Origin of the sequence: Streptomyces sp. NPDC026659 (assembly GCF_040638245.1) — a bacterium.
Classification (GTDB): Bacteria; Actinomycetota; Actinomycetes; order Streptomycetales; family Streptomycetaceae; genus Streptomyces.
The window spans coordinates 169,927-227,597 of sequence record NZ_JBEZXY010000008.1 but is presented as its reverse complement, the minus strand read 5'-3'; the positions used below and the strand labels follow the sequence as shown (position 1 = coordinate 227,597).

47 protein-coding genes and 4 pseudogenes (1 of these 51 running past the window's edge) are annotated in these 57,671 nt (G+C 72.1%); 27 read left to right on the top strand and 24 right to left on the bottom strand.

From position 1 onward, the window contains the following. Positions 1–481: the end of a hypothetical protein gene (locus AB0E91_RS21565; protein ID WP_361784600.1), read on the top strand. It extends 1,784 nt beyond the left edge of the window; only the last 481 of its 2,265 coding nucleotides appear in the window; its start codon lies off the left edge, out of view; it ends in the stop codon at positions 479–481. Between the two features lie 4 nt (positions 482–485). Here the strand turns inward: AB0E91_RS21565 and AB0E91_RS21560 are convergent, their stop codons facing one another. Continuing rightward, positions 486–2,933, bottom strand: a complete 2,448-nt coding sequence (locus AB0E91_RS21560; RefSeq protein WP_361784119.1) for a right-handed parallel beta-helix repeat-containing protein — start codon at positions 2,931–2,933, stop codon at positions 486–488. Between the two features lie 229 nt (positions 2,934–3,162). Further along, positions 3,163–3,768 (bottom strand): hypothetical protein, encoded by a 606-nt coding sequence (locus AB0E91_RS21555; RefSeq protein ID WP_361784116.1) that lies wholly within the window; start codon positions 3,766–3,768, stop codon positions 3,163–3,165. Between the two features lie 296 nt (positions 3,769–4,064). On the opposite strand from AB0E91_RS21555, the pseudogene AB0E91_RS21550 reads away from it, so the two are divergent. Next, positions 4,065–4,184 (top strand): annotated as a pseudogene (locus AB0E91_RS21550) (Tn3 family transposase); the annotation flags it as partial. Positions 4,185–4,274: 90 nt separating this feature from the next. Here the strand turns inward: AB0E91_RS21550 and AB0E91_RS21545 are convergent. After that, entirely contained in the window at positions 4,275–5,153 is an 879-nt protein-coding gene (locus AB0E91_RS21545; protein WP_361784113.1) for an alpha/beta hydrolase, read from the bottom strand. Positions 5,154–5,266: 113 nt separating this feature from the next. Between AB0E91_RS21545 and AB0E91_RS21540 the strand changes: the two genes are divergently transcribed. Then, a complete protein-coding gene (locus AB0E91_RS21540) occupies positions 5,267–7,204 on the top strand; it encodes an AfsR/SARP family transcriptional regulator (RefSeq protein ID WP_361784110.1) in 1,938 nt (645 codons plus the stop codon). Between the two features lie 75 nt (positions 7,205–7,279). On the opposite strand, the gene AB0E91_RS21535 is transcribed toward AB0E91_RS21540, so the two are convergent. Beyond that, complete coding sequence (locus AB0E91_RS21535; protein ID WP_361784108.1) at positions 7,280–7,717, bottom strand: hypothetical protein; 438 nt, start codon at positions 7,715–7,717, stop codon at positions 7,280–7,282. Between the two features lie 429 nt (positions 7,718–8,146). Beyond that, on the bottom strand, positions 8,147–8,638 hold the full coding sequence (locus AB0E91_RS21530) for a DUF6643 family protein (protein WP_361784105.1): 492 nt from the start codon (positions 8,636–8,638) through the stop codon (positions 8,147–8,149). Positions 8,639–8,926: 288 nt separating this feature from the next. Here AB0E91_RS21530 and AB0E91_RS21525 point away from each other — a divergent pair, with 288 nt between their 5' ends. Further along, positions 8,927–10,162 carry a TerD family protein gene (locus tag AB0E91_RS21525; RefSeq protein WP_361784102.1) on the top strand — a complete coding sequence of 412 codons (1,236 nt, stop codon included), beginning with the start codon at positions 8,927–8,929 and terminating at the stop codon, positions 10,160–10,162. A 36-nt stretch (positions 10,163–10,198) separates the two neighbouring features. Here the strand turns inward: AB0E91_RS21525 and AB0E91_RS21520 are convergent, their stop codons facing one another. Further along, complete coding sequence (locus tag AB0E91_RS21520) at positions 10,199–11,374, bottom strand: glycosyltransferase (RefSeq protein WP_361784099.1); 1,176 nt, start codon at positions 11,372–11,374, stop codon at positions 10,199–10,201. Between the two features lie 57 nt (positions 11,375–11,431). Between AB0E91_RS21520 and AB0E91_RS21515 the strand changes: the two genes are divergently transcribed. Continuing rightward, positions 11,432–12,226, top strand: a complete 795-nt coding sequence (locus tag AB0E91_RS21515; RefSeq protein ID WP_361784096.1) for an aspartate/glutamate racemase family protein — start codon at positions 11,432–11,434, stop codon at positions 12,224–12,226. 127 nt (positions 12,227–12,353) lie between these two features. Further along, complete coding sequence (locus AB0E91_RS21510) at positions 12,354–12,896, top strand: hypothetical protein (protein WP_361784093.1); 543 nt, start codon at positions 12,354–12,356, stop codon at positions 12,894–12,896. A gap of 54 nt (positions 12,897–12,950) precedes the next feature. Here AB0E91_RS21510 and AB0E91_RS21505 read toward each other — a convergent pair. After that, a pseudogene (locus AB0E91_RS21505) lies at positions 12,951–13,948 on the bottom strand (O-antigen ligase family protein). Between the two features lie 432 nt (positions 13,949–14,380). Between AB0E91_RS21505 and lnt the strand changes: the two are divergent. The 4 genes from lnt (at position 14,381) to AB0E91_RS21485 (ending at position 19,497) form a co-directional block, all read left to right on the top strand. Continuing rightward, a complete protein-coding gene (gene lnt / locus AB0E91_RS21500) occupies positions 14,381–15,985 on the top strand; it encodes an apolipoprotein N-acyltransferase (RefSeq protein WP_361784090.1) in 1,605 nt (534 codons plus the stop codon). A gap of 66 nt (positions 15,986–16,051) precedes the next feature. After that, positions 16,052–16,531, top strand: coding sequence for an NUDIX domain-containing protein (locus tag AB0E91_RS21495; protein ID WP_161178788.1), 480 nt, complete (start codon positions 16,052–16,054; stop codon positions 16,529–16,531). A 55-nt stretch (positions 16,532–16,586) separates the two neighbouring features. Beyond that, the gene (locus AB0E91_RS21490; protein WP_361784087.1) at positions 16,587–17,393 is read left to right on the top strand and encodes a 3-hydroxybutyrate dehydrogenase; all 807 of its coding nucleotides are present in this window, start codon (positions 16,587–16,589) and stop codon (positions 17,391–17,393) included. Positions 17,394–17,544: 151 nt separating this feature from the next. After that, positions 17,545–19,497 carry a GAF domain-containing protein gene (locus tag AB0E91_RS21485; protein WP_361784084.1) on the top strand — a complete coding sequence of 651 codons (1,953 nt, stop codon included), beginning with the start codon at positions 17,545–17,547 and terminating at the stop codon, positions 19,495–19,497. Between the two features lie 39 nt (positions 19,498–19,536). Here the strand turns inward: AB0E91_RS21485 and AB0E91_RS21480 are convergent, their stop codons facing one another. From AB0E91_RS21480 to gcvH, 5 genes are all read right to left on the bottom strand, one after another. Beyond that, positions 19,537–20,913, bottom strand: a complete 1,377-nt coding sequence (locus tag AB0E91_RS21480; protein ID WP_361784081.1) for an MFS transporter — start codon at positions 20,911–20,913, stop codon at positions 19,537–19,539. 163 nt (positions 20,914–21,076) lie between these two features. Then, entirely contained in the window at positions 21,077–21,862 is a 786-nt protein-coding gene (locus AB0E91_RS21475) for a hypothetical protein (protein WP_361784078.1), read from the bottom strand. A gap of 232 nt (positions 21,863–22,094) precedes the next feature. Continuing rightward, entirely contained in the window at positions 22,095–22,400 is a 306-nt protein-coding gene (locus AB0E91_RS21470) for a DUF4235 domain-containing protein (protein ID WP_361784075.1), read from the bottom strand. A gap of 28 nt (positions 22,401–22,428) precedes the next feature. Beyond that, the gene (locus AB0E91_RS21465) at positions 22,429–23,460 is read right to left on the bottom strand and encodes a glutathione S-transferase C-terminal domain-containing protein (RefSeq protein WP_361784597.1); all 1,032 of its coding nucleotides are present in this window, start codon (positions 23,458–23,460) and stop codon (positions 22,429–22,431) included. Positions 23,461–23,539: 79 nt separating this feature from the next. Beyond that, a complete protein-coding gene (gcvH, locus tag AB0E91_RS21460) occupies positions 23,540–23,923 on the bottom strand; it encodes a glycine cleavage system protein GcvH (protein WP_361784072.1) in 384 nt (127 codons plus the stop codon). 600 nt (positions 23,924–24,523) lie between these two features. On the opposite strand from gcvH, the pseudogene AB0E91_RS21455 reads away from it, so the two are divergent. The 3 genes and pseudogenes from AB0E91_RS21455 to AB0E91_RS21445 form a co-directional block, all read left to right on the top strand. Further along, a pseudogene (locus tag AB0E91_RS21455) lies at positions 24,524–24,715 on the top strand (mechanosensitive ion channel domain-containing protein); the annotation flags it as partial. Between the two features lie 70 nt (positions 24,716–24,785). Then, the gene (locus AB0E91_RS21450; RefSeq protein WP_361784594.1) at positions 24,786–25,160 is read left to right on the top strand and encodes a mechanosensitive ion channel family protein; all 375 of its coding nucleotides are present in this window, start codon (positions 24,786–24,788) and stop codon (positions 25,158–25,160) included. A gap of 121 nt (positions 25,161–25,281) precedes the next feature. Further along, complete coding sequence (locus AB0E91_RS21445) at positions 25,282–25,932, top strand: alpha/beta family hydrolase (RefSeq protein WP_361784069.1); 651 nt, start codon at positions 25,282–25,284, stop codon at positions 25,930–25,932. 3 nt (positions 25,933–25,935) lie between these two features. Here the strand turns inward: AB0E91_RS21445 and AB0E91_RS21440 are convergent. Further along, a pseudogene (locus AB0E91_RS21440) lies at positions 25,936–26,169 on the bottom strand (DNA polymerase/3'-5' exonuclease PolX); the annotation flags it as partial. 225 nt (positions 26,170–26,394) lie between these two features. Between AB0E91_RS21440 and AB0E91_RS21435 the strand changes: the two are divergent. Further along, complete coding sequence (locus tag AB0E91_RS21435; protein ID WP_361784066.1) at positions 26,395–26,607, top strand: hypothetical protein; 213 nt, start codon at positions 26,395–26,397, stop codon at positions 26,605–26,607. A 27-nt stretch (positions 26,608–26,634) separates the two neighbouring features. Here AB0E91_RS21435 and dnaK read toward each other — a convergent pair whose 3' ends face one another. The 3 genes from dnaK to AB0E91_RS21420 form a co-directional block, all read right to left on the bottom strand. Further along, a complete protein-coding gene (dnaK, locus tag AB0E91_RS21430; protein ID WP_361784063.1) occupies positions 26,635–28,500 on the bottom strand; it encodes a molecular chaperone DnaK in 1,866 nt (621 codons plus the stop codon). Between the two features lie 68 nt (positions 28,501–28,568). Beyond that, positions 28,569–28,991 carry a hypothetical protein gene (locus tag AB0E91_RS21425; RefSeq protein ID WP_361784060.1) on the bottom strand — a complete coding sequence of 141 codons (423 nt, stop codon included), beginning with the start codon at positions 28,989–28,991 and terminating at the stop codon, positions 28,569–28,571. Positions 28,992–29,040: 49 nt separating this feature from the next. After that, a complete protein-coding gene (locus tag AB0E91_RS21420; RefSeq protein ID WP_361784057.1) occupies positions 29,041–29,769 on the bottom strand; it encodes an MgtC/SapB family protein in 729 nt (242 codons plus the stop codon). A 179-nt stretch (positions 29,770–29,948) separates the two neighbouring features. Between AB0E91_RS21420 and AB0E91_RS21415 the strand changes: the two genes are divergently transcribed. The 7 genes from AB0E91_RS21415 (at position 29,949) to sbnA (ending at position 41,262) form a co-directional block, all read left to right on the top strand. Beyond that, positions 29,949–30,413, top strand: coding sequence for a MarR family transcriptional regulator (locus AB0E91_RS21415; RefSeq protein ID WP_361784054.1), 465 nt, complete (start codon positions 29,949–29,951; stop codon positions 30,411–30,413). A 64-nt stretch (positions 30,414–30,477) separates the two neighbouring features. Then, entirely contained in the window at positions 30,478–31,821 is a 1,344-nt protein-coding gene (locus tag AB0E91_RS21410) for an MFS transporter (RefSeq protein ID WP_361784591.1), read from the top strand. Between the two features lie 272 nt (positions 31,822–32,093). After that, positions 32,094–34,700 (top strand): Pls/PosA family non-ribosomal peptide synthetase, encoded by a 2,607-nt coding sequence (locus tag AB0E91_RS21405; RefSeq protein ID WP_361784051.1) that lies wholly within the window; start codon positions 32,094–32,096, stop codon positions 34,698–34,700. Positions 34,701–34,711: 11 nt separating this feature from the next. Beyond that, positions 34,712–37,996: an amino acid adenylation domain-containing protein gene (locus tag AB0E91_RS21400; protein ID WP_361784048.1), complete on the top strand. Its 3,285-nt coding sequence runs from the start codon at positions 34,712–34,714 to the stop codon at positions 37,994–37,996. A gap of 84 nt (positions 37,997–38,080) precedes the next feature. Further along, the gene (locus tag AB0E91_RS21395; protein WP_361784045.1) at positions 38,081–39,085 is read left to right on the top strand and encodes a TauD/TfdA family dioxygenase; all 1,005 of its coding nucleotides are present in this window, start codon (positions 38,081–38,083) and stop codon (positions 39,083–39,085) included. Beyond that, the gene (gene sbnB, locus AB0E91_RS21390) at positions 39,082–40,152 is read left to right on the top strand and encodes a 2,3-diaminopropionate biosynthesis protein SbnB (RefSeq protein WP_361784042.1); all 1,071 of its coding nucleotides are present in this window, start codon (positions 39,082–39,084) and stop codon (positions 40,150–40,152) included. The genes AB0E91_RS21395 and sbnB overlap by 4 nt, the downstream gene beginning before the upstream one ends. A 39-nt stretch (positions 40,153–40,191) precedes the next feature. After that, positions 40,192–41,262, top strand: a complete 1,071-nt coding sequence (gene sbnA / locus AB0E91_RS21385) for a 2,3-diaminopropionate biosynthesis protein SbnA (RefSeq protein ID WP_361784039.1) — start codon at positions 40,192–40,194, stop codon at positions 41,260–41,262. A 33-nt stretch (positions 41,263–41,295) separates the two neighbouring features. On the opposite strand, the gene AB0E91_RS21380 is transcribed toward sbnA, so the two are convergent. Beyond that, a complete protein-coding gene (locus AB0E91_RS21380; RefSeq protein WP_361784036.1) occupies positions 41,296–41,907 on the bottom strand; it encodes a TetR/AcrR family transcriptional regulator in 612 nt (203 codons plus the stop codon). Positions 41,908–42,019: 112 nt separating this feature from the next. Here AB0E91_RS21380 and AB0E91_RS21375 point away from each other — a divergent pair, with 112 nt between their 5' ends. Further along, positions 42,020–42,775, top strand: a complete 756-nt coding sequence (locus AB0E91_RS21375) for an SDR family oxidoreductase (RefSeq protein ID WP_361784033.1) — start codon at positions 42,020–42,022, stop codon at positions 42,773–42,775. Between the two features lie 21 nt (positions 42,776–42,796). Here the strand turns inward: AB0E91_RS21375 and AB0E91_RS21370 are convergent, their stop codons facing one another. Both AB0E91_RS21370 and AB0E91_RS21365 read right to left on the bottom strand, forming a co-directional pair. Beyond that, positions 42,797–43,414 (bottom strand): TOPRIM nucleotidyl transferase/hydrolase domain-containing protein, encoded by a 618-nt coding sequence (locus tag AB0E91_RS21370; RefSeq protein ID WP_361784030.1) that lies wholly within the window; start codon positions 43,412–43,414, stop codon positions 42,797–42,799. A gap of 285 nt (positions 43,415–43,699) precedes the next feature. Then, positions 43,700–44,008, bottom strand: a complete 309-nt coding sequence (locus tag AB0E91_RS21365) for a hypothetical protein (RefSeq protein WP_361784027.1) — start codon at positions 44,006–44,008, stop codon at positions 43,700–43,702. Here AB0E91_RS21365 and AB0E91_RS21360 point away from each other — a divergent pair. After that, entirely contained in the window at positions 43,956–44,240 is a 285-nt protein-coding gene (locus AB0E91_RS21360) for a DUF3761 domain-containing protein (RefSeq protein WP_361784024.1), read from the top strand. The genes AB0E91_RS21365 and AB0E91_RS21360 overlap by 53 nt on opposite strands. A gap of 132 nt (positions 44,241–44,372) precedes the next feature. Further along, positions 44,373–46,118, top strand: a complete 1,746-nt coding sequence (locus AB0E91_RS21355; protein ID WP_361784021.1) for a TerD family protein — start codon at positions 44,373–44,375, stop codon at positions 46,116–46,118. Between the two features lie 32 nt (positions 46,119–46,150). On the opposite strand, the gene AB0E91_RS21350 is transcribed toward AB0E91_RS21355, so the two are convergent. Continuing rightward, positions 46,151–46,879, bottom strand: coding sequence for an HAD family phosphatase (locus AB0E91_RS21350; protein ID WP_361784018.1), 729 nt, complete (start codon positions 46,877–46,879; stop codon positions 46,151–46,153). A gap of 531 nt (positions 46,880–47,410) precedes the next feature. Between AB0E91_RS21350 and AB0E91_RS21345 the strand changes: the two genes are divergently transcribed. Next, positions 47,411–48,007, top strand: coding sequence for a ScbR family autoregulator-binding transcription factor (locus tag AB0E91_RS21345; RefSeq protein WP_361784015.1), 597 nt, complete (start codon positions 47,411–47,413; stop codon positions 48,005–48,007). A gap of 266 nt (positions 48,008–48,273) precedes the next feature. Here the strand turns inward: AB0E91_RS21345 and AB0E91_RS21340 are convergent, their stop codons facing one another. After that, on the bottom strand, positions 48,274–49,701 hold the full coding sequence (locus AB0E91_RS21340; RefSeq protein WP_361784012.1) for an alkaline phosphatase family protein: 1,428 nt from the start codon (positions 49,699–49,701) through the stop codon (positions 48,274–48,276). A gap of 357 nt (positions 49,702–50,058) precedes the next feature. Between AB0E91_RS21340 and AB0E91_RS21335 the strand changes: the two genes are divergently transcribed. Further along, positions 50,059–50,502, top strand: a complete 444-nt coding sequence (locus AB0E91_RS21335; protein ID WP_361784009.1) for a universal stress protein — start codon at positions 50,059–50,061, stop codon at positions 50,500–50,502. Between the two features lie 182 nt (positions 50,503–50,684). Here AB0E91_RS21335 and AB0E91_RS21330 read toward each other — a convergent pair whose 3' ends face one another. Further along, positions 50,685–51,797, bottom strand: a complete 1,113-nt coding sequence (locus AB0E91_RS21330; RefSeq protein WP_361784006.1) for a glutamate--cysteine ligase — start codon at positions 51,795–51,797, stop codon at positions 50,685–50,687. A 291-nt stretch (positions 51,798–52,088) separates the two neighbouring features. After that, positions 52,089–53,516 (bottom strand): rifampin monooxygenase, encoded by a 1,428-nt coding sequence (rox, locus tag AB0E91_RS21325; RefSeq protein WP_361784003.1) that lies wholly within the window; start codon positions 53,514–53,516, stop codon positions 52,089–52,091. A gap of 375 nt (positions 53,517–53,891) precedes the next feature. Between rox and AB0E91_RS21320 the strand changes: the two genes are divergently transcribed. After that, positions 53,892–56,258 (top strand): NB-ARC domain-containing protein, encoded by a 2,367-nt coding sequence (locus tag AB0E91_RS21320; protein WP_361784000.1) that lies wholly within the window; start codon positions 53,892–53,894, stop codon positions 56,256–56,258. Here the strand turns inward: AB0E91_RS21320 and AB0E91_RS21315 are convergent. Continuing rightward, a complete protein-coding gene (locus tag AB0E91_RS21315) occupies positions 56,238–57,524 on the bottom strand; it encodes a hypothetical protein (RefSeq protein ID WP_361783997.1) in 1,287 nt (428 codons plus the stop codon). The genes AB0E91_RS21320 and AB0E91_RS21315 overlap by 21 nt on opposite strands. Positions 57,525–57,671: the final 147 nt, after the last annotated feature.

Sequence of the window (57,671 nt, the reverse complement as noted above, 5' to 3'; positions counted from 1 at the left end):
CTGGACCGAGCGCACCGGCGGCCGCCTGGTCCTGTCCGGCCACTCGCAGGGCAGCGTCCTCGTCGCCGCCGCGGCCTGGCAGCTCACCCCCGCCACCCGCGAACGCGTCGCCCTGCTGACCTACGGCTCACCGCTGGAACGCCTCTACGGCCGCTGGTTCCCCGCCCACTTCGGGCCGGACGCGCTGGCCGCGCTGCACCGCGACATCGGCCCCTGGACCAACCTCTACCGCCCCACCGACCCCATCGGCGGCCCCCTCCGCGTCCCCGGCGAGCCCCAGGTGGACCACGAACCGCTCGCCGACCCCAGGTCCTACGGCCGCACCCCCGAACACCCGCTGCCCGCCCCGATCCTCGGTCACTCCGACTACCAGGACGACCCCGCCTTCGCCCGCGCGCGGGCCCACCTGCTCGCCCGCCTGCACCCCGGCCTTCCCGCCCAGCGCCCCTCGGACCGGGAGGGGGACGAGCCGACGGGCTGACGGCTCAGGGGAGTTCGGGCAGATCCTCCGCGTACAGCAGCGTCAGGTCGTCGGTGCTCGGGTCGGGAAGCTGGGCGACCCGGCCCGCGTGCCGTTCCACCATCGCCTCGAAGGTCTGCCGGGCGGTGCGGCCGTTGCCGAAGGCCGGGCCCTTCGGCAGCTCCGTGAAGTACTTCAGCAGCGCCTCCGGAGTGCCCTGAGCCAGCCGGTACTCGTGCTCGTCCGCCTGCTGCTCGACGATCCGCAGCAGTTCCTCGGGGCCGTAGTCCCCGAAGGTGATCGTCCGCGAGAACCGCGAGGCCACACCGGGGTTGACGGAAAGGAAGCGCTCCATCTCGGCCGTGTAGCCCGCGACGATCACCACCACCGCGTCCCGCTGGTCCTCCATCAGCTTGACCAGCGTGTCGATGGCCTCCTTGCCGAAGTCGCGCCCGGCGTCCTCGGGGGAGAGGGCATACGCCTCGTCGATGAACAGCACCCCGCCGCGTGCCCGGCCGAACGCCTCCTGGGTACGGATCGCCGTGGAGCCGATGTGCTCACCGACCAGGTCGACCCGGGACACCTCGACCAGATGCCCCTTCTCCAGCACGCCGAGCGAGGCGAGGATCTCGCCGTAGAGCCGGGCCACCGTCGTCTTGCCGGTGCCGGGGGAGCCGGTGAAGACCAGGTGCCGCTTGACCGAGGCCGCCTTCAGCCCCGCCCGTTGGCGGCGCCGGCCCACCTCGATCATGTCGGTCAGCGCCCGCACCTCGCGCTTGACGCTCTCCAGGCCCACCAGCGCGTCGAGTTCACCGAGCACCGCCTCGGACGCGCGGACCTCGGGCTCCGGCGCGGCCGGGACGACGGGCGTCTCCGGTTCCGTGCCGCGCTGGCCCGGAATCGCGCCGAGCAGCCCGCCCGACGACGGGGACGCCGTCTGCACGGCCGTCGCGCGCGGCGGCTCGGGGGGCCGCAGCCCGCCGCCGGACTCGTCGCTCGTGCAGTCCTCCACCACCGGACCCGTGCCCGGGCCGGAGTCGGGGCCCGCGTCGGCGAACTCGTACCCCCCGCGCGCACATCGCTCCGTGCGGCAGCCGCGCAGCGTCGTACGACAGCCGTCGATCACATGGAAGCCGTAGCCACCGCTGCCGTTCACCCGGCAGTTCAGGAAGCTGCCCCTACCTCCGGCGGACACATAGAAACCCGCCTCGGCAGGGCGTTCCACCACACAGCGTTCGAGGGACGGGTCGGCGCCCTTGGTGACGATCACACCGGTCTGGGTGCCCTCCAGCACACAGTTGGCGAGCGTGCCCCCGCTGCCGTGGTCCCGGAACCAGGCACCGGTCGCCGCGTCCCGGATGCGGCAGTCGTCCAGCTGCGCCGTCGCCCCGTCGCTCACCGACACGGCCGTGTTGCGCACCTGGTGGAGATCGCTGTCCACCACGTCCACGCGCGAACCCCGGTCAAGCACGAACAGCGCGTCCGGCACGTCGTGCACCCGGCACGAGTCGAGCACCGCCGTGGCGCCGTCGCTCACCCACACCGCCGGATAGTCGCCGGTGCTGTCCGAGATCTCGCACTGGTTGGCGTCCACGCGGGTGCCCGCGTCCCACACCGACAGGCCGTTGCGCCCGAAGCGGTGCACCGTCGTCCGGGTCAGCGTCAGGACCGAGCGCGAGCGCAGGTCGACCGCGTTCTCCGGGATGTCGTGGATCCGGCAGTCGGCCAGCGTGAGCGAGGCGTCCGTGTCCAGCGTGACGCCGTCGCCCGAGGTGCGGTGCACGGCGCAGTCGGTCAGCTGCGCGGTCGCCTGCCGCGTGATCTGCACCCCCGAGCCCCGGACCTCGTACACCTCGCAACCGACCGCCTCCAGCGCGGAGTTCTCCCCGGTCACGCTCAGCCCGGAACCCGCCGCGTGGTGCACCCGGCAGCGCTCCAGACGCGGACGCGCGCCGCCCCGGACCGCCACCCCGGCCTGCCCCGCCGCGACGACCTCGCACTCCTCGAACACCCCGCCGCCCCCGTCGAGCACGGCGATGCCGACACCGGCCGGGTTGTCGACCGTCGAGCGGCGCACGGTCGGCCGGGCTCCGCCGCGCACCTCGATACCGACGGCCGAACGCGTCACGATCCGCAGATCCGTCAGCTCGGGCGTGCCGTCCTCCACCAGCAGGGCGGGCGCCGCGCCGTCCTGGCCCTCCACGTGCAGCCCCTGCACCACGGCCGAGGCCCGCACCGTCAGCGGCACCCCGTCCACGGGCGCGATGCGCACCGAGCCCGGTGCGCCCTCGGGGCCGCGCAGGGTCACCGGACGGCCGACGACGAGGTTCTCCCGGTAGGTGCCGGGGGCGATCGTGAGGACGTCGCCCTCCGCGGCGGCCTCCAGGGCGGCGGCGAGCGAAGCGTACTCACCCGTGCGGCGCCGCCACCGCGACGTACCGGTGTGCGTCACCTGGACCGTGCCCTGTGCCATGGCGTTGCTGTGCCCCCACCTCGTGGTACTTGTGCTCGTCCGCCTCTGGGGCTCGGTCGCCGGGTGCCGGGAGGGCGCCACCGCCCACGGCCCTGGGGCCCGTGCGGGTGCGCTCCGGTCTCCGGCGCGGCCTTCGGCTCGCTCGCGCGCGGGTCGATGCCGAAAGGGAGTCGGCCGGTCCACCGTAGCGTGTGCGCGGAGGACGAATCGACCAGAGTCGGGAAGCAGGTCAGCTGCCCGTCCCGGCCTTGCCCCAGTCGGGGCCCACCCGCTCCCATGCCTGGTCCCAACGCGCGTATCTGCGGCGGACCATGCGCCACAGCACCAGTCGCCGCGCCGTCTCGACCAGCGCGGCGGCGAGCAACGCCGCCCCGAATCCGGCCAGTACCGCGTGCGCGTCTGCGGTGGCCGGGTCCAGCGGACGGGTCGTCATGCGCCCCTGCCCGTCCGTCCAGATCATGAACCGGTCGTCCCGGTGCGGGGATTGAAGACCGGTGAGGACCGCGCCGTGCCGACGTGTGCCGTCCGGTGCCGACCATTGGGCCAGGACCCGGCTGCGGACGGTGTACGCGCTGCCGTCGTCGGGGTCGGTCTCGGGCGGGTGGTAGGCCATCCGGCGCAGTACGGTCGCGGGGACGCGCTGCCGGGTGTGTCGCTGCTCCGCCACCGAACGGCGCAACGAGTCCTGGGCGGCCGCACCGGTCAGCCAGCCGATCGCGGGCGCGGCCGCGCCGATCAGCAGCAGCGCCACCAGGCACACCCAGGCCTCGGCCCGGTCGGTCGGCCGGCGCAGCGGACTGTCCCGCCAGCGCCACAGACCGCTGATCGTACGCACGGCCCCACCCCCTCGCCCGACGTGAGGACCGCCGGACCGCGCAGCCCCGGCGCGGCCGGGGGAGAGCGGTACCACGTCCGGCGGACGACTCTCACGAGATCCTCATCCTTGCGAACGACCGGACCCCGCCCCCGGTTCCCCGCCCGCGACCCGAACTCCGGACCCGGGTGTGAGTGGTTGACGTACAGGCAATCCCGATGAGAATGATCATGGTCGTCCGGCGCGCGTTCGGCCTGGTGCGGGGATCGGCGCGATGGTGGTGCGCGGCACGCCGCGCGACAGCCGCCAACCAGGTCCGCGCGATCTGCCACGGCGGCCGCCGCCGGATTCGCGAGGCGTACCGCGAGGGCCAGGAGGACCAGCGGGCCGCCCTGGGCCTGGTCTTCAATGCCGTGATGCTGTGGAACACCCGCTACCTGTTCTACATCACAGCCAGCGGCCCCGGCCGGGGCCTGCGGCCTTTGCGCGACCCCGCGGCCGAGGACGACGAGGCGGGAGCAGGAGGCTCAGCGGGCCAGCAGGCTCCGGATTGCGGCCGCGATCTCATCGGGTGCCTCTTCGGCCATGAAGTGCCCGGCACGGGTCAGCCGGTGGTCCAGGTCCGGCGCCCACGCCTTCCACACCCCGGCAGCGTCGTAGCCGAGCTGTGCGCCCCAGTCCTGCTGGACGACCGTCACGGGCATGGCCAGCTGCGACCCGGCGTCCAGGTCCGCCTGGTCGTGCGTGACGTCGATGTCCGCCGAGGCCCGGTAGTCCGCGACGATCGACGTCACTGCCGCGGCGCTCGCGCACAGGTATTCGGCACGTACATCCTCGGGCATGGTGGTCGGGTCGTTGGCCCAGGCGTCGAGAAACGAGCCGAAGAACGCGTCCGCACTGCCTGCGATCATCGCCTCCGGCAGGCCCGGCGGCTGCGCCATCAGGAAGAGGTGGTAGCCGACCGCCGCCGAGGCGCCATGCAGGACGTTCCACATGTCGAGCGTCGGCACGACGTCGAGGATCCCCAGGTGCGTGACGGTCTCAGGATGGTCCAACCCCGCCCGGAAGGCGACCAGGGCGCCCCGGTCGTGGCCGACGAGGGCGAAGCGCTCGTGACCGAGCGCCGCCGCCAGGGTCACGACGTCGGCGGCCATGGTGCGCTTGGCGTACACATCGGGCTCGGTGGCCGCCGGCTTGTCGCTGGCGCCGTAGCCCCGCAGGTCAGGACAGATCACCGTGTGCTCGTCGGCGAGCCGCGCGGCGACGTGCCGCCACATCAGGTGGGTCTGGGGGAATCCGTGCAACAGCACGACCGGGCTTCCGCTGCCGCCGACAGCTGCAGCCAGCTCCACACCGTCCGCACCGGGCAGGCGGATGTGATCGAAGCCGGGAACGGTGAGCGTCATGAAGGACCACCCTTTCGGGTCGGGGACTTGGCCGGATCAGCTTGGGCGACGGCGATCAGCAGCCGATCAGTACGGTTGGGCGCAGCCGACCCCTGGCACGGAGGATTGGGGGCATGCGAATCGACGTGCTCGGTGTGGTGCGGGCCCTCCACGACGACGGCAGCCCGGTTGACCTGGGTGGACCCCGCCATCGTGAGGTACTCGCCCGGCTCGTCGCCGCCGAGGGACGGATGGTCACCACCGACACCCTCGTCGATGACCTGTGGACCGATCCGCCTGCCCGCGCCGTGGGTGCTTTGCGTACGTTCGTCGCCGCGCTGCGCCGTGCCCTCGAACCCGACCGGCCGCCCCGCAATCCGCCGCGCGTCATCGTCACCGAAGGTCCCGGCTACGCGCTTCGCCTGCCGCGCGAGCACGTGGACGTCGATCGGTTCCAGGACACCCTGGCCCGAGCCCGCCGCACCCCCGACGCGGTGACCGACCTCGGCGCGGCACTCGCGGCCTGGCGAGGACCCGCCTACGCCGATGTGACCGGCTCCGCATGGGCGCAGCGCGAGCGGAACCGGCTGGAGGAATTGAGGTTGGAGGGGGTGGAAGTGCGCGCCCGGATCCTTCTCGACTCCGGGGAAGGGGCCGATCTCGTTGCCGAACTGGGTGCCCATGTCGCCGAACACCCGTGGCGCGAGCCGGCCTGGGAGCTGCTTGCCCGCGCGCTGTACCGCGCGGGCCGCCGGGCCGACGCGCTTGCCACCCTCCGCCGCGCCCGCGCGATGCTCGTCGGCCAACTCGGACTCGACCCCGGTGGCGACCTTCAGCGCCTGGAGACGGACATCCTCAACGGGTCCGCGCGCCCCGAAGGAGCACGTACCGCGTGGACCGGCCCTGGTGTCCGGCTCGGCCCGCGCACCACCGTGGATCTGGCCCGCACCCTCGCGCTGGCGGGCGGCGACGCCCTCGTACGCTCGCGGCGCGACCGCCTCGCCGCCATCCAGGCGGCGGAACGCACGGGAGACCTCTCCCTGACCGCCCGGATCATCGGCGCCTACGACGTGCCCGCCATCTGGAGCCGGGCCGACGACCCCGAGCAGTCCCGCGCCGTCGTCGCGGCGGCCGAGCGCACGCTCACCGGGCTCGGCCCGGACGGCCCCGCCGACCTGCGCGCCCGCCTCCTGGCCACGGTCGCCGTCGAGAGCCGCAGCGCCGATCTGTCCGGGACCGAGCTGAAGCACGCGCAGCGGGCGGCGCGTCAGGCAGAGGAGCTGGCACGGGACCTGGCCGATCCCGCCCTACTGGCCTTCGCCCTCAACGGGGTGTTCCTGCAGTCCTTCAGCAGCCCCGGGCTCGCGGCGGCACGGGACATGACCGGCGCCGAGCTCCTCGACCTGGCGACCCGGCACGAGCTGCCGAACTTCGCCGTACTCGGCCGACTCGTCCGCCTGCAATCCGCCTCGGCCCTCGGCGACCTCGACGCCGCGACCTCGCACGCCCACGCAGCCGACCAGCTGGCCGCCACCACCGAGGCGCCCCTCGTCCCCGTCCTCACCGGGTGGTTCAGGGCCCGGGCCACGGCCGCCCGCAGCACCGAACCCGGCGGACCGACCGTCGCCACGGCAGCAGCGCATTACCGCGCTGCCGAGGACGCCCTCCGGACGGCCGGAATGCCGGGGCTGCACCGTGGCCTGTTCCCGCTCGCCCTACTGGGACTGCGCTTGCTGCACGACCGGCCCGCGCCCACCGACCCGCACCTCGACTGGGGCCCGTACTGGCCCTGGACGCGACCCCTCGTGCTGCTCGCCCAGGACCGGGGCGAGCAGGCCCGTACCGCCCTCGCCGCGGTGCCCGAACCACCGCGTGACCACATGCAGGAGGCCGTGTGGTGCCTGACCGCCCGCGCCGCCGTGTGCCTCGGCGAGCGCGGAATCGCCGCGCGCGCTGCGGCTGCCCTGCGTGATGCCTGTGCAGAACACGCCGGCGCCGCCAGCGGAATGCTGACCCTGGGCCCGGTGGCGCGGTACCTGGCAGAGGCGGAGGCATGCGCCGGAGCGGGGTAAGCGACCGCAATCCGCGAACGCCGGGCCCGTCCGCGCTCACCCCACGGCCCCGGCGGAATCAGGTCGCCATGACGTTCAGGGGCATCTGTCGCCGGCCGGTTCCAGGCCGCCGGCGTGCAGCTCGAACTCCGCACCGGTCCGCTCACCGGCGTCTACGACCCCAACGGCATGGGTGCCATGTTCTTCGCCGTCCTCGTCGTCCTCGCCGTCGCCGCCCAGCTCGATCGCAACTACAGCCGCGAGAAGACCCTGGAGGGTCGGCAGGCCGCGGTCGCCAAGGGCAACCACGGCGGACGGCCCAAGGTCATCGACGACGACTCGCCGCTGTTCGCCCGCGCACTGAGGGATCGCGGCGTCCCCATCCCCGAGATTGCGGGCAAACTCAGCATCAAGACCGGCAAGAACACGGGCAAGCATTCCTCGGTGGCCTCGTTGTACCGGGCGCTCGCCGAGGCCGAAGGCGCCGCCGGGTCCGACGATGCACAAGTCATCGGCCCCCGCAGTCCGGTCCACGCCCGCATCACCGGGCCCGGCGGCGGCACCGGCCCGGCGCTGGTGGAACGGCTCACCGCACAGGTCCTCGTCGGCGACTCCGTGCTGGACGACCTGGCCCGCCAGGCCGAAGGCGGCTCCGGTGACCTGGTGGCCCAGCTGCTCGCGCAGGCCCGCAACGGTGATCGGCAGGGGAGCGCAGCAAGATCAATCTCACCGGGATTTCCGTACCTCAACTACTCACACCCGAGACCGGCTCCGGGCGCGGGCCGCCGGATACACGGACGGACGCCGCCACCGAGCAGAGGCTCGGCGACGGCGTCCGTCCGACGTGCGCGTTCGCGCTGTGCGACGACCTTCCCCCCGTCGTCCGTCAGCGCCCGGAGCGGTGTCCGGCCGGCTCCCCATGTCGCCACCTCGCCGGACGGCACCGACCACGGGGTGGTGCGATCAGTAGCCCCGGTACTGCTGCTGCTGGTTGTTGTACGGGTCCTGGTACGGCTGCTGCGGCGGGCGCGGCGCGGCCGGGCGCATCGCCTCGTACCCCGTGCCGGGCGCGGCGGGGCGCGGCGGCTGGGGCTGCGCTCCCGGGTAGCCGCGCGGCGCGGCGGCCTGCTGCGGGATGTACGCGGTGGGCGCCTGCTGCATCGGTGCGGGCTGCTGCGTCTGCGGGTAGCCGTAGGACGCGGGAGCCGGCTGCGACGGGGCGGCCGGGAGGGCGGGCAGGGCGGAGGGCAGCGCGGGGAGGTTGCTGCCGCCCATGTTGGCGCCGGGCATGTTGCCGACGGGGAGGTTCCCGCCGGGCGTGTCGTAGGCGGCCGGGACCCGGATCGGGGCGATCTGCGGGGTTCCCCGCTCGGCCACGAGCGAGTCGTAGATCGGGGTGTCCGGGAAGGAGGCGGAGTAGTAGCCGCCGCCATAGGTGGAGCGGGGGGAGGTCATGGCACATAAGTTAAGCCCACGATGTGCTGGTTGGGGAGACCGATAAGAAGGTTGTTTTCCGTGTCGGTGGCGAACTTGGATCGCTAATCCGAGCGAACTTGGCAAAAATGGACGCCATTCGACGTTTGGATCGTGTAAAGGGCGGGTTTCCAGCGGGTTGCCGGGGATCGGCGTGCGGTACTTCCACGCTGGGAAAGGGAGTTCGCGACGCCCGCGTACGGGACGGGCGGGACGGTCCCCGGTGCGGTCGCGGGGCCCGGGAAACGGCGAGATCTGATGGGGGCGGACATGACCATGTCGAAAGGCTCGAACACGCCGGTACCCACCACGGTGCTGCGCGTCGAGGCGAGCCGACGCGCGGGCCCCGGCATACCGGCGACGGAGCTCTCCGCCCTGCTGCTGGCGTCCGGCAGGATCCGCTCCGACGCCGACCACGTGACCCGCGACCACCCCGCACACCCGTCCGGCGCCGTCCGGCACGAGGAGACACGCCGCGACGGCGACCACGTCACCGAGGTCCTCGCCGTCGACCTCGCGCGCGTGGAGGACACCGTCGAGCGGATCGTCCTCGCCGCGACGGCGGACGGCGGCACCTTCGGCCAGGTCCCCGGCCTCGGCGTCCGGATCACCGACACGGACGGCCGGGCCGTCGCCCACTACGACAACACCGGCGCGAGCGTGGAGACGGCCCTCGTCCTCGGCGAGCTGTACCGCCGCCAGGGCGGCTGGAAGTTCCGCGCCGTCGGACAGGGATACGGCAACGGACGCGACGGGCTGGCCGAGGAGTACGGCATCACCGCGCGCCGAGAGACCAGGCGAGCGGCACCCGCGGCGCCCGAACTGCGTGGACCGGTGCCCGAGTCGCGGCGACCCGACCCCGAACTCCGGCTGCCGGAACCCGAGTCGACCGCCCGCCCCGCCAAGGTCACCCTCACGAAGGCCGCCCCCGCCGTCTCGCTCGCCAAACAGGGCGCCACCTCCGGAGCCCTCCGCGTCAACCTCAACTGGCGCATGCGCGAAGGAAGATGGACCAAGGGCACCGCACGGGACCTCGACCTCGACCTGTGCGCCCTGTACGAACTCGCCGACGGCCGCAAGGGTGTCGTACAGGCCCTCGGCAACGCCTTCGGCTCCCTGCACCGACCGCCGTACATCCACCTCGACGGCGACGACCGCACCGGCGCCTCGGACGACGGCGAGAACCTCACCGTCAACCTCGACCACACCGCGGACTTCCGGCGCATCCTGGTCTTCGTCACCGTCTACGCGGGCGCCACCTCCTTCGCCGGACTGCACGCCACCGTCACCCTGCGCCCCCAGCACGGCGCCCCCGTCGACTTCTCGCTCGACGACTGCGCGGTGCCCTCCACCGTCTGCGCGCTCGCGCTGCTCACCAACCAGGGCGGCGACCTGGTCGTCCGGCGCGAGGCCCGCTACCTCGTACCCGAGCGGGGGACGAGCCCCCAGCGGACCGTCGACCGCGCCTACGGGTGGGGCATGAACTGGACCCCCGGCCGGAAGTAGCTCTCGTCGGCTCTCGTCGGTCCTCGTCTGCCGTCGTCAGCCCTCGTCGGTCACCGTGTCCGGGCGCGCGTAGGTGCGCCCCTTCCACGCGGCGCCCCGGCCCCGGTAGTGCTGCACCGCCGAGTCCACCGTCATCAGGAGATAGAGGAACGCCGTGAACGGCAGCAGGGGAGCGAGCCACAGCGGCTGCCGGTAGTAGCGCAGCATCGGCGCGTAGGTCGCCGCCATCACCGTCCACGCCGCCGCGCCCACGGCCGTCGCCGCCGCGTCGCCCAGCACGGCCCCGGCCACCACCGTGCCGGGCGGCACCAGATACACCAGGGCGAGACCCGCCACCGTGCCGAACAGCAGCAGCGGGTTGTGCCGCAACTGCGCGTACGCGCTGCGCGAGACCATCCGCCACAGATCACCCAGCCGCGGATACGGGCGCACACTGTCCACCCGGTCCGCCAGACCCAGCCAGATGCGGCCGCCCGAGCCGCGCACCGCCCGCGCGAGCGCGACATCGTCGATCACGGCCTGCCGGATGGCGTCCGGAATCCGCGCCCGCTCGGCCGCGTCCGCGCGCAGCAGCACACAGCCGCCCGCCGCGGCCGCCGTGCGCCCGCCCGGGCGGGCGATCCACCGGAACGGATACAGCTGGGCGAAGAAGTAGACGAACGCCGGGACCACGAGCCGCTCCCACGGGCTCGCCACCCGCAGCCGCGCCATCTGCGACACCAGGTCGAAGCCACCGGTCCCGGCCGCCGCCACCAGCGTGCGCAGACTGTCCGGCGCGTGCGCGATGTCGGCGTCCGTCAGCAGCAGATACTCCGGCTCACGCGCGCGGGCCAGCGCGATACCGTGCCGCACCGCCCACAGCTTGCCCGTCCAGCCCGAGGGCGGCTCACCGGGCGAGGCCACCGTCAGCGGCAGCCCGCCGCGGAGCCGGGACAGCTCCCGCGCCAGCTCGCCGGTGCCGTCGGTGCTGCCGTCGTCCACCAGGAAGACCTCGGCCCGTCCCGGATAGTCCTGCGCGAGCAGCGAGGGCAGACTCGCGGGCAGCACCTCCGCCTCGTCCCGGGCCGGTACGACCACGCACACCGACGGCCACACGTCCGGTTCCCGGCGGGGCGGCAGCCGTACGTCGGTGCGCCAGAAGAAACCCTGGCCGAGCAGCAGCCAGCACCAGACGACGAGAGAGGCGACGGCGGTCCACAGGATGGCGCTCACGGCCGCAGTCTGCCCCACCGGACGGCCGGGCCGTGGGCCATCGACTATCGTGGCCGGGTGAAGATCGCGCTCATGGACTCCGGAATCGGCCTTCTTGCGGCGACCGCCGCGGTACGTCGCCTGCGGCCCGACGCCGATCTCGTCCTCTCCCTGGACCCCGACGGCATGCCCTGGGGACCCCGCACGCCCGAGGACCTGACCCGCCGCGCCGTCGCCGTCGCCGAGGCCGCCGCCGCCCACCGGCCGGACGCCCTGATCATCGGCTGCAACACGGCCACCGTGCACGCGCTGCCCACGCTGCGCGCCCGCCTCGAACCCGGCATTCCGGTGATCGGCACCGTCCCGGCGATCAAGCCGGCCGCCGCCGGGGGCGGCAGCGTCGCCGTCTGGGCGACCCCCGCCACCACCGGCAGCCCCTACCAGCGCGGACTCATAGCGGAATTCGCGAGCGGCGTCCAGGTCACCGAGGTTCCCTGCTGGGGCCTGGCCGAGGCCGTGGAGCACGCCGACGAACGCGCCATCGAGGCCGCCGTCGCCGCCGCCGCGGAACTGACCCCCGGTGACGTGACGACCGTCGTCCTCGGCTGCACCCACTACGAGCTGGTGGCGGAACGTATCCGCGCCGCCGTCCAGCGCCCCGGCGCCGCCCCGCTCGTCCTGCACGCCTCCGCGGGCGCCATCGCCGCCCAGGCACTGCGCCGCATCGGCGAGCAGCCCGCGCCGGACGCCCCGGCCGAGGGCAAGCTGACCGTGATCCTCAGCGGCCGCGAGGGTGAGCTGCCCGCCGCCGCCCTGCACTACGCGGAGGGACGGCTGCTCCCGGCCGCGGAACGGCTCGCCGACCGGCGGTGACCGCGGCTCGCCGCCGCGCGACTCCGCGACGGTGACGGAGGGTGGCCGTTGTCCCGGTGGGCCGCCCGGAGCAGTCACCGAGCGCGACCGGGTACCGGCGCAGCGAAACCTGAGTAACCTCATAGGCATGAGGGAGTACGACGACGTCGAGGACTCGCACCCCGACGTCTGGACCGGTCGCGCCACCAACCGGGTGCAATGGCTGCTGGCGCTGGTCGGCGCGGCCTGCCTGGCACTGGGCATCGCGATCGCCGTCCAGTCCGCCTGGACGTCCGGCGTCGTCCCGCTCGTCATGTCCGTCGTCGGCTGCATCGCGGCCGGCCTGCTCGTCCTCTACGGCACCCTCGCCTTCGTCCATGTGGACCTCATCCTCGACCAGGACTCCCTGGAAGTGCGCTGCGGCCATGTGGGACTGCCCCGCCGCCGCATTCCGCTGTCCGACGTCGTCGGCGCCGACTTCATCCCCCATGTCACCCCGCGCCACTGGGGCGGCTGGGGCTACCGCTGGCGCCCGGAGCGCGGCACGGCCGTCGTGGTGCGCCGGGGCGAGGGGATCGAGCTGAGCCTGTGGGACGGCCATACGTTCACCGTCACCGTGGACAACGCCGAGTCCGCGGTGCGCGTCATCAGGTCCCGGCTGCGGGCGGGGGCGGCGGGGTCCGCGCGCTGAGGGGGCGCGGTGGGGGAAAGGGGCGCTGTCACATGTGCGGCGGCGCCACCCCGCTCAGATCGTCGTCCGCTCCCCGGCCACCGCATCCTCGTGGGGCGTGAGTTCCTCGTCCGCCCAGGGGCGGGCCGTGCCCCATCCGGCGAGCAGCCCCGCGCCCGCCGTCACGGTGGTGAAGCTCAGCACGTTGCCCAGTGAGGCGAGGACCGCCAGGACCGTCAGGGCCGCGCCCGTCGTCAGCACGACCGGGGTCGGACGCGGGGCGCGCCACAGGGCGTGCAGCACCCAGCAGTAGACGGCCGCGAGGAGCAGCACTCCGACAAGCCCCTGCTCGGCCAGCAGCTGCAACGGGGCCGAGTGCGGTCCGGCCTCGGCCGGGACGTCCGGGGCGACACCGCCCGGCCGGCCGTAACGGCCGGGACCGACCCCGGCCAGCGGTGCCTGCTGGGCCAGTCTCAGCGCGTCCTGCCACAGGTGGACGCGGTACGGGCCGATCCGCTCGGTGACCGCCTCCACGACACCGCTGGGCAGCGCGCCCGCCGCCACCGCCCACACCCCGGCCGCCGTGCCGCCCGCGGCCAGGGCCAGTCCCGCTGTCCCGACACCCCTGTGGGGCATCGAGCCCGCGACGAGCGAACAGAGCAGCACCGCCCCACTCGCGACGCAGCCACCGGTGACCCCACGACGGCACCGGACAGCACGATCAGCGCGGCCAGCAGCCACAGCGCCGATTTCAGCGCGGGTACGGGCGTCGCCCATGCCGCACAGCACGCCGCGCCGGTGGCCAGCGCCAGCAGGGCGGCGGTGGCGCCGGTGTGCCCGAGCGGGACGGCGTACGGCGGACCGGGCAGCAGCGCGGGCATCGTCACCGCCAGCACCAGCCCGGCCGCCGCCCCCGCGCACGGCGCCGCCACCGGAAGCAGCGCCCCGGATATGCGCCCCGTGGCGTAACCGGCCGCCGCCGCGAGCACCGCGAGCAGCACACCCTCGGGGCGTCCGTCGTGCGCCGCCGCCGTGATCAGGGCCCACAGCGCGCACAGGCCGAGCAGGATCATGCCCGCCCCGTCCGAAACGTTCCGCCCCACCCGCTCCGCGTCCGTCTCCGTCGCGCGCGTCATCCCCGTCGACCCCACCCGTCGCCCCTCGCACCCGGTCCCCCGACCTGTGGCCGCGGCCTCGCCGCGCGCACCGGGACCGGCCGCACCGCCGAGACTGGGCCACACCGTAACGGCTGATGGCCGGTTTGTGGACGAGTTGCGCGGGAAGGTCGCGATTCCGGGTGGAGGCGGGCCGTCCGCCTTGCGGTCCGGGCGCGGACCACATGGGGTCCCACCACATACGCGGACCACGTCCCCCCAGGCACGCGGACCACATGGTGTCGCACCACACAGGGACCGCCGGTTTTCCGGACCGGTCCCCAGGACCGTGCAGGTCGGCGGCCCGGCCCGCGCTGTCAGCGGTCACACCCCGCGCCGTAGACTCCCCGCGTGACCGTCACCGCTACCTCCGTGGACCAGCCGGAACAGCTCCGGCCGCCCGTCTCGCCGGGCCGCCGCCGTCTGCTGCGCCTGGTCCCGGCCGCCGTCGCCGCCCTGTGCGGTGTGCTGCTGTACCTCAGCTTCCCGCCGCGCCCCCTGTGGTGGCTGGCACTGCCCGCCTTCGCCGGTCTCGCGTGGGCGCTGCGCGGCCGCACCTGGAAGGCGGCCCTCGGCCTCGGCTACCTCTTCGGGCTCGGCTGTCTGCTGCCGCTGCTGGTGTGGACCGGTGTGGAGGTCGGTCCCGGTCCCTGGCTCGCGCTGGTCGTCATCGAGGCGGTCTTCGTCGCCCTGGTCGGCGCGGGCATCGCGACCGTGTCCCGGCTGCCCGCGTGGCCGGTGTGGGCCGCCGCCATGTGGACCGCCGGCGAAGCGGTCCGCGCGCGGATGCCCTTCGGCGGCTTCCCCTGGGGCAAGATCGCCTTCGGCCAGGCGGACGGCGTGTTCCTGCCGCTCGCCGCGGTGGGCGGCACCCCCGTGCTCGGTTTCGCGGTCGTCCTGTGCGGTTTCGGCCTGTACGAGGCGGTACGGCTCGTCACCGAGCGCCGCCGCGCCCGCGAGGTGCGCCGCTCGGCCGCCGTGGCCGCGCTGCTCAGCGTCGCCGTGCCCGTCGTGGGCGCCGTCGCCGCCCGCGCCCTGGTGAGCGACAAGGCCGAGGACGGCACCGCCACGGTCGCGCTCATCCAGGGCAACGTGCCCCGCGCGGGTCTGGAGTTCAACGCCCAGCGGCGGGCCGTGCTCGACTACCACGCGCGCGAGACCCTCAAGCTCGCCGCCGCCGTCAAGGCGGGCAAGGAACCCCGCCCCGACTTCGTGCTGTGGCCGGAGAACTCCTCCGACATCGACCCCTTCGCCTACCCCGACGCCGCCATCGTCATCGACGACGCCGCCCGGGCCGTCGGCGTACCGATCTCGGTCGGCTCGGTCGTGGAGCGGAACGGCAAGCTCCTCAACGAGCAGATCCTGTGGACCCCGGGCAAGGGCCCCACCCAGACCTACGACAAGCGGCAGATCCAGCCCTTCGGCGAGTACCTGCCGCTGCGCTCGCTCGTCGGCGCGATCAACAGCGAGTGGACCGGCATGGTCCGCCAGGACTTCAGCCGGGGCGACAAGCCCGGCGTGTTCCGCATCGACGGCACCAAGGTCGGGCTCGCCACCTGTTACGAGGCCGCGTTCGACTGGGCCGTGCGCGACACCGTCACCCACGGCGCGCAGATGATCTCGGTGCCGAGCAACAACGCCACCTTCGACCGCAGCGAGATGACCTACCAGCAGCTCGCGATGTCCCGCGTCCGCGCCGTCGAGCACAGCCGGGCCGTGACCGTGCCGGTCACCAGCGGCGTCAGCGCGGTCATCATGCCGGACGGCAAGGTCGTCCGGAAGACGGGCATGTTCGTGCCCGCCCACCTGGACGAGAAGATCCCGCTGCGCTCCTCCGAGACGCCCGCGACCCGCCTCGGCGTCCTGCCCGAGATCGCGCTGGTCCTGGTCGCCGCGGGCGGCCTCGGCTGGGCCATCGGCGCCGGGATGCGCGGTCGGCGCGCCGGGCGCGCGTAGCCGTACGACCGCCGTACGCCCCCCGAAGCGGTACGCGGGGGAGGTACGGGGTCATAGGGTCGGCCCATGGCTACACCTGAATTCATCCGTACGCTCCGGGCCTCGGCGGGCCATCAGCTGCTCTGGCTCCCCGGAGTCACCGCGATCGTCTTCGACGACGCGGGCCGGGTGCTCCTGGGCCGCCGCACCGACACCGGTGAGTGGTCGGTGATCGGCGGCATCCCGGAGCCGGGCGAGCAGCCCGCGGCCTGCGCCGTGCGGGAGGTCCACGAGGAGACGGCCGTGCACTGCGTCGTCGAACGGGTCGTCCTCGTCCAGGCGCTGGAGCCGGTCACGTACGCCAACGGCGACGTCTGCCAGTACATGGACATCACCTTCCGGTGCCGGGCGACCGGAGGCGAGGCGCGGGTCAACGACGACGAGTCGCTGGAGGTCGGCTGGTACGCGGTGGACGCGCTGCCCGACCTGAACGACTTCGCGCTGTTCCGGATCAAGCAGGCCATGTCCGATGCACCCACATGGTTCGACCCTATGACCAGCGGCTGAAGTATGGGTCATCACCACATGTGGTGAGCCACCTGCCCCACTTAGGGTTCGGCACATGACCTCGCCCAGCCCGCAGCCCGGCCCCCGCCCGTACTCCGTCCCCCTGGACCTCGGCGGCCGCGTCGCCCTCGTCACCGGGGCGGCCGGCGGGATCGGCCGGGCCTGCGCGCTGCGGCTCGCGGCCGCCGGGGCCGAGGTCAGGGCCGTGGACCGGGACGCGGCGGGCCTGACCGAACTGGCCGAGCAGGCCGGGGACATGGCGGGCGCGGTCGTCCCGCACGTTCTCGACCTCACCGACCTCGACGCCGCCGAACGGGCCGCCGCGGACACCGACGTCCTGGTCAACAACGCCGGGCTCCAGCTGGTGCGCCCGCTGGAGGAGTTCCCGCCCGAGGTCTTCCACACGGTGCTGACCGTGATGCTGGAGGCGCCCTTCCGGCTCATCCGGGGCGCGCTGCCCCATATGTATGCACAGGGCTGGGGCCGCATCGTCAATGTGTCCTCCGTCCATGGGCTGCGGGCCTCGGCCTTCAAGTCCGCCTATGTGGCCGCCAAACATGGGCTCGAGGGACTGTCCAAGACGGCCGCTCTGGAAGGCGCCCCCCATGGCGTGACCTCGAACTGTGTGAACCCGGCCTATGTGCGCACCCCACTGGTCGAGAAGCAGATCGCCGACCAGGCCCGCGCCCACGGCATCCCCGAGGAACGCGTGCTCTCCGAGGTCCTGCTCAAGGACAGCGCCCTCCAACGTCTGATCGAACCGGACGAGGTCGCGGAGGCCGTGGCCTATCTGTGCGCCCCGCAGGCATCCTTCATCACCGGCACCTCCCTCGTGATGGACGGCGGATGGACGGCCCACTGAACGCGCCACGGCCGGACGGGGCGTGGCCAGAGGGGGCGTGGCCAGGCGCCCCGCGTCGGGACAGGCCACGGTCGAACAGCCCCACTGCGCCCGTAGGCAGAGTTATCCACAGGGCTGACGCGTCCGGCGCCCGATGGGCGATGCTGTGACCATGTCTCGCGATCAAGCCCACCAGGCCGCGGGCCCCGGCACCGGGACCGTCGCGGCACCGCCCCCACCGGGTACGGAGATTCCGTACCTCGAACTCCTAGCCCGGGACGCCTCCCCGGAGATGTACGAACGCCCGGTGCTGCTCGCCCGCGCCGAGGGTCTGCCCGCCGAGCGGATCGCCGCGCTGGAGCGCGCCAAGCTCCTCGCGCTGCGTGTCCGCGCGGAACTGGAAGGACGCCGCCGCCGCGAGGCGGAACTCTCCGCGCTCTTCGAGACCGCCCACGACCTGGCAGGACTCCGTGACGTGGACGCCGTCCTGCGGGCCATCGTGCAGCGCGCCCGCTCCCTGCTCGGCACCGACACCGCCTACCTCAGCCTCAACGCCCAGGACCGTGGCGACACTTACCTCCAGGTGACCGAGGGCTGCGTCTCCGCCCGCTTCCAGCAGCTCCGTCTCGGCATGGGCGAGGGGCTCGGTGGTCTCGTCGCCCAGACCGCGCGGCCGTACGTCACCGAGGACTACTTCCAGGACGCCCGCTTCCGGCACACCCGCACCATCGACACGGCGGTGCGCGACGAGGGGCTGGTCGCCATCCTCGGGGTACCGCTCATGCTCGGCCCGCACGTCATCGGCGTCCTGTACGCCGCCGACCGGCGTGCCCGGGTCTTCGAACGCGAACAGATCGCCCTGCTGGGCTCGTTCGCGGCCCTCGCGGCGGCCGCCATCGACACCACCAACCTGCTGACCGAGACCCGCTCAGCCCTGGCCGGGCTCGAACGCGCCAACGAGATCATCCGCGACCGCAGCGCCGTCATCGAGCGCGCCTCCGAGGTGCACGACCGTCTTGCCGAACTCGTCCTGCGCGGCGGGGGAGTAGCGGACGTGGCGGCCGCCGTCTCCGAAGTCCTCGGCGCCACCGTCGAGTTCACCGAGACCGGCACGGCACCCGCCGAAGCCCTGGAGGCATCCCGCTCCGAGGGGCACGCGGTGCGGCACGGCACCGACTGGATCGCCGCCCTCGTCGCGGGCGGCGAGTCCCTCGGCGCCCTGGTGCTGCGCGGCCACCCGGACCTGGACCCGGTCGACCAGCTCACCCTGGAGCGGGCCGCCATGGTCACCTCACTGCTCCTGCTCGCCCGCCGCTCCGCCGCCGAGGCCGAACGCCGGGTGCGCGGCGAGCTGTTGGACGACCTGCTGGACGCCCGCGACCGCGACCCACGCCTGCTGCGCGAACGCGCCGCGCGCTTCCACGCCGACCTGGACGCCACCCATGTGGTTCTCGCGGCCCGGCTCGACGCGCCCACGGCCGACGCCGACGAGGAGGCCGCCGCCCGTCGGCGCCTGTGGTCCGCCGCCTCCCACCTCGCCGCCACCCGGCACGGCCTGGCCGCCACGCGCGACGGCGGCACCGTACTCCTGCTCCCGCTGGCCGACGGCGACGGCGCCACCGGTCTGGCCCGCCGCACCGCCCGGGACCTCGGCGCGGCCGTCAGCCTGCCGGTCACCGTCGGCGCCTCCGCCCCCGTCACCGGCCTCGCCGACCGGCCCGACGCGGTGGCCGCCGCCTACGCCGAGGGCCGCCGGTGCCTCGACGCGCTGCACCTCCTCGGACGCGGCGGAGACGGCGCGGCGGCCGAGGACTTCGGCTTCCTCGGCCTGCTGCTCGCCGCCGACCGGGACGTCGGCGGCTTCGTCGAGCGCACCATCGGCCCGCTCGTGACCTACGACGAACGGCGCGGCACCGATCTGCTGCACACGCTGGACGCCTACTTCGCCTGCGGCATGAGCCCGGCCCGGACCAAGGACACCCTCCATGTGCACGTGAACACCGTGGCCCAGCGGCTGGAACGGGTGGGCCGGCTCCTGGGCGCCGACTGGCAGACACCGTCCCGCGCCCTGGAGATCCAACTGGCCCTGCGGCTGCACGGGCTGGCGGTACCGGGACGGCACTGACCGGCCCCCGCGCGGAGGCCGGTCGAGGTCAAGTACGGCTCACGCCGTCCGCGCCTCGGCGGCCGCACTCGCGTCGGTCCGATCCCCGCCCCGCTCCGTCACCTGGGCGAGGTCACGGTGCCGGGTCTCGCGGGCGACACCCACGGCGATCAGCGTCAGGACGGCGGCCGCGATCACGTACAGCGCGATCGGCGTGGAGCTGTCGTACTCCTCGAGCAGCGCGGTGGCGATCAGCGGGGCCGGCGCACCGGCCGCGACGGAGGCGAACTGGGCACCGATGGAGGCACCGGAGTAGCGCATCCGGGTCGCGAACATCTCGGCGAAGAAGGCGGCCTGGGGCGCGTACATGGCTCCGTGCAGCACCAGTCCGACGGTGACGGCCAGGATCAGAGAGCCGAACGATCCCTTGTCGACGAGCTGGAAGAACGGGAACATCCACAGCCCGATGCCCGCCGCACCGAGCAGGTACACGGGCCGGCGTCCGATCCGGTCGGACAGGGCGCCCCAGGCCGGGATGACGGCGAAGTGCACGGCCGAGGCGATGAGTACGGCGTTGAGCGCGGTCTGTTTCGAGACGCCCGCGGACGTGGTGGCGTAGACGAGGATGAAGGCGGTGATGACGTAGTAGCTGATGTTCTCCGCCATGCGGGCGCCCATCGCGACGAGCACGTCCCGCCAGTGGTGGCGCAGCACGGAGACGATCGGAAGCTTCTCCTCCACGTCGTCCTTCCTGGACTCGGCCCGGGCCAGCGCCTCCTTGAACACGGGTGATTCGTCGACGGAGAGACGGATCCAGAGACCGACCATCACCAGTACGCCGGAGAGCAGGAACGGGATGCGCCAGCCCCAGCTGCCGAAGGCGTCGTCCGAGAGGACGCCGGTGAGGAGCGACAGCACACCGGTGGCCAGCAGCTGCCCGGCCGGCGCGCCGGTCTGCGGCCACGAGGCCCAGAAGCCACGCCTGCGCGCGTCCCCGTGCTCGGACACCAGCAGGACGGCACCGCCCCACTCGCCACCGAGCGCGAAGCCCTGCACCAGACGCAGCAGCGTCAGCAGCACCGGTGCGGCGCTTCCGATGGTCGCGTGCGTGGGCAGCAGACCGATGGCGAAGGTCGCACCGCCCATCAGCAGCAGACTCAGCACCAGCAGCTTCTTGCGCCCCAGCCGGTCACCGTAGTGCCCGAACACCAGCGCCCCGAGCGGCCGCGCCGCGAACCCGACCGCATACGTCAGGAACGACAGCAGTGTCCCGACGAGCGGATCGGAGTCCGGGAAGAACAGCTTGTTGAACACCAGCGCGGCCGCCGACCCGTACAGGAAGAAGTCGTACCACTCGATGGTGGTCCCGACGAGACTGGCGGCGACGATACGGGGGAGCTTCGCTGGAGCGGACGGGGCGCTCATAGGTGACGACATCGGCACCACTTCCTGGCGTGTGACGGGGACGGAATGCGTGTCGCCACACGGTAGGAACGCGCAGGTCAGGGTCGTATGTGGTGGGACACCATAGTTCTGGGCGCGGGAGTGAGTGCGCCCACCATGGAGGAGGGGCCGTTCGACGGGCCGACCGGACGGTCCGTCACTGCATCAGGCGCTGCCGGTCACCCATGACCACTGCGGGATGCCGCGCCGGGTCGAGGGTGCGGAGCAGGGTCTTCATCCCGGACTCGGGGACGGTGACGCAGGCGGAGGTGCCGTCGCCGTGGTCGACGTGGAGCCAGATGCCGCCGCCCTTCTCCACGCCGTCGGGACGGTTCCAGTCGAAGGGCGGGGTGCCCTTGAGGTGGTTGTAGTCGATGGCGATGACGTAGTCGAAGTCGTGGGCGTGGTTCTCGTCGTCCTGGTTGATGGAGGCGGCGAAGGCGTTGTCGTCGTACCAGTACGGCAGTTTGGTGCCCGGGCTCCTGAGCGAGCCTCCGGCGTCGGTGAGGGTGAAGACGCCGGCGGGGCTGCGTTCGTCGTCCATCCGATGGTCCGTCGTCCAGCCGAGGCGGCCGTTGTGCGCGGGCCAGGCGGCGGTGCGTTCCCACTGGGTGCCGTGCTTCTCGTACAGCACGGCGAGGCTGTCGGGGGAGTCGCGGTCCTCGCCGTAGACGACCACGAGCTGACGGGTGCCGGCCGGGATGCGCGCCCCGGTCCGTTCTCCGATGCCGGGAATTCCCGGACCGGACACCGGGTGCGCGGAGCCGGCCGCCGCCGGGTTGCCGTTGTGTGCCGGGCCGCCGGGCTTGGCGCGCTCGTCGGTGCCGCCGCAGCCGGTGGCCGCCGTCAGCAGGGCGCCGCACGCGACGGCGGATATGAGGAGCCGAGCACCACGGGGTCGCGCGGGCCGGACGCATGACGGGGCGAAAGTGAGGAGGCGCATGATCGTGATCCTCCGGCGCTGCGGAGGGGCCCCGCATCCTGACGCGGCATCCGGCCTAAGACGCGGGCCTCCCGTCCGGCCCGTTGCCCATCCCGGCGGGCGCGCCGGACCGGTCGGCCGCTCGTACAACGCGGGCAGCGGCTGATCGCGCCAGGACCCGTGCCCGGTACGGCAGTTGGACGGGACCGGAGCCCGAACCCGAGCCCGAGCCGAGACCGGACCCCCGCCGATGTCAGTCGCGCCCGCCCCGGTCCGCGACCGGCCACACCCCGGTCGACCGCTCGATGGCCTTCGCCCCCGTGCGGTCGACGGCGCTGCGCACCACCGCGAAGATCGCGCCCTGGAGCGCCGCCGCGAACAGGATCTCGCCCCAGCCGCGGTCGCGGTCGAGCGCGTCGGGGGCGTCCTCCTCGTGCCGTATCGCCATCCACGCCTTGCGGAACGCCAGCCCGGCCAGGGCGCCGCCGGTCCAGCTCAGTACGAAGCCCACGGGCTTGTAGGCCAGCGGCAGTTTGCGTCGGGTCGTCTTCTTCGCCATGGGAGGCTTCTACCTCGCCGGGCGCCACTCATGCGGGCTGTCCGGGCTGCCCGGGCGGACCGACCCGCTCGTCCGGCGGCACCGGACCGGGCGGCGTCCCGTCGCCGAAGGGGCGGCCGCCCAGCCGCTCGCGGTGGTGCGGGGTCGTCCAGCCGGCGAGGTCCGGGCCGAGCGGCACGATGCCGGTCGGGTTGATGCCGGAGTGGACCTGGTAGTAGTGCCGCTTGATGTGGTCGAAGTCCACCGTGTCACCGAACCCCGGTGTCTGGAACAGGTCCCGTGCGTACGCCCACAGCACCGGGTTCTCCGTCAGCTTCCACAGATTGCACTTGAAGTGGCCGTGGTAGACGGGGTCGAAGCGGACCAGGGTGGTGAACAGCCGGATGTCCGCCTCGGTGATGGTGTCCCCGACCAGATAACGCTGCCCGGCGAGCCGTTCGGCCAGCGTCTCCAGGCGCCGGAAGACCCCGGCGCACGCCTCCTCGTACTCCTTCTGGTGGGTGGCGAATCCGGCACGGTAGACGCCGTTGTTGACGTCCCGGTAGACGCCCTCCATCACCTCGTCGATCTCGTCGCGCAGGGGCTCCGGGTACAGGTCCGGTGCGCCCGCGCGGTGCAGGGCGGTCCACTCGGTGGCCAGGTCGAGGGTGAGCTGCTGGTAGTCGTTGGTCACCAGCTTGCCGCTGGGCACGTCCACGATCGCGGGGACGCTCACCCCGCCGGGGGCGCCCGGCTCCCGCTTCTCGTACGCCTCGGCGAGATGGCGGATGCCGAGCACCGGGTCGCGCCCGTCGGGGTCCAGGGTGAACCGCCAGCTCCGGTCGTCCTGGATCGGGTCGGTCACCGCCATGGGCAGCGCCTCTTCCAGGCCGAGCAGCCGACGGGAGATCACGGCACGGCTCGCCCACGGACAGGCGCGGGAGACCACCAGCCGGTAACGGCCGGACTCCACCGGCCACCCGTCACGGCCGTCGGCGGTGACGCGGTCGGTGAAGTGGCTCCGGGAGCGCTTGAACGGCTTGTGGCCGTACGCCCTGTTGCCCTTGTCGCCGTCACCCATGTCGCGGTCACCCATGTCGTCGCCGTCACGCATGTCGTCGTCACCCATGTCGTCTCCTCACCGTCGGCCGCGGCATGGCTCATCCGTCGATGAGGGCCTTGTACCCGGTGGCGTCGAGCAGCTTGTCGTACGCGGCCGCGTTCGACGGCTTGAGCTTGACGAGCCAGGTGTCGTAGGGCTCGTCGTTGATCAGCTCCGGGCTTTCGGACACCTCCTCGTTCACGGCGATCACCTCGCCGTCCAGCGGCACGTAGAGATCCGTCGCGGCCTTGACCGACTCGACCACACCGAAGGGGTCGCCGGCCTGGAGGGTTCGCCCGCTCGCCGGGCACTCCACGAAGACGATGTCGCCGAGAGCCTTCTGCGCGTGGTCGGTGATCCCGATGGCCACCGTGCCGTCCGCTTCCTTGCGCGCCCACTCGTGGGACTCGGTGTACCGCAGCTCGGACGGGATGTTGGACATGCTCGCTCCAGGGGTGTCGTGGCCGATCGGCGGGCTCATCCTGCCCGAGATGATCACGGAATCGGGCGAGGCGTCCCGGTGTGGCCGACGAAGCGTCAACGGGGGTTGACAGGTGGAGGGAGCGGCGGCCGTCGGCGGGGGCCGAGACACCACCCGACCTCGTTGATCATGCATCGCGTGATCCGGGGCAGGGGCGGCACCCGAACGTGAACGCCGTCAGCAAACGGAGTAGTCGTGCCGACACCGCACCCGGCCTCGCACCCCGAGGCAGCCACCGCCGTCCAGCTCGCCGCATGGCCCGACTGGCTGGAGCAGCACACCACGGCGCTGGTCGAAGTGCCGCTGCGCATCGCCCTCATCGTCGTCGTCCTGGGGGTGATCCGCTGGGTCGCCCAGCGCGCCATCACCCGTGTCGTGCAGCGCGTCCTGGAGCCCGGCGGGGAAGAGGGCGCGCCGCGCCGCCCGCGCTCCGGACGAGGAGCGGCCGTCCTGCTCCGGGACCGCTCCCGCGCCTCGCAGCGCCGTGAACAGCGGGCCCGGACGATCGGCTCGGTCCTCGGCAGCGTGGTCACGATCGTGCTGGCCCTGCTCGGCACCGCCATGATCCTCGACCAGGTCGGCATAGCCCTCGGCCCGCTGCTGGCCGGCGCCGGTGTGGTGGGCCTGGCCATCGGCTTCGGCGCGCAGAGCCTGGTCGCCGACTATCTCTCCGGGCTCCTGATCATGTTCGAGGACCAGTACGGCGTGGGGGACACCGTCGACCTCGGCGAGGCCGTGGGCGAGGTCGAGCACGTGGGCCTGCGCCTGACCCACGTACGCGATCTGAACGGCGGCCTGTGGCACATCCCGCAACGGCGAGGTCCTGCGGGTCCGCAACGACAGCCAGGACTGGGCCCGCGCCGTCCTGGACGTCGCCGTCGCCTACGACGCCGACCTCGACACCGTCCACCAGGTCCTGGAGGACACCGGCCGCGCCCTTCGCCAGGACCCGGCCTTCGCCGACCTGCTCCTCGAGAACCCCGGCGTGTGGGGCGTGCAGTCCCTCGACGCCGACGGCGTCGTCGTCCGCCTCGCGGTCAGGACCGTCCCGCTCCAGCAGTGGGGCGTCACCCGCGAACTGCGCCGCCGCGGGAAGGAGGCGCTCGACGCCGCGGGCATCGACATCCCGTTCCCCCAGCGCACGATCTGGCTCCGCAACGAGGGCGCGGGCACCGAAGCCGTGGGACGCGCGGGCTGAGCCCGGGCGCGTGCGCGATTCCGGTACGTGATCGCATACGTGATTCCGGAACGTGATTCCGCGTGCCGTGGACGGGTACGCGGCAAGGACCGCCGTCCGGCCCTGGAAGGAGATGGTGGCGGTGATCTCCGAGACGGTGCTGATTCCCGCCGAGGACGCCGCGCTGGAGGGTGATCTCGGGTTGCCCGACGGGGCGCGGGCGGTGGTCCTGTTCGCGCACGGCAGCGGGAGTTCCCGGCACAGTCCGCGCAACTGCATGGTGGCCGGTGCGTTGAGGAACGCCGGGTTCGGCACGCTGCTGATGGACCTCCTCAGCGAACGCGAGGAACTGGAGGACATGGTCACCGGCGAGCACCGCTTCGACATCCCGCTCCTCGGGCGTCGGCTCGTCGCCGCGATCGACTGGCTGGCGGAGCCGGAGAGCACGAAGGATCTGCCGGTGGCCCTGTTCGGCGCGAGCACCGGGGCCGCCGCCGCCCTGGTGGCCGCGGCCGAACGACCGGTGCGGGTCTATGCCGTGATCTCCCGGGGCGGCCGCCCCGACCTGGCCGGGGACGCCCTGGAGCAGGTACGCGCCCCGGTTCTCCTGCTGGTCGGCGGAGACGACCCCGAGGTGCTGCGCCTCAACGAGGAGGCCGCGGCACGGCTGCGCGCCCCGCACGAGCTGCGCGTCATACCGGGCGCGACCCATCTCTTCGAGGAACCCGGCACCCTGGAGGAGGTCGCGCGGCTGGCGGGGGAGTGGTGCGAGGAGCGGTTGCGCCGCCAGTGACAGTCACGAGGCGTTTCGAGCGCCGAACCGCCGCCCCTTGCGCAGAAAACGCCGCAACCGCGTCTCCGGCCACGTGTTGATCACACCGTCCCTGGTCAGCCACCCGCGCTGCACCGTCCCCACCCCGTAACGGGTGTTGGCCAGATGAAGCACCGCGTGCGCGTCGCTGTCGACGGCGAACTTCAGGCCGTGGCGCCGGGCGCGCAGGATGTCCTCGTCGCGCAGGTCGGCCTTCTCGTGGACGCGCGCCCTGTACGCCTCTCCGCCGGTGATCGAGATCAGGTCCGCGTACTCCTGGAACAGCGCCGCGACGTCGTCATTGGGTCGAGTCATGCCGTCCGGGTAGACAGGAACGCGGCATTCATTCCTATGGTGGTCGTAAGGGATTCTGTCCGGTCACCGAGTGGGCCGGAACCGCGCGGCCGACGCGGCGGCGCGTACCGGCCCGGCTGCGAGGGCGCCATGCGAGTCGAACTGATTCCACAGGCCGCCATGGTGCTCTTCGGTGTGCCGGAGGAGATGCACGCGGAGATCATCACGCTCATCGACGCGGTCACCAGGGACGCGGAGTCCGAACCCCCGGAGCTGGCAGCCGCGTTCGGCGAGTGGTGCTGGCTCGTCTACACCGTCCACGGGGACGTGATCGAGGTGCTGGACGTGGGGTGCGCCCGCTGAGACCGGGTGCCGTTTCCAGGACCCCGGTCAGCCCGTCTCCCGCTTGTCGTCGTCCACGATCTCGGCGTCCACCACCTCTTCGTCGGTCGAGCCCGTGGCGGAACCCGCGTCGGACGGCGGCGGCCAGCTCCCCGCGCTCTCCGCCCGCGAGGTGTCGTACAGCGCGGCGCCCAGCTTCTGCGCCGACTCGCTCGCCCGCTCCAGGGCCGACCGGATCGCGGCTGTGTCCTCGCCCTTGAGCCGCTCCTTCAGCTCCGCGATCGCGGTCTCCGTCTCGTGCCGCGCGTCCGCCGGGATCTTCTCGGGGTTGTCCCTGATCAGCTTCTCGGTGGAGTAGACGAGTTGTTCGGCCTGGTTGCGGGTCTCGGCGGCCTCACGGCGGCGGTGGTCCTCCTCCGCGTACTGCTCGGCCTCGCGGACCATGCGGTCGATGTCGTCCTTGGCGAGCGCCGAGCCGCCGGTGACGGTCATCTTCTGTTCCCTGCCGGTGCCGAGGTCCTTGGCGGAGACGTGCATGATCCCGTTGGCGTCGATGTCGAAGGCCACCTCGATCTGCGGCACCGAACGAGGGGCGGGCGGCAGCCCGGTCAGCTCGAACATGCCGAGCTTCTTGTTGTACGCCGCGATCTCCCGCTCGCCCTGGAAGACCTGCACGCTCACCGAGGGCTGGTTGTCCTCGGCGGTGGTGAAGATCTCCGAACGGCGCGTCGGGATCGTGGTGTTGCGCTCGATCAACTTGGTCATGATGCCGCCCTTGGTCTCGATGCCCAGGGACAGCGGGGTCACGTCGAGCAGCAGGATGTCCTTGACCTCGCCCTTGAGGACACCGGCCTGGAGGCTGGCGCCGACGGCCACGACCTCGTCGGGGTTGACGCCCTTGTGCGGGTCCTTGCCGGTCAGCTCCCGCACCAGCTCCGTCACCGCCGGCATCCGGGTCGAACCGCCGACCAGGATCACATGGTCGATGTCGGCCAGCTTGATCCCGGCGTCCTTGACCGCGTTGTGGAACGGCCCCTTGCAGCGCTCCAGCAGATCCTCCGTCAGCTGCTGGAACTGCGCGCGGGTCAGTTTCTCCTCCAGGTGCATCGGACCGTCGGCGGAGGCGCTGATGTACGGCAGGGCGATGGTGGTCTCGGTCGCGCTGGACAGCTCGATCTTCGCCTTCTCGGCGGCCTCGCGCAGCCGCTGCACGGCCATCTTGTCCTTGGCGAGATCGATGCCGTGATGGTTCCTGAAGGTCGTGACCAGGTGGTCGACGACCCGCTGGTCCCAGTCGTCGCCGCCCAGACGCGTGTCGCCGTTGGTGGCCTTGACCTCGATGACGCCCTCGCCGATCTCCAGGAGCGACACGTCGAAGGTGCCGCCGCCGAGGTCGAAGACGAGGACCGTCTGGTCGTTCTCCTTGTCCAGTCCGTACGCCAGGGCCGCCGCCGTCGGCTCGTTCACGATCCGCAGGATGTTCAGGCCCGCGATCTCCCCGGCCTCCTTGGTCGCCTGCCGCTGCGCGTCGTCGAAGTAGGCCGGGACGGTCACCACGGCGTCGGTGACGTCCTCGCCGAGGTACGCCTCCGCGTCGCGCTTGAGCTTCTGCAGCACCCGCGCGGAGATCTCCTGCGCGGTGTACCGCCTGCCGTCGATGTCCCCCTGGTCCGGGAACCGCCAGCCGTGGTCGCCCACATGCCGTTTGACGGAGCGCGCGGTGCGCTCGACGTTCGTCACGGCCTGCCGCTTGGCGACCTCGCCGACCAGGACCTCGCCGCTCTTGGCGAAGGCCACCACCGAGGGAGTGGTCCGCGCCCCTTCCGTGTTGGTGACGACGGTGGGTTCCCCGGCTTCGAGGACCGAGACCACCGAGTTCGTCGTACCGAGGTCGATGCCGACCGGACGCGTCATCTGGGCTCACCCTCCTCGCCTGTGCCCCGGCAGACCGGGTTGCCGCGAAGACCCGGGACGAAACGCCCTCATGGCAAGGCCGCTCCGGGCGGGCCCTCCCCGGGCACCGGAAGCGGCTGCCTGTACCGCGTGGACATGTCGATCGCCGGCGCGCTCCGGCCCAGCGACCGGGCCGTACTCCGGGCGTCCGCCAGGGTCGGCACGGAGACGGCGAGGAGGCGGAAAGGCGCGGGCGGCCGGAGCTCGACGCACACGGCGGGTGTCCCGGGCCGTACGACGGTGAAGTCCGTCCCTGCCTGGTGGGAGCGGGTGCCGATCCGCCGGGTGCCGCGCAGGGGGACTCCCCGCAGCGCGCGCCACCAGTCGGGCTCGGCGGTCACGCGGCGGACGTCCGACAGCGGCACGCGTACATCGGTGCGGCGGGCCGCCAGCCGTTCCCGCGGCGAGAGGCGCACGACCAGTTCGTCACCGTCGACCGACATCCGTGCCATGACTCTTCCATTCTGCGCCGGGCGGCGGCCGGGCGCCGGTCCGGGACCGTCAGTCGTCGTCCGTGGACGCGTTGAGCGCGACGTCGGTCACGCCGGGGTGCTGGAACAGCTCCGAAGTCAGCTCGCCGGTGTCGCCCATGCCCTCCAGTTCGAGCAGGACATGGGCGGCGGGATCGGTCTGCCCGGGCAGCCGTTCGACCTTGACCTGGACGATGCGGAACCCGCGCCGGGTGCACTCCTCCATCAGCTGGGGCAGCAGCGCGGTGCCGGTGCGGTAGGTCATGTGCAGCTCGTAGGCGGAGGGCGTCGAGGGCATCATCCCGGCGGCGAGGCGGGGATAGCCGCGCACGACGAGGAAGTGCAGGACGGTGACCGCGATGGCGAGGATCGGCAGCCCGCCGCCGCAGGCCATGCCGACCGCGCAGGTGAGCCAGACCGTGGCGGCCGTGGTCAGACCGCGCACGGCGTCGCGGCGCACGAAGATGATGCCGCCGCCGATGAAGCCGATCCCGGAGACGATCTGGGCCGCCACCCGCGACGGGTCGAACGAGACGTGCTCCAGACCCAGTACATCGGTGAAGCCGTACTGGGAGACCTCCATCATCAGGGCGCTGGCGATGCCGACCAGGGTGTGCGTGCGCAGACCCGCGCTCTTCTGCTGGGCCGCCCGCTCCCAGCCGATGACACTCGACAGGACCAGCGCCAGCCCCAGCTCCGCCAGCTGCCGCAGCCCCTGCCCGTGACTCACGTCCCACAACGGGACGGCCAGTCCGGTCATGCGCACCTCCACTCCGGCCCCTACGCCTACCGGCCGGAGAGCCATGCCGTGCGTGACTCACCGGAAACGTTACGTCACGGATGGTAGCCCTTCTGGAGTCTTCGTGATCACGCTGCACAGGTAAAGCTGTACAGCTAAGACTGTAGAGATTACGGTGGACCACATGAGTGAGAAGCCGCATGAGTGAGCACCCGAACCCGAGCCCGGACCCGGGCCTGCCGCCCTCCGCGATCCAGGCCTCGCGCGACGTCCGGACGGTCATCAGCCGACTGCGCCGCCGCATCCTGAAGGCGTCCGAGGTCGACGACCTCACCCTGGGACAGGCGTCCGTCCTGGCCCGCCTCTCCGACAAGGGTGGTGTCACGGCGAGCGAGCTGGCCGCCGACGAGGGCGTACGGCACCAGTCGATGACCGCGACCGTCGCCGCGCTCGCCGCGATGGGCCTGCTGGAGCGCCACCCCGACCCGGACGACGGGCGCCGCCTGCTGATCGTGCTGACGGACGAGGGCAGGCGCCGCGTGGAGGAGGGACGCCAGGCCCGTACGGAATGGCTCGCGGAGCGGCTGCTGGAGAGGTGCACCGAGGACGAACGGCAGACCGTGATCACCGCCATGGCCGTACTGGAGCGGCTGACCCGTGACTGACGCGAGGACGGACGCGATACCCGGGACGGACCGGCCCGGCTTCGACCGGCGGCTGCTGCCGCCGATGATGCTGGGCTCCGTCCTGAACCCGGTCAACTCGACGATCATCTCCGTCGCGCTCGTCCCCATCGGCGCCGCCCTGGGCGCGCCCGCCTCCCAGACCGCCTGGCTCGTCTCCGCGCTCTACCTGGCCACCTCACTCGGGCAACCCGTCGTGGGGCGGCTCATCGACCTGTTCGGGCCGCGCAGGCTGTTCCTGATCAGCACGAGCCTCGTCGGTGTCGCCGGTGTCGTCGGCACCCTCGCGCCGAACCTCGGGGTGCTGATCGTCGCGCGCGTCCTGCTCGGGTTCGGCACCTGCGCGGGCTACCCCGCCGCGATGGCCCTGCTGCGCAGCGAGGCCCGGCGCACCGGCCACGACAGTCCCGGCGGGGTGCTGACCGCGCTCGCCGTCGCCAACCAGACCATCGCCGTCGTCGGCCCCCTGCTCGGCGGCCTGCTGATCGCGGTCGGCGGCTGGCGCGCCACCTTCGCGCTGAACGTCCCGCTGGCCGTCGTCGCCGTACTGCTCGGCCTGTGGCGGCTGCCCAGGTCCGCCCCTCGTACGGCCGCGCCCGGGTCTGCGGCCGCCGCCCGGCTCGACCTGCCCGGCATGGCCCTGTTCGCCGCGACGCTGACCTCGCTGCTGCTCTTCCTGATGAACCTGCATCTGCGCGACTGGTACCTGCTGCTGATCGCAGCCGTCGCGGGAACCGCCTTCGCACTGCGGGAACTGCGGGCCGCCGACCCCTTCATCGACCTGAGGGTCCTCGGCGGCAACACGCCACTGATCGCGACGTACGGCCGCGCGCTCGTCGCGTACGTCGTCTCCTACGCCTTCCTCTACGGCTTCAGCCAGTGGACCGAGGAGGGCTACGGGCTGAGCCCCTTCCACGCCGGGCTGGCGCAGATCCCCATGTTCCTCATGGCCATCGGGGTCTCGATCGTCTCCGGGCGCCGCAAGGGGGTGCGCGGCAAGCTGCTGCTCGGCGCGGTCGGGCAGATCGTCGCCTGTCTGCTGATCCTCACGCTCACCGGGAAGAGCCCGCTCTGGACGCTGCCGCTGGTCGCCCTCGTCTTCGGCATCCCGCAGGGGCTGAACAACCTGGCTCTCCAGAACTCCGTCTACTTCCAGGCCGACCCCGACCGCATCGCCTCCTCGGCCGGACTGCTGCGCACCTTCGCCTACCTCGGCTCGATGGTCGCCTCCTCCGCGACCGCCGCGTCCTTCGGCCGCCACGCCGACACCGCCGGGATGCACCACCTCGCCCGGGTCATGCTCGGCGCCGGTGCGCTCTATCTGCTGCTCACGGTGTTCGACCGCACGCTGGGCCGGGCGACGGCAGCCGACGCGCGGACCGCGAAGTGAACGGTCCTGTCCGCCGGCCGGGCGCCGGCGTCGGCACCGTCGAGGAATGGCCGCGGTCACTCGAAGTGGCCGGCTGAGCACCGCCTGTCCGCCCCGCCCCGGGCTCCGCCGTTCAGGTGATCCCTGGAGTGCCGCTCATACGCGTGCACCCAGGGATCACGGGCTTGCCAGGCGTATTCCCGTTCCCGGGGTGATCGACTCGGAGTGGCAGCCTCGCGGTCGCGGACCGAAACTGAAGCGGCCAGCGATCCAGACCTCTTCGAGGAGATCAAATGGTGGAGCAGTCCTCGGAGGTCCACCCGGAGATAGTCAGGGAGGGCCCGGAAGGCGGCGCCGTCACCAGGTGCGACAGCCCCGGTCCGGCAAGAGCGGACACCGAAAAGCGTCTCGCGGAAGTGCTGGCCGGCGTCGTAGGGGTCGAGAACATTTCCCCCGACGGCAATTTCTTCGACGACCTCGGCGCGAATTCCCTGGTCATGGCGCAATTCTGTGCGCGGGTCCGCAAACGCGGCGATCTGCCCTCCCCGTCCATGAAGGACATCTACCAGCACCCCACGCTCCGCAGCCTGGCGACGGCGCTCGACCGGTCCGCCCAGCCCCTCGCAGAGGCCCCGGCCCCCGTCTCACCGCTGGTGCGGGCGACACCGCCGGAGCCGGTGAAGCGGGCGAGCCGGGCCTCCCACGTACTGTGCGGAACATTGCAGACGCTGTGCTTCCTGGGTTATTCACTGGTCGCCGGATTCAGCACCGCCGCCGGATACGAATGGGTCGCCGGCGGTTCGGGACTGTGGGACATCTATCTGCGGTCCCTGCTGTTCGGCGGTGCCGGATTCCTGGTGCTGTGCGCCATACCGGTCGTCGCCAAATGGGTATTGATCGGCCGCTGGAAATCCGCTGAATTCCCCGTATGGAGCGCCGCGTACCTGCGTTTCTGGGTCGTCAAGTCGCTGCTCCACGCCAATCCGATGCTCCTCTTCGTCGGAAATCCGCTGTACGTGCTGTATTTGCGGGCGCTGGGCGCGCGGATCGGCAAGGGCGTCACGATCCTCTCCCACTCGATGCCGGTCTGCACCGACCTCCTGACGATCGGCTCCGGCACCATCGTCCGCAAGGACACGTTCCTGCTCGGCTACCGGGCACACACGGGACGCATCCAGACCGGCCGGATCACCCTCGGCCGCGATGTGTACATCGGCGAGAAGACCATCCTGGACATCGACACGTCGATGGGCGACGGCGCGCAGCTCGGCCACTCGTCGTCCCTGCACCGGGGACAGGCCGTCCCCGACGGCGAGCACCGGCACGGATCGCCCGCCGAGCCCACCGAGGTCGACTATCTGCGGGTCGCCCCGGCCCCCTGCGGCACCCTGCGCCGGACCTGGTTCGGCTGCGCCTCCCTGCTCCAACTGCTCCTGCTGTACATCCCGTTGGGTGTGGGCGGGATGTACATGCTGTTCACCGAGGTGCCGGCGATCCGCAAGCGCCTTGAGCCCGCGGCCGCGCTGACGCTGTCCGAGCTGGCGTGGGACTCGCTGATCCTCTCCCTGGTCCTCTTCGCCGGCTTCGTCGTCCTGGGCTTCGCCGCGCTGTGCACCCTCCCGCGCCTGCTTGGCCTCGTCGTCCGCCCGGACCGCGTGTACCCGCTCTACGGCTTCCAGTACGCGGTGCACCGGGCGACCGCGCGCATGACCAACATCAAGTTCTTCGCGTGGCTCTTCGGCGACAGCTCGTACATCGTGAACTACCTGCGCGCCATCGGCTACGACCTCTCGCACGTCGAGCAGACCGGCTCGAACTTCGGCACCGAGATGCAGCACGAGAGCCCGCTGCTGGTCACCGTGGGCAGCGGCACGATGGTGGCCGACGGCCTCTCCGTCGTCAACGCGGACTACTCGGCGACCTCGTTCCGCCTCTCGCGGGCGACGATCGGCGCGCACAACTTCCTCGGCAACAACATCGCCTACCCCACCGGCGGCCGGACCGGCGAGAACTGCCTGCTGGCCACCAAGGTGATGGTGCCCCTGGACGGCGAGGTCCGCGAAGGCGTCGGACTCCTAGGCTCGCCGTGCTTCGAGATCCCCCGCACGGTGGAACGCGACGCGCGGTTCGACCACCTCAGAAGCGGCGACACGCTGCGCCGGAGCCTCGCCGCGAAGAACCGCTACAACCTGCGCTCGATGGCCCTGATGCTGTTCGTGCGCTGGGTGCACGTTCTGGCGCTCACCTTCCTGGGGCTGGCCACCGTGAACCTGTACGGCGTGGTGGGGCACTTCGTGATCGCCGGGTACATGGCGCTGACGCTGCTGCTGTCCACGCTCTACTACATCGTCGTGGAACGCTGCCTGCTGTCCTTCCGCAGACTGCGCCCCCAGCTGTGCTCCATCTACGACCCCTCCTTCTGGAAGCAGGAGCGGCTGTGGAAGATCCCGGACCAGCACCTGAACATCTTCAACGGCACCCCCTACAAGACCCTGATCTGGCGCCTGATGGGTGTGCGCATCGGCCGCATGGTCTTCGACGACGGCAGCTTCATCACCGAGCGCACCCTCACCGCCATCGGTGACGGAGCGACGCTCAACGCCGGTTGCAAGATCCAGTGCCACTCGCAGGAGGACGGCACCTTCAAGTCCGCCGTCACCAGGATCGGCGCCGACTGCACGCTGGGCGTCGCCGCGCATGTGCACTACGGCGTGAAGGTGGGCGACGGCGCCGTGCTCGCGCCCGACTCCTTCCTGATGAAGGGCGAGGAGGTCCCCCCGCACGCGCGCTGGGGCGGCAACCCCGCCGCCGACCTGCCCGAGACCGCGGTGCCACCCGCCGGACCCGGCCGCAGAACACCCCCGTCCCTGGACAACGCCGCCGCAACAACCGTGAGTTGAGGGAGCAATCGATGGAAGCGCACGTGGAGGCGGACCGGGACTTCTGGACCCGGATACTCACCGCCGGAGGCTTCACCCAGGTCCCGAGGTGGACCGGGGACCCGGCATCCGGCGTGGCCGAGTACGAGGTGCCCCTGCCCGGACCCCTGGCGGACGCCGTGCACGCACTGGCACGTGAGCTCCAAGTGCCCTTCGAAACCCTCCTGTTGGCGGTCCACGCCAAGGTTCTGGCCGCCCTCTCCGGCGAACAGGACGTGGTCACGGGCCACATCGCCGACGCGACCGGCGAACCCCTGCCGCTCCGCCTCTCCGCCGCCCCCGGCACCTGGCGCGACCTGGTCGCGGCGGCACACCGCGCACAGGCCGACGTGTTCGCGCACCGGGACTTCCCGGTGGCCGCGCTCCGGTACGAACTGGCCCTGACCGAACCGTCGTACGAGGTCACCTGCGGGGCGGGCGACGGCACCCTCGCCGACGACGTCGTGCTGCACGTGGGCTGGACTGGGAACGGGGGAGCACCCGCGCTGCGGCTGCGCTACCGAACGGACGTCCTGTACACCGGGAGCGCGGCCCGTATTGCGGGCTACCACCTCACGGCGCTGAACCTGATGACCGCGGACCCGGACGCCGAGCACACCCGGCAGAGCCTGCTGTCGGCGCGGGAGCTGCGCGAACTGCTGGAGGGGCTGGCCGGCCCCGAGCGGGATCTCCCCGACGCACGGGCGCACGAACTCTTCGAGCGGCGTGCCCGGACCCACCCGGACGCGGTGGCCGCGGTGCAGGGCGAGCGGCAGTGGACGTACGGCGAACTCAACGCCCGCGCCAACCGGTTGGCCCGCGCGCTGCTGGTCCGGGGCCTGGACCGCGAGGACGTGGTCGCGGTCGTCACCGAACGCAATCTCGACTGGCTGGCCGCTACCCTCGCGGTCCTCAAGGCGGGCGGCGCCTATCTGCCGATCGAGCCGCACTTCCCGCCCGGCCGGATCGCGGCCACGCTGTCCCGGGCCGGGTGCCGGCTGGTGCTGACCGAGAAGGACAGCGCCGACACCCTCGACCGGGCGCTCGCCACCGTCCCCGAGACGGAGAAGCTGCTCGTCGAGGACGCGTACGCCGAGACGCACGCCGACGACGACCCCGGTGTCGCGGTGGACCCCAGCCAACTCGCCTACATCTACTTCACCTCCGGCTCCACCGGTGAGCCGAAGGGGGCGATGTGCGAGCACGCGGGCATGGTCAACCACCTCTTCGCCAAGATCGACGACCTGGGCATCGGCGAGGGCGACACGGTGGCCCAGACGGCACCGCAGTGCTTCGACATCTCCCTGTGGCAGCTGGTGTCCGGGCTGCTCGTCGGCGGCCGGACACTGCTGGTCGGACAGGACGTGCTGGTCGACGTGGAGCGCTTCGTCGACACACTGACCGAGGCCCGGGTCGGCGTCACCCAGCTCGTGCCCTCCTATCTGGAGGTGCTGGTCTCCTACTTGGAGCAGCACCCCCGCGAACTCCCCGATCTGCGCTGTGTGTCGGTGACCGGCGAGGCGCTGAAGCCGGAACTCACGCAACGCTGGTTCGCCGTCCAGCCCGGGATCAAGCTGGTCAACGCCTATGGCCTGACCGAGACTTCGGACGACACCAACCACGAGATCATCGACGGCCCCTGTGAGCGCGTGCTGCTGGGACGAGCGGTCAACAACGTGCGCGTGTACGTCGTGGACGAGCGGCTGGACCTGGTCCCGCTCGGCGCCCCCGGCCTCATCGCCTTCTCCGGCGTCTGCGTCGGCCGAGGCTACGTCAACGACCCCGAACGGACCCGCGAGGCGTACCTGGACGACCCCTACCGTCCCGGCGAGCGGCTCTACCTGGGCGGTGACTGGGGCCGCTGGCACCCGGGCGGCAAGCTGGAGTTCCTCGGGCGCCGGGACAACCAGGTCAAGATCCGGGGCTTCCGTATCGAGATCGGGGAGATCGAGAACACCCTGTTGCGGGTGCCCGGTGTGCGCGACGGCGCGGTGGTCGTCGCCGACCGGCCCGGACAGGGCAAGCACCTGATCGCCTTCCACTCCGGGCGACAGCTCCCCGTGGACACGCTGCGCGACGCGCTCGCCGCCGACCTGCCCGCCTACATGGTGCCGTCCGCCTTCCACTGGCATTCCGCCCTGCCGCTGACCGCCAACGGCAAGACCGACCGGAAGGCACTGACCGCGCTGGCCGAGCGGAGCGCGCCCGCGCGGGAGGACGCCGGTGACGCCCCGCGCACCCCGGCCGAGCGCGGACTCGCGGCCGTCTGGGCCGAGTTGCTGGGCCTGCCCGAGGAGCGGATCGGACGCACCGACCACTTCTTCGACTCCGGCGGCACCTCCCTCACGGCGGTGAAGCTCACGATCGCGCTCGACCGCGCGGTGTCCCTCAAGGACATCACCCGCCATCCGGTCCTCGCCGACCTGGCTGCCCTCCTCGACGGCGCGAGCGGTACGCGCACCGACGCGAGCGGCTCGCGCACCGACGTGACCGGCCTGCGCGCCGAACTGCTCCAGCCGCTTTCGGAGCCGGCCGGAATGCCGGAGAGCACGCTCGTGTGCTTCCCCTACGCGGGCGGCAACGCCGTCAACTACCAGCCGATGGCCAGTGCGCTCGCGGCCTCCGGCACCCAGGTCCTCGCAGTGGAGCTGCCGGGGCACGATCTCGCCGCCCACCAGGAGCCGTTCGCCCCGATCGCCGAGGTGGCGCGGCGGGTCGCCGACGAGATCACCGCACGCGGGCTGACCCGGGTCATGCTGTGGGGTCACTCGTCGGGCACCGCTCCGGCCGTCGAGACCGCCCGCAGGCTCCAGGAACGCGGGATCGAGGTGAACCGGCTCTTCCTGGCGGCGCAGTTGCCCGGCACCCTGGTCGAACGACACGCCTCCATCGCCGAGTTGGAGGCTCGGGACGACACCGCCATCGCCGCCCGGCTGGCCTCGGAAGGCGGCTACACCGAGCTGGCCGAACTCGACGCGCCGCACACCGGACGCGTCGGCGCCGCCTACCGGCACGACTGCCTCTCCGCGCACCGCTACTTCTGCGACGCCCTGGAGAACCCGCCCCGGACCAGGCTCGCGGCCCCGGTGACGGTCGTCGTGGCCGCCGACGACCCGTACACGGCCGGACATGCCGACGCCCACCGGGACTGGCAGCTCCTGGCCGACCACGTGGACCTGCACGAACTCCCCGACGGGGGCCACTACTTCACCCGTCTGCGCCCCGACGAGGCGGCCAAGGCGGTCCTCGCGGCCGCCGCCCCGCCGGCGCCCTCCTGACCCCCGCCCTGCTGACCCCCTGCCTTTCCTCTCCCGAACCCGACCGGCCCCGCCGTGCCGCGGCAACCGAAAGGAAGAACCGAGATGTCGACCTCATCCCTGGCCGCACCGCTCGATGTCGAGTCGCGGCCGGACCGACCGGCGGTGGCTCACGTCGACACCCCCGCCGACGTGACGAGTTGGGCGGCCCAGTACCGCGAGGTGCTGCGCACTCAGGTCACCGAGCACGGGGCGCTGCTGATCCGTGGTCTGGGGCTGCGCGACACGGAACAGATCGGTGCCGTCCTCTCCCGGCTGACCGGCGGTCTGCTGACGGAGCGGGAATCCTTCGCGCCCCGCCAGGAGTTCGGCCCGGGGCTCTACTCCTCCACGACCTGGCCGGCCAACCAGCCGATGTGCATGCACCACGAGCTGAGCTACACCCTCGAACCGCCCGGCCTGATGCTCTTCGCCTGCCTGACCGCACCCGAACAGGGCGGCGCCACGGCCGTGGCCGACGCCACCGAGATCCTTCGGGCGCTCCCCGCCGACGTCACCGAACGCTTCGAGCGCGAGGGCTGGCTGCTGACCCGCTCCTACAACGACGAGATCGGCGCCACGCTGGAGGAGTCCTTCGGCACCGCCGACCGCGCCGAGATCGAGCGCTACTGCCGGGCCCACGCCATCGACTTCACCTGGCAGCCCGACGGCTCCCTGCGCACCGCGCAGCGCCGCCCGGCCGTGGTCCGCCACCCGGTCACCGGCGAGCGGTGCTGGTTCAACCAGATCGCCTTCCTCAACGAGTGGACGCTCGCCCCGGAGGTCCGCGAGTACCTGGTGGACGAGTACGGCGAGGACGGCCTGCCGTTCAACACCCGCTTCGGCGACGGCAGTCCGATCGGCGAGGACGTCGTCCAGGTGCTCAACGACACCTACGAGAAGCACACCAGGCGCGAGCCCTGGCAGGCCGGTGACCTGCTGCTCGTCGACAACATCCGTACCGCGCACAGCAGAGAGCCCTTCACCGGAGACCGGCAGGTGCTCGTCGGCATGGCCGAGCCCCGCCGCCTGGCCGACGGCGCCCCGACCCCGCAGGAGGGCACACGATGACCAGCCAGCTCACCACCCCCGAACAGCCGGTGGCGCCCGAGCCGCCCTCGGTGCCCTCCTTCGCCGTGATCTCCGGCGACCAGGTGCGCCAGGCGCTCGAAGGACGCGAGAAGCAGATCACCGAACTGGTCGAGGCCACCTACCGGTTGCACGGCGCCGGGGAGTCGGTCAACCCGCCCTCGTACTTCCTGCGCTTCCCCGACCGCCCCAGCTCGCGCATCATCGCGCTCCCCGCCTCCCTCGGCGGCTCCGAGGGAGTCGACGGGATCAAGTGGATCTCCAGCTTCCCGGACAACGTCCGCTCCGGGCTGCCGCGCGCCTCGGCGGTGCTCATCCTCAACGACCCGGTGACCGGCTACCCGTTCGCCTGCCTGGAGAGCTCCATCATCAGCGCGACCAGGACGGCGGCCTCCGCCGCGCTGGCCGCCGACTGGCTCAGCCGCACCCGGCAGCGCCCGACCCGTGTCGGCTTCTTCGGCACCGGCCTCATCGCCCGCTACATCCACACCTTCCTCGCCGGCACCGGCTGGATGTTCGACGCCATCGGCGTGCACGACGTCGCCGCCGACAGCGCCGCCGGGTTCCGCGGCTACCTGGAACAGAGCGGGACCACCGCCCGAGTCACCGTCCACGAACGGTCCGAGGACCTGATCCGCGACAGCGACCTGGTCGTCTTCGCCACCATCGCGGGCGAGCCCCACGTCACCGACCCCGCGCTGTTCAAGCACAACCCCGTGGTCCTGCACATCTCCCTGCGCGACCTCGCCCCCGAAGTCCTGCTGGCCTCGGCCAACTTCGTCGACGACGTCGAGCACTGCCTCAAGGCCGACACCTCCCCCCACCTGGTCGAACAGCGCACCGGCGACCGGGACTTCCTCAACGGCACGCTCAACGACGTGATGCTCGGCCGGTCCGCCCCGCCCGCCGACCGGCCGGTGATCTTCTCGCCGTTCGGACTCGGCGTCCTCGACCTCGCCGTAGGCAAGTACGTCTACGACCAGGCGGCGAGATCCGGCGACCTCCGCGTCATCGACCACTTCTTCCACGACCTGCGCCGGTACGGCTGAGTCGGTCTGCCACCCGTCCCCGGTACCAGGAGGCCCACCGTGCCCGTCATATCCGCTCCCCATGACTTCAACGAAGGCCACCTCTTCGTCGACCTCAAGCCGGTCGTCGACCACCCCCTCTACCTGAAGTGCGAGGGCTTCAACTTCGCGGGCTCCATCAAGCTCAAGGCCGCGAACGAGATGGTGGAGAGCGCCGAACGGGACGGCATCCTGAAGCCGGACTCCGTCATCGTCGAATCCTCGTCCGGCAACCTGGGCGTCGCCCTCAGCATGATCGCCGCGAGCAAGGGCTACCGGTTCCTGTGCGTGACGGACTCCCGGTGCAACCTGTCGACCCGGCTGCTCATGGAGGCCCTCGGCAGCCGGGTCCACATCGTGGCCGACCTGGACGAGAACGGCGGCTTCCTGGGTACCCGGCTCGAGTACGTCCGCTCGCTGTGCGCCTCGGACGACCGGTACGTGTGGCTCAGCCAGTACACCAACCCGGGCAACTGGCAGGCGCACTACCGCACCACCGCACCGCAGATCGCCCGCCACTTCCCGCGCCTGGACGTGCTGTTCGTCGGCACGGGCACCGCTGGAACCCTGATGGGCTGCGCCCGCTACTTCCGGCAGTGGCACCGGCCGGTGCGCATCGTCGCCGTGGACAGCGTCGGCTCGGTCGCCTTCGGCGGCGAACCCGGCCGCCGCATGATCCCCGGGCTCGGGATGAGCATGAGACCCCCGCTCCTCGACGAGTCGTACGTCAACGAGGTGGTCCGGGTCGAGGAGGCCGACACGATCCGCGCCTGCCACCGCATGGCCCGGCGCGGCTTCCTGTTCGGCGGCTCCACGGGCACGGTGGTCAGCGGCGCGACGGAATGGCTGTCGCGCCACGGCACCCCCGACATCACCGCCGTCGCCATCGCCCCCGACCTCGGCGAGCGCTACCTCGACACCATCTACCAGACCAACTGGCTCCAGGACCTCTACGGCGACCAGATCCTGGACGGCGACCAGATCCTGGACGGCGACCAGATCCTGGACGGCGACCAGCTCCTGGACGGCGAGCTCGCCGCCACCCTGGAGCCGGACGACCCGGCCCCCCGCGAGCCCGACCGCCGGCCGTGACGACATGTGATGCCGCGCCCGCGCCGGACCCGGTCAGTCCGTCGAGCGCGCGGGCGCGCCGAGCAGCCGCTCGATGCCCAGGTCCAGTGCCGCCTCCAGGTGCGTGAGCGAGCCGGTCGACATCAGGATCGACACACCGCCCTGGACCGCGGCGAGCAGGGCCGCCGCCGTACGGCCGGCGTCGACACCGGGCGGGATCTCGCCCCGGTCCCGCATGGCCCGTACCCCCGCCGCGATCTGCGCCTCCCACGAGGCGAGCAGCTCCGCGGTCACGGCCTGCGCGCCGGGCGACGCGCGGGTCAGCTGCGAAGTGAGCGTGCCCAGCGGACAGCGCTGCCCCTGCGCGCGGTAGCGGTCGACCACCGCGTCCCGCCAGTCCCACCAGGCCCGCCATGAGGTGAGCGCGCCGAGGTGGGGCTGCTGGTCGGACAGGACGCGGTCGGCCTCGTACCGCGCGACGGCGAGCAGCAACTCCTCCTTGCCGCCCGGGAAGTAGTGGAAGAGCTGGCTCTTGCTGGTGGCCGTGCGGGCGCGGATGTCGTCCAACGTCGTCTCGGTGGCGCCGCGCTCACGGATCTCCTCGGCGGCTCCCTCGACGATGCGCTGCCGGGTGGCCGCGCCCTTGGCGGTGAGTCGTCGTGCCATGCCGTCATCCTGCCATTTTCTGGACTTGCAGGTCCATTTTTCGGGTGGCAGCTTGGGCAGCCCCCGGCCGGTTCGGCGCATGGAACCGGTCCCGCACGGAAGGCACGGCATCATGACTGAGCGGTTCACCGGGCGTACGGCCCTGGTCACCGGTTCCACCACGGGCCTCGGCGCCGCCATCGCGACGACGCTTGCCGCCGAGGGCGCGTTCGTCGTCGTCAGTGGACGCGACGAGCGGCGCGGCGCGGAGGTCGTGGCCCGCATCGAGAAGGACGGCGGCGCGGCGGCCTTCGTCGGGGCCGACCTGTCCGGCGGCGCCGACGTGATCCGCCGCTTCGCCGCCGACGCGCTTGACGCGGCGGGCGGCCGGATCGACATCCTCGTGAACAACGCGGCGCTCCTCCTCGCGCCCACCCCCACCGCCGACGTCCCGCAGGAGACCATCGACCAGGCGCTCGCGGTCAGCGTGCGGTCGGTGTTCCTCCTCACCGGCCTGCTGGCCCCGCCCATGGCCGAGCGGGGACACGGCGCCGTGGTCAACCTCGGCTCCATCAACGGCCTGCGGGGCTCGGCGCGTTCGGCGCTCTACAGCATGACCAAGGCGGCCGTGCACTCCCTCACCATGTCGTGGGCGGCCGAGTACGGGCCGCACGGCGTCCGGGTCAACACCGTTGCCCCCGGCCCCACTTTGACCGAGAAGGTGGCGGCGATGGAGGAACACCTCGCCCCGATCATCACGCGGATGCCCGCCCGGCGCGGCGGCACCCCCGCCGAAGTGGCCGCCGCCGTCGCCTTCTTGGCAAGTGGCGAGGCGTCACACATCCACGGCGCCACACTCACCGTGGACGGGGGGTACACGGCGGTGTAGCGGGGGAGCGGCTGGTTCGTGTCAGAGGCCGGCCATCAACTCCGCCAGTGGGGCGGGGGTGTCGTCCGGGTCGAGGGCCTCGGTGAGGACGCGGCCGTAGTGGATCTTGCGGCCCTTCTTCGTGCCGAGGAAGCGGCGCAACTGCTGTTGCGGAGTGCGTTCCCGCTGTTCCGGCTGGCGCAGGAAGGTCTGCAGCGGGCGCAAGTCGCCCTCGGTCCGGATGAGTTCCGTCACCCGGGAGACGCCCAGGGCGCGGATCAGTTCGTCCTCCAGGTCCGCCGCGCAGACGAAGAACCCCTGGCGCACGGCGTCGGACCGTCTCAGGGCGCGGACGTAGTAGCGACGCTCCGCCTCGTCGCACAGTCCCGTGAGGCGCAGGCCCAGGCCGGGCGGTCCCAGGAGCCGGGCGAAGCGCCCGACGTTCGTCGCGCCGCCCATCGGCAGCACACAGATCCCCTCGGCCGCCAGATCCCGGCCCCGGCGCGCGGCCAGTGCGTCGACCGCCGCCGCGTCGCTCGGCCCTTCGAGCAGGACGACGGTCCGCACGGGCAGTTGCCCGGCCAGTTCGCACGCCCGGTCGCCGGGCCCACCGGCCGCCCACGCGATTGCCGCCTCCCGGAACGCCCCCATGTCAGCCATGACACGAGTCTCCGCCCTCATCGGCCGACACGGCAGGGATTTTCGGCCGACCGGCCGGGTGCTCGGCCGGGCGCTCGTCCGGTCGGCCCGGCATCGCCCAGGATGCCCCTTCCGGCACCGTCCGGATGCTTGCGCGGTGTGATCGGTTCGGTGCCGCGTGTTGTCCCGGTTGTGTAACGAGGGTGCACATGTCGTGAGGAGATTTTGTAAAGTCCTCAACTGTCCGGGCCGGAAGTGGCCGGTGTTCGTCGTGGGGGGTCTTCGCGTGAGTCAGTATCAGCCGGGTCAGCCGTGGGGTGTCCAGCCGCCCGAGCCGGTCCGTATGCCCGACATCCGGCCGCTGTACAAGCGCAAGCGCGTATGGGCCGGCGGCATCGCGCTGCTCGTCGCCGGGTCCGCCATCGGCGGCGGGGGATCGAGTTCCGCCAGCGACGGAGCGCCGCGCCCGAAGGTCACCGTCACTGCGACCGCGACGCAGACTCCCGCACCGGCGCCGACCGTCACGGTCACCGCGACGCCCGAGCCGCGTCCGACGGTCACGGTGACCAGGACGGCACAGCCCGCCTCGGGCAACTCGGCCGCGAAGTCCACCACTTCGGGCGGCGGCTCGTCCTCCGGCGGCTCCTCCACCTCGGGTGGCGGCTCCTCGTCCGGGGGCTCCTCGTCCTCCGGCGGGTCCTCGTCGGGTGGCTCCTCCGCCTCCGGAGGCGGTACGTCCCACCCCAGCGGGGCCACCGCCCAGTGCAACGACGGCTCTTACAGCTTTGCCGCCCATCACCAGGGCGCCTGCTCGCACCACGGCGGCGTCGCCATCTTCTTCAGATAGGCACGACCTCGTCAGCGGCCCGACCCAGTCAAGGACAAGAGGAGAACCGTGGGCTTCGGCTTTCGTGTGGGCGTACCCGGGATGAGCGTGCGGGTCTCGACGCGAGGCGTGCGCGCCTCCGTCGGACCCCGGATGGCGCGCGTCAGCACGGGCAGCGGAGGCACCCGGATCTCCTCCGGCGTCGGGCCGTTCCAGACGTCCAGCGCGTTGCGCGGCGGCCGTCGCCCTCAGGCGGGACGCCGGACCGTGGCCCCCTCGGCCGCTCAGCTGGAACGGGCCCGCCGCCAGGCCGAGCGAGCCCAGCAGGAGGCCCAACGGGACGCGGCCATCGCCGAGTTGCATGAGTTGCGGCGGCAGATGACCAGCGTCCATCTCGAGTCCTTCCCGACACTGACACCGCCCGTGGTGCCGGAACCGCAACAGTTGCATCTGGCCTGGGCGTTGGCGGAGGCACAGGCCCACCACCTCGCCGGGCTCGGGGTGTTCGCGCGGAGCGCGCGCAACGCGGCGAAGCGGCGCGCCGAGGAGGACGCCCTCGGATACCTCGCCGCCGAGGAGGCCAGGCTGCGCGAGGCGTACACCGGGCTCGTCGCCGAGGCCGACCAGTGGTGGTGGTCCCTGATCGCCAACGACGAGGAGATCGTGTGCGCGGCGGTCAACCACGCCTTCGCCGACAACCCCGCCTCGGGCTGCGCGGTGGGCGTCGACGGCTCGGTCCTCTCCGTCGTGATGCGGCAGCCGGACATCGACGCGCTGCCCGACCAGACGCCCGGTGTCACGCCCACCGGCCGCCCCACCCTCAAGAAGCTCACCAAACGGGACCGCACCCTGTGGTGGCTCACCGCCATGGGCTCCAACATCGTCGCCACGCTGAAGGAGGCGTTCGCCACCGCGCCGGGCATCACCGCGATCGACCTCGCCGTCCTCACCCGCCTGCCGAACACCCAGCGGCTCGGCTTCGTGGCCTACGGCCGCTGGACGCGCCAGGTGATCGAGGCCGGGCCCTGGCAGCAGACCGAGGACGCACTGCGCTTCCTCGACATCGGCCAGGCCGTCGTCTGCGCGGTCACCACCACCGTCGCCGGGAACCTGTCCAGCACCCTCAAGCCGCTGGACGTGAGCAGACTGCCCGGTCTGCGAAGCCTCCTCGAAGGCGCCCAGGACGATTCGGCGGGCGACGCGGACGACTCCGTGACCGGCGACGCGACCTTGGCCGGGCTGGACGGCGACCTGCGCGCGAACGTGCCCGACGCGCACTCCGCCGCCCTCCCGGACCCCTACCGCATCCGCCCCTTCGCCGAGTGGAAGCAACAGGACGCACCACAGGGGCGTACCGCCGCGACCACGCTCACCCAGGGGCAGAGCGTCGTCCTTCCCGAGGAGGCATGGCAGGAGTTGCGGATCGCCTTCGAGTTCGCGGGCGCCGACGCCGATCTGACGCTCTTCCTGACCGGCGCGGACGGCCGGGTCGGCGGCGACGAGGACTTCGTCTTCTACAACCAGCCCGACGGCGCCTCGGGCGCTGCCCGGCTGCTGGGCAAGGAGACCGAGGGGCCGCACACGGTCGAGCGCGCGTCCCTGCGCCCCGCCGCGCTGCCCCCGCACGTCCACCGCGTCACCATCGCCCTGAACATGGATGTCGACACGGGCCTGACCTGTGCCGCCCTCACCCATGCCGCCCTGAACCTGGACAGCGGCACCGGCCAGGCATGGAGCTTCCAGCCGCCCGCCGACCCCGACGTCCGCGCCATGGCCGTCGCCGAGGTGTACCGGCACACCACCGCCGGCCGCCAGGTGTGGAAGCTGCGCGCCCTCGGCCAGGGCTGGGCCGACGGACTCGAAGGACTCGCCCGCGCCCACGGCGTCGACGTCTCCTAGCGGCGCCCTGAAGGACTCCGGTCGGGCGGAGGCTATTCGACGTCGCCGCCCGACGCCGCAGGTGCCCAGGAGGCGGCCCAGTCCAGCAGTTCGGGGCTGTGCAGGGCCGGCACCCACAGGTCCGCGTGTTCGGCGTGTTCCGCCTGGGCGTCGTCCGGGCGGGGGCCGAGCCCGACGACCCGCAGTCCGGCCCGGCGCGCCGATTCCATACCGGTCGGGGAGTCCTCCACCGCCAGCGCCCGCTCCGGGGGAACACCGCAGAGGCGGGCCGCGGTGGCGTACACGTCCGGCCAGGGCTTGGGGCGTACCGCGCCTTCCGGCCCCGTGGACGGTACGACGACATACCGGAAGTGTTCCCGCAGCCCCGCCCGTTCCAGGCTGCCCTCCACCACCTCCGCCGGGCAGTTGCTGGCCACCGCCAGCGGCAGCCGGCCGGAGAGCGAGCGCACCAGCTCGACGGCGCCCGGCATCGTCACCGGGTCGTCGGCGACGAGCGTCAGGAAGTGGCCGAGGAGGGCGGTCGTGAGGTCGGCGGTCAGCTCGGGCTTGTGCACCGACTCGGCCATGAGCCGCCCGCAGTCCGCGTAGTGCACGCCCTTGGCCCGCTCCGCGAATCCCGAAGGCGCACGGAGCCCGAAGTCCCGGAACGCCCGGCCGCGGGCGTCCTGCCAGTGACGTTCGCTGTCCATGAGGGTGCCGTCGCAGTCGAAGACGACGGCACCGGGGGACCAGTTGAAGAGGGGATGGGCCGTGGTGGTCACGGTGGCCTCCTGGGGAGCGAGCAGTCGCGCGCGGCATGGCCGCGGTGTCGGTCTGGCGGTGTCCCGCGTGCCGGACGCGCCGGGAATGTGCGCCTGCTCGGCGGAGCCTGAGTGCCTGAGCGCAGAGAATGCGGGCATTCCTGGTCTTCCATGACCAAACGGAAACATCGCATTCGTTACGTTATTTTCGCGCCGGAGAGCCGTGCAATGACTACAAGGAGTTATCGACTGAGGTGGGTGGCGGGGTGTATGGGGCGCGGGGGAGCGGTGTGCGGCGCGGTGGCGGCATCGGTCCTCAAAGCGACTTGTTTCGGGGCGAGTTGAGGCATGATCGCCGGGTGGGTCTGGGCATCTCGCGTGGGGGCGTGGAGTGCGGGCCCGGTGTCGAAATGGCGGCGGATCGGGCCGATTGCCACCCGTCGGCGTTCATCCTCGAAAGAAATACGCAATAACCGCGCGAGTATGGCCGTCGGGTGCTCCGGGCGCACGCGGGCGCACTACATTCTCCGCAGTCACGCAGGCTGAGCGAGGGTGGACGGGACGTTGCAGGAACGGGCGAGAGCAACCCGCAGATCACTCCTGGAAGCGGCGGCCGGACTCTTCGCCGAACGCGGCTACGCGGGCACCAGCGTGAACGACATAAGCGCCAGGTCGGGCCGTACGAGCGGGTCCATCTACTTCCACTACGCCAGCAAGGAGGGCATCGCCCTCGCCGTCGTCCAGGACCGTTTCGCCAACTGGCCGGAGCTCGCCCCGCGTTACACCGACGAGGCGGTGCCGCCGATGGACCGGCTCGTCGCCCTGAGTTACGACATCGCCCAGTCCCTGGCCGAGGACCCCGTGACCCGCGCGGGCGCGCGCCTGTGGGCCGAGCGCGACACCATCAACGTCACGCTCCCCGACCCCTTCGGCCTCTGGACGGCCGCCGTCACACGGCTGCTCGCCCAGGCGCGGGTCACCGGCGACTTGGCCGCCCATGTCCGGCCCGCCCGGGCCGCCCGCGCCCTGGTCCGCGCGTTCTTCGGCCTCTGTTCGCTGACCGAGGCCATCGAGGGCGCGGCGACCGTCAACGACCGGGTGGCGGACTGGTGGCAGCTGACGCTGCCGGCGTTGCGGGTGGCGCGGTGACGGGGCGGGGTGTGGTGGCGGGGCGGGGTGCGGTGGCGTGGTCGTGTGGTGCGTGGGGCGAGTGCCAGGGCGGGTGCGGGGGTGCGTGGACGCGTTCCGGAGGGCGTGAACCGTCCGGAACGCGTCATGGTCGTCACATGTGCGTGTGACGGGTGGGGGCGTGCCACATGTGGTCGACTCACACGTGGTGGCCGCATACGGGGTCGGCACACACGTGGTTGCCGCACGTGAGGGCGTCACACATGGGTCTGCCACGCATGGGTCTGTCACACATGCGGGCGGTGGCCCCGCTCCTGGCGGGGGAAGGTCTGCTGCTCGCCGGGGAGCGTGGGCTCCGGCAGCGTGGCCACCTCTTCCTTCGCCTTCTCCAGCTGCTCGGCCGTGTCGTGCGGCAGCCGGGGCGGGCGACGACGGCTGTCGCGGAAGCGGAAGGCGGTCGTGAGGTCGCCGAAGGTCTCCCGGCGCCAGGCGCTGATGTTCGGTTCCTCAACCCCCGTGAACCGCTCCAGGAACCGCAGCGCCGAGGTGTGGTCGAACGCCTCGGAGGCGACCCAGCCACCGACGGTCCAGGGGGAGATGACGATGGCCGGGACGCGGAAGCCGCCGCCGATCGGCAGGCCCTGGATGAACTCGTCCGGCGTGCCCTGCGGCGCGGTCGGCGGGACCACATGGTCGAACAGGCCGTCGTTCTCGTCATAGTTGAGGATGAAGGCGGTCTTGCGCCACACCTTCGGGTTGGACGCGATGGCCTCGATCTTCGAGGCGACGAAGTCGGCACCGGCCGCCGGGAGGTAGTCGGGGTGCTCCGACTGGTAGCTCGTCGGCATGATCCAGCTCACCGCCGGAAGACGGTCGTTGCGGGCGTCGTCCTCGAAGGTGCCCTCGGGCTGCGGACGTACACCACGCTCGTACAGCTCCGAACCGGGCTGCGCGTTGCGGAAGGCGGCGAACTGCTCCAGCATGTTGCAGCCGTAGTCGTCGTCCTGCTGGTACACCTTCCAGCTGACCCCGGCCGCCTGGAGCCGTTCGGCGTACGTCGTCCAGCGGTACGGCGACGGTGCCTTGTTGCTGATGACCGGCCCGCCGTTCTTGCCCGACGGGTCGATCGAACCGGTCATCCACATCAGGCGGTTGGGCCAGGTCGGCCCCATCACCGAGCAGAAGTAGTTGTCGCAGACCGTGAAGGTCTCGGCGAGCGCGAACTGGAACGGGATGTCCTCGCGTGTGTAGTACCCCATCACATAGGGGCCGTTGGCGCCGTCGGCCTTGCGGTGGGCGGGCAGCCACTGGTCCATCTTGCCGTTGTTCCACGCCTGGTGCTGCACGGACCAGGCGTGACTGGTGGACGGGATGGCCTGGGCGCTCGACGTGCGGGTGTCGAGGTGGAAGGGGAGTAAGTATCCCTTCGGGTTCACGGTGTCCGGCTGGTAGAAGACGGAGTCGCCGTTGTCCAGCGTGAGGGCGTGCCGGTCGGCGAAGCCGCGGACCCCCGAGAGCGTGCCGAAGTAGTGGTCGAAGGACCGGTTCTCCTGCATCAGCATGACGACGTGCTCGATGTCGCGCAGCGAACCGCGCGCGGGCGGCCCGGCGGCCACGGCCTTCTGGACGCTCGGCGGCAGGAGGGAGATCGCCGCGGCGGCACCCAGCACGCCCGCGGCCGAACCCAGGACTCTACGACGGGTCAACTCGGCCATGTGTACCCCTTCTTGAGCGAGAGAAGCACTCCGGAACGACGGCGGCCCGGGCGGACCCGCGGGCCGCCGAACACTCTCCGCCCGGGAGGGCGTGACGCGTCAGGGGTGGGTGGTGAACATGTGGTCAACGGATGGGAAAGCGCTGGCCTGGCATGGAGGGCCGATGAGGTCAGGAGCGGGCCCCGGAATGGGGGTGCCGCACATGGGGGCGGCCGACCGGCGGCCGACCGGCGGACGGACGCGCTCGCCCGAACGGGCGTGTCCGTCATGCGCTCGGAGGCCCATCTCTGGCGGTGCGGCGACGTCTCGCGCAGCGTGGAGAGGAGAGTGCGACCGGTCGGGCGAGAGGTGTGACAGATGGACGAGGGTGTCTCCAGGCCGAGGGTCGTCGTCGGCATCGACGGGTCACCGTCCTCGTACGCGGCCCTGCGCTGGGCCACGCGCTACGCCGATCTGATCGGCGGCACCGTCGAGGCGGTCGCCGTGTGGGAGCTGCCGGGGCTGTACGGATGGTCGGCGCCCGCCGTGGACATGGACGTCGACGCCGAGGAGGCCCGCGACCGGATGCGGCGCGAGCTGACCGAGGTGCTCGGTGGGGATGACTTCGACGCGGTCCAGATGCATCTGGTGCACGGCAACGCGCCCGACGTGCTGTTGCGCGCCGCCGAGGGGGCCGAGGCGCTGGTGGTCGGCAGCCGGGGGCGGGGCGGGTTCGCCCGCGCGCTGCTCGGCTCGGTCAGCCAGCATCTGTCGCACCACGCGAGCTGCCCGGTGGTGATCGTGCGGGCCGAGGCTGCCTGACAGCCGGCCCAGGCTGCTTGAGCGGGGCTCGGTCGGAGCACCGTGCGCCTTCACCGGGTCGCGTGCGTGCGCCTTCACCAGGCCACGCGTTCGCGCCCCGCCACATGTGTGCGTGCGCCATACGGGGGCACGGACGCGTGTGTGCCGTCACGGGGGCCGCGAGCGTGTGTGCCGTCACGGGGTCAAGGCCATGTGCCCCGCTCCGCCTGTGTGAGCCGTGCGCACTCGGTCACCACGTTCCGCAGACTGCCGGTCCGCTCCAGGACGGCGCGCTGCACCACGGCGCCGTTTCCGTGTTGGAGCAGTCCCGCCAGGACGTCCCCGGCGACCCTGGCGTCCCCGTGGTCGTCCAGGGCGTCACGGACGTGGTCGTACAGCGCGCGCACCACCTCCTCCGTGGGCGCGGGACGCATGGTCCCGGGGTGGAGCAGCGGGCCGCCGAGGCCATAGCGGGCGGCCTGCCAGGCGGCCAGCCGCAGCAGGGCCACACCGTGCTGGGCCGGAGGTTCCCCCGCCCGCCACGCGCGCGCGGCCGTCTCGACGAGCGCGCGGGTCAGAACGGCGAGCAGCACGGTCGAGTCCGCGTCCAGGCACACGTCCGCGACCCGGATCTCGACCGTGGGGTACTGGTGGGAGAGGCGGGCGTCGAAGTAGATCATCCCGTCGTCCCGCAGGACCCCGGTGCCGACCATCTCCCGCACCCGCGCGTGATACCGGTCGGCGGACTCGAAGATCTCGGTGGGCCCGGCGGAGGGCCACCGCCCCCACACCTGGCTGCGAAAACTGGTGTATCCGCTGTCCTGGCCCTGCCAGAAGGGGGAGTTGGCGCTCAGGGCCAGCAGGACGGGCAGCCAGGGGCGGATGCGGTCGAGTACGGCGACGCCCTCCGCGTCGGAGTCGACCGAGACGTGCACATGGCAGCCGCAGGTCAGCTGCTCCTGGAGGGTCAGCCCGAAGGGCTCGGCCATCCAGCGGTAGCGCCGGTCGGGGGTCAGCGCGGGACTGACCGGCAGGGGGGAGGTGGCCAGCGCGGCCACGGCGGCCCCGGTGCGTTCGGCATGCCGCGCCGCTTCCGCGCGGAAGCGGCGGATCTCCGCCGCGAGCGCGTCCCGCCGGGTCTGCGGATGGGTGGCGAACTCCACTTGCTGACGTTGTAGTTCATGCTCGAACACCTGGTCCTCCGCGGCTCCGGCCGTCCGGCCCGCCGAGGCCAGCACCGCCGCCGACACGGACCGGGGCTCACCCGTCTCCGCGTCGACCAGCAGAAGCTCCTCCTCCACTCCGACGCTCCGCACGCCTCGTCCTCCCTCGACCGGTCCGGGTCCGGTTTCCCTGCGGCGACTCTCGCACGAGCGTCGGCGACAGGGGCCGTGGACGCCGGGCGACGCCACGCCGTACGACCGACCGGCCGTACGGAGGCCCCCGGGGCGTGCCCGCGGCCCGGGTCGTCTCCCGGCTGCCCTCGGGCGAGCGGGTCAGTCCTGGAGGCGTTCGCGTCGGCTGCCGCTCGGCGGTGAAGCGGGGCGGGCACCGGGCCGCCGCCGAGCGACGTGGCGGCCCGGTGCCTGAAGCCGCCCCGCCACGGTTCAGCGGGTCGCCGTACCGAACCACCGCGCCAACTGGCTTGCCATTTCCTCCTGTTCGTCCCCGACCCACGCCACGTGTCCGTCGGGCCGCAGCAGTACGGCGGGCGCGTCCAGCTCCTCGCTCACGTCGACGACGTGGTCGACCCGGTCGTCCCAGCCCGCCACCGACAACCCGCCGGTCCCGTCGAGCAGCAACCCGCGTCCGTCGTGCAGGAGTTCGTACAGCCGCCCCCGCTTGAGCGGCAGGTCCCGCAGCCGCCGTCCGAGCAGGGGGTGGCCCTCGCCGAAGTCGTAGCGAACCGCGACCGCGGTGATCATCTCGGTGACGTGCCGGTTCACCTCCTCGAAGTCCAGCAGGTCCGAGAACAGCTCCCGCAGCGCCACCACGCCGGGGTCGGTCCGCAACAGCACGAACTGCGCACGGGTGTTGGTGAGCACCTGTGCGGCCACCGGATGGCGCTCGGCGTGGTAGGTGTCCAACAGTCCTTCCGGGGCCCAGCCGTTGACCTCGGCGGCCAGTTTCCAGCCGAGGTTGAAGGCGTCCTGCACACCGAGGTTGAGACCCTGCCCGCCGACCGGCGGATGGACGTGCGCCGCGTCGCCGGCCAGCAGCACCCGGCCCACCCGGTAGCGCTCCGCCTGACGGGTGGCGTCCCCGAACCGGGAGAGCCAGCGCGGCGAATGCACCCCGAAGTCGGTACCGGTCAGGGCCCGGAGCCGCTGCTTGAACTCCTCCAGGGTCGGCGCGCTCGTACGGTCCTCGGTCACCCCCTCGGACGGCACGATGATCCGGTACACCCCCTCTCCGAGGGGCATCGCGCCGAAACGGAGCTCGGTCTTGCGGATCTCCGCCGTCACGGCGGCCAGTGCCGCCGCGTCGGCGGTCGCCTCCATCTCGCCCAACAGCGTCTCGACGGTGGCGGGTTGGCCGGGGAAGCCGACCCCGATCAGCTTCCGCACGAGGCTGCGGCCCCCGTCGCAGCCGACGAGGTAACGACCCCGCAGCCGGGTGCCGTCGGCCAGCTCCGCGCTCACCCCCTCCTCGTCCTGGCTCAGCCCCACCACCTCGCACCCGCGCCGAATCTCGGCACCCAGTTCCACGGCGCGCTCGGTCAGCAGCCGCTCGGTGACGACCTGCGGAATGGCGAGGCCGTAGGGGTGCGCGGTGTCCACCCCCTGCGGCCACGGCGCGGCGAAGCCCGCGAACGGCCCTCCGACCTGGAACTTCTTCCCCAGCTCGAGGAACCGGTCGAGCAGTCCCCGCTGGTCCATCACCTCGACACTGCGCACATGCAGTCCCAGCGCCCGCGACTGCCGGCTCGGCTCCGCCGCCTTCTCCAGCACGACCGTCCGCACGCCGTGCAGCCGCATCTCGGCGGCCAGCATCAAACCGGTCGGCCCGCCGCCGACCACGATCACGTCAACCATGTATCCCCTGTCCCACAAGACGGCCCATCCACCCGCCCGGCACACCCTCGGTGCCCGCACGAGCGCCCGGACGCCAATGAATGCGTCGATACGTCGCGAAGCTCTGATTTCCCCCGACTCCGGGCGTCGGCCGCCCATTCTGAGGCACCAAGGGGGCCTTGCCGCAAGGGCCCCCTTGCGCTATATGTTTAATAGGGAGAGGAGTGGCCCTACTTCTGTCTCGTCCTGTTCATCGCGGACGCGCCCTCCTTCCGGAACCCCGATTCGGTGTCTTGATACGGCTGACTTTTGCCACGAACACGTGCCAACGCCTCTGGATGATCTCTACGGTTGGTCCCGTCGGTGGACGACGGCGACCGGAGCGTGGGGAGAACGGTGGAAGCCGAGATGATGGCGCTGGCCGCCATGTGCGCCAGCAGCCTCATGGGACTGGTTCTCCAGGACCTGTGGGGGTGGGGCAAGAAGCGGTTCGTCTCGCTCCTCGACCGGGGTGCGCGCGGAGAACACACGGCGGTCGAGACGGAACTGGAGGACCTGCGCCAGGCGTTGCTCGACGCGCGCCGCACCGGTGACGAGGACGCGGTGGAGGCCGCGTTCGCCGCATGGGCGCAGCGTTTCGAGAGTGTGCTCGCCCTGCACCCTGAGCTCGCGGACCGTGCGAGGACCGTCGTGAGCGAGACCATCGAGCGAAGTCCCGCCCCGGTCGCCTTCGCGAACATCGTCCACTACGTCAACAACGTCGCCGTGCTCCGTGCCATGAACGACTACTGGGCACGCTGCACCGCCGCGCACCGCATGACCGCGATGTTCCTGTCCGGACTGCCGGGAGTGGGCAAGCGCACCACGCTCCGCCAGTGGCTCCAGTCCCACCAGGACGCACTTCCCCGCGACATCCTGCACGCCGACCTGGCGCCGGACGAGCGCGGCCGCCCCGCCGACCTCGCCGCCGTCCTGGAGCGCTGGCTGGACGAACTCGGCGTGCCACGACAGGACCGCCCCGCCGCGCTCGACCGAAAGGCGGCCGAGGTGCGGCGACTTGTGCGCCGACGGCCGACGGTCGTCCTGCTGGAGAACGTGACCAGACTCGGCCAAGTACGGCCCCTGCTCCCGGACTCACCGAGCTGCGTCCTGCTGATGACCGGTCAGCAGGTCCCGCCCGCACTGGAGTCGCTGCTCGACTTCGAAGCCGTCGACGTGTCGCCCCTCGAGGACGACCACGCCCTCGAACTTCTGGTCAAGGTCAGCCACAGCACCGAGCATCCCGAACGACTCCGGCCCATCGTGCGGCAGTTGGGCGGCCTGCCGCTGGCCGTGCGTCTCGTCGCGGGGCGCCTGAAGTCACCGGTCCCGGGCACCTTGGAGGACATCACCGCCCGCCTCGCCGACCGGACTTCGCGACAGGAGCTGCTGACCGTGGACGACGCGCCGAACCTCCCCAGCGCACTGGAGGCGGGCTACACCTGTCTCGCCACGGACGCCGCCCGGCTCTACCGGCACCTCGGCATCGTGCCCCGCGTCGACTTCCAGATGGACACCGTGCTCGCGCTCGCGGCCGACGGTGAACAGTCCACCGCACGCCATGCCCTCCAGGAGCTGATCTCGTCCCGGCTCGTCGAGTTCGAGGGCGTCGACACCTACCGGCTGCACCCCCTCGTCCACGACCACGCCGTGAGCGTCGCGGAGCGCGAAGTCGGTGAGGCCGAGCGCCGGGAGGTGACGGCCCGCTTCGTCCGCCACTACCTGCATGCCGCCGAGTCCGGCGAAGCCGCACTGTCCTCGCGTTGGCGCTACGACCCGATGAACGTCTACGCGGAATACGCACGCTCCGCCGCCGGGCGCGACACCCACGCCGAACGTGAACTCGGGCGCCGCCGGGCCGGACTGCTCGCCGCCGTGCGTCTCGCCCACGACACCGGCCTGGACGAGGAGGCATGGCGGCTGTGCCAGGGCCTGTGGACCTTCTATCTGCGTACGGCCGGCCACGCCGAGTGGATCGAGTCCCATGAGACCGGTCTCGCCGCCGCCCGGCGCGCCCCGGATCCGATGGCCACCGCCCGGATGCGCTTCCAGCTCGGCTTCGCCCACTTGGACCGCTGGAACGTCGAGGAGGGCGACGCGGGCCGGGCGCGTGAGCATCTTGAGGCGGCACTCGACCTGGTACGCCCCGAGGCGCCGGACCGGAGCGAGGGGGAGCGGCGTACGGAGTCCAGCGCACGGGAAGCGCTGGGTCTGCTGGAACTCAAGCTCAAGCGTCCCGAGCAGGCCCTCGCCCTCCTCGACCAGGCCGTCGCGGCCCTGGAGGGTGTCGAACACCCCCGTGGTCTCGCCCTCCTCGCCTACCACCGGGCCGCCGCCTACACCGCCCTGCGCCGCCACGACGACGCCGAGCGCACCCTGCGTGAGGCCCGGGACCGCTTCGCGGCGCTCGGCCAGGGCAAGGACATCGCGCTCAACATCGGCAAGAGCTGGCTGAGGTACGCGGAGGACCGGCGTGTGTACGGGCGCCTGGACGAGGCGGTGCGGGCCGCCGACTCCGCCGTCGCGGAACTGCCGAAGGCGAAGTCGCCGTACAACCTGGCCGTGGCACATCTGCTGCGCGGTGACCTCCACCGCGACCTGGGCGACAGCCGTCGGGCGGCGGAGGACTGGGAGAACGCGCGGGAGTTGTTCACCGTGGCCCGCAGCGGCCGCGCGGACGAGGTGCGGGAACGGCTGGACGGCTCAGCGGGCGAGCACGCATAGGGCCGGGGGCAGGTCGTCGCCCGCCGAGACGGTGAGCCGGATTTCCGGTGCGGGCAGGCGGTGTCCCGTCCGGGATGCGCGGGCCCAGGCGAGGACCGCCGACGCGGCGACGGTGAAGTCCGCCCACGCCGGACGGTCGAGCCAGCTCACCCGCAGCCGCGTGTCATCGTCGAACAGGACCAGGCAGCCCCGGTCGTCCCCCTCCAGGGCGATCAGCCCACACCCGGGGAACCGGCCGCTGAAGGCGGACCACTTCAGTTCCGAGGGCCGTGGGCACCGCTCGCGCGGGAGCACCAGTACATCGGCCGACCGGGGCCAGCGGGGGTCCGGGTCGTCCGGGTCGGCGACCAGATGAGCGCCGTCGAGGTGACCGCGCCGGGTGCTTTGAAGACCACCGGGGAAGCGCCGCAGCGACACGGCCGGACCGGCGTCGGTGACCTTGCTGGTGACCAGCAGGGCGGGCAGATGAGGCTGACGGTGGAGGTGCTCCTGCGGCAGCGCGGGTACGGGGATCGCCCGGGTGGTCGCGGGATGGTCGGGCTCGGGCAGGTTCAGGCTCGAGTAGAGGAGCCGGCGCAGAAGGGCTGCCGATCTGCCGGGCTCCGACGTGACGCTTCCGCGCAGCGCGGCGAGGTCAGGGTTGCTGCGCTGGGTACGGGCGGCGTGCGCGAGTTGGTCGAGCAAGGGGTTGGTGGGGTCGATACGGGGGAGTGCGTCGCCCAGTTTCCGCAGGGGGGAGTCGGGGGACACGACGGAGTCCCGGAAGGCGCCCAGAATGCTGGGGATGCCGAGTTCGACTCCGTAGAGCGTGAGTGATCCGGCGTCCCCTATGAGGAAATCCGCCGCACAGAGGGCTGCTTTCCATGTTTCGGATTCGGGTGACGGAAGAAGGAGCCCTCTTTCGAGGAGCGGGGCGAGCCAGGTGCGTATTTGCCAGGCTCCGTGTGCGTACCATGCGTTGGGGTGTATGGCGGCCAGGACGCGGAATTCTTCGGCGGGGAGTTCCGCGAGGGTACGGCGCATCGTCCGGGCGAAGGGAGAGCCCAGGATCGAGCCCGCTCCCCAGGTCGAGGACACGATCACGAGGCGCTGGCCGGGGAGGAGACCAAGGGACCGGCGGTAGGTCTCACGGAAGGGGAGTCCGGCGCGCAGCTGGTCGAGGCAGGGGTCACCAGCGACATGGGCCCGGGGGACCGCCTGCGGACAGCCGTCGGCGAGCCGGCCGAGCTGTTCGGCATGGGACAACACGATGGCGGACGGAATCACCCGACCGTCGTACATCAGCCATTCATCCGTCAGCCCAAAGGCCCCGGGTTTCGGGTTTCGGGTTTCGGGTTTCGGGTTTCGGGTTTCGGGTTTCGGGTTTCGGGTTTCGGGTTTCGGGTTTCGGGTTTCGGGTTTCGGGTTTCGGGT

What these genes read in the sequence shown, in the direction of transcription:
- AB0E91_RS21560 (WP_361784119.1), bottom strand. Translation starts at nt 2,933, where the DNA reads ATGGCACAGGGCACGGTCCAGGTGACGCACACCGGTACGTCGCGGTGG.
- AB0E91_RS21545 (WP_361784113.1), bottom strand. Translation starts at nt 5,153, where the DNA reads ATGACGCTCACCGTTCCCGGCTTCGATCACATCCGCCTGCCCGGTGCG.
- AB0E91_RS21540 (WP_361784110.1), top strand. Translation starts at nt 5,267, where the DNA reads ATGCGAATCGACGTGCTCGGTGTGGTGCGGGCCCTCCACGACGACGGC.
- AB0E91_RS21530 (WP_361784105.1), bottom strand. Translation starts at nt 8,638, where the DNA reads ATGACCTCCCCCCGCTCCACCTATGGCGGCGGCTACTACTCCGCCTCC.
- AB0E91_RS21525 (WP_361784102.1), top strand. Translation starts at nt 8,927, where the DNA reads ATGACCATGTCGAAAGGCTCGAACACGCCGGTACCCACCACGGTGCTG.
- AB0E91_RS21510 (WP_361784093.1), top strand. Translation starts at nt 12,354, where the DNA reads ATGAGGGAGTACGACGACGTCGAGGACTCGCACCCCGACGTCTGGACC.
- AB0E91_RS21495 (WP_161178788.1), top strand. Translation starts at nt 16,052, where the DNA reads ATGGCTACACCTGAATTCATCCGTACGCTCCGGGCCTCGGCGGGCCAT.
- AB0E91_RS21490 (WP_361784087.1), top strand. Translation starts at nt 16,587, where the DNA reads ATGACCTCGCCCAGCCCGCAGCCCGGCCCCCGCCCGTACTCCGTCCCC.
- AB0E91_RS21485 (WP_361784084.1), top strand. Translation starts at nt 17,545, where the DNA reads ATGTCTCGCGATCAAGCCCACCAGGCCGCGGGCCCCGGCACCGGGACC.
- AB0E91_RS21480 (WP_361784081.1), bottom strand. Translation starts at nt 20,913, where the DNA reads ATGTCGTCACCTATGAGCGCCCCGTCCGCTCCAGCGAAGCTCCCCCGT.
- AB0E91_RS21475 (WP_361784078.1), bottom strand. Translation starts at nt 21,862, where the DNA reads ATGCGCCTCCTCACTTTCGCCCCGTCATGCGTCCGGCCCGCGCGACCC.
- AB0E91_RS21470 (WP_361784075.1), bottom strand. Translation starts at nt 22,400, where the DNA reads ATGGCGAAGAAGACGACCCGACGCAAACTGCCGCTGGCCTACAAGCCC.
- AB0E91_RS21465 (WP_361784597.1), bottom strand. Translation starts at nt 23,460, where the DNA reads ATGGGTGACGGCGACAAGGGCAACAGGGCGTACGGCCACAAGCCGTTC.
- gcvH (WP_361784072.1), bottom strand. Translation starts at nt 23,923, where the DNA reads ATGTCCAACATCCCGTCCGAGCTGCGGTACACCGAGTCCCACGAGTGG.
- AB0E91_RS21435 (WP_361784066.1), top strand. Translation starts at nt 26,395, where the DNA reads ATGCGAGTCGAACTGATTCCACAGGCCGCCATGGTGCTCTTCGGTGTG.
- dnaK (WP_361784063.1), bottom strand. Translation starts at nt 28,500, where the DNA reads ATGACGCGTCCGGTCGGCATCGACCTCGGTACGACGAACTCGGTGGTC.
- AB0E91_RS21425 (WP_361784060.1), bottom strand. Translation starts at nt 28,991, where the DNA reads ATGGCACGGATGTCGGTCGACGGTGACGAACTGGTCGTGCGCCTCTCG.
- AB0E91_RS21420 (WP_361784057.1), bottom strand. Translation starts at nt 29,769, where the DNA reads ATGACCGGACTGGCCGTCCCGTTGTGGGACGTGAGTCACGGGCAGGGG.
- AB0E91_RS21415 (WP_361784054.1), top strand. Translation starts at nt 29,949, where the DNA reads ATGAGTGAGCACCCGAACCCGAGCCCGGACCCGGGCCTGCCGCCCTCC.
- AB0E91_RS21410 (WP_361784591.1), top strand. Translation starts at nt 30,478, where the DNA reads ATGATGCTGGGCTCCGTCCTGAACCCGGTCAACTCGACGATCATCTCC.
- AB0E91_RS21405 (WP_361784051.1), top strand. Translation starts at nt 32,094, where the DNA reads ATGGTGGAGCAGTCCTCGGAGGTCCACCCGGAGATAGTCAGGGAGGGC.
- AB0E91_RS21400 (WP_361784048.1), top strand. Translation starts at nt 34,712, where the DNA reads ATGGAAGCGCACGTGGAGGCGGACCGGGACTTCTGGACCCGGATACTC.
- AB0E91_RS21395 (WP_361784045.1), top strand. Translation starts at nt 38,081, where the DNA reads ATGTCGACCTCATCCCTGGCCGCACCGCTCGATGTCGAGTCGCGGCCG.
- sbnB (WP_361784042.1), top strand. Translation starts at nt 39,082, where the DNA reads ATGACCAGCCAGCTCACCACCCCCGAACAGCCGGTGGCGCCCGAGCCG.
- AB0E91_RS21380 (WP_361784036.1), bottom strand. Translation starts at nt 41,907, where the DNA reads ATGGCACGACGACTCACCGCCAAGGGCGCGGCCACCCGGCAGCGCATC.
- AB0E91_RS21375 (WP_361784033.1), top strand. Translation starts at nt 42,020, where the DNA reads ATGACTGAGCGGTTCACCGGGCGTACGGCCCTGGTCACCGGTTCCACC.
- AB0E91_RS21370 (WP_361784030.1), bottom strand. Translation starts at nt 43,414, where the DNA reads ATGGCTGACATGGGGGCGTTCCGGGAGGCGGCAATCGCGTGGGCGGCC.
- AB0E91_RS21355 (WP_361784021.1), top strand. Translation starts at nt 44,373, where the DNA reads ATGGCGCGCGTCAGCACGGGCAGCGGAGGCACCCGGATCTCCTCCGGC.
- AB0E91_RS21340 (WP_361784012.1), bottom strand. Translation starts at nt 49,701, where the DNA reads ATGGCCGAGTTGACCCGTCGTAGAGTCCTGGGTTCGGCCGCGGGCGTG.
- AB0E91_RS21335 (WP_361784009.1), top strand. Translation starts at nt 50,059, where the DNA reads ATGGACGAGGGTGTCTCCAGGCCGAGGGTCGTCGTCGGCATCGACGGG.
- rox (WP_361784003.1), bottom strand. Translation starts at nt 53,516, where the DNA reads ATGGTTGACGTGATCGTGGTCGGCGGCGGGCCGACCGGTTTGATGCTG.